Origin of the sequence: Legionella jordanis (assembly GCF_900637635.1) — a bacterium.
GTDB lineage: Bacteria > Pseudomonadota > Gammaproteobacteria > Legionellales > Legionellaceae > Tatlockia > Tatlockia jordanis.
Genome location: NZ_LR134383.1, coordinates 1,861,200 through 1,918,870, shown reverse-complemented (window position 1 = coordinate 1,918,870; position 57,671 = coordinate 1,861,200). Strand labels below are relative to the sequence as shown.

Below are 57,671 nucleotides of genomic sequence, written 5' to 3'. Positions count from 1 at the left end.
ATGCCAAGGTGGGCAGCGATCTTTTCCCCCCATTCTTTTGCTGAATTGAGTGCAAATAATTTCATATCCATATGAATCTCACGTTAAATAATGTCTCAATTTCTTGGCTAATAATGGATTGCTCGCTAGAAAATTTTCCTTAATTTGAGTTGAACCTAATCGATAAGCAATGGTAGGGCTAATTGCTGTCACGACGACTCCCCCAGCTTCTTCCAGAATAATTTCAGGCGCGCAGAGATCCCAAAAATGACATCGTTTGGAAAAATTAAAATAAAAATCTGCATTTCCTTGGGCTATTTGCCCAAATTTAAGTCCAATTGAACCCATTTGAAAGCTGTCAGAAACCTGAAGCTGTTTGGCAAGATGATCTGCTTTGGTGCTCCAATGGCTGCGGGATTGAATCAAGGTGGCACGCTTTGGATCGATTACATCTCGAACGCTTAGATGTTTTTTCCCTGCAGGGTTTACAAGACAAGCACCCGCATGTTTCACCGCATAATAGAGATTATCCAAATCGGGTTGATAAACCACGCCCAGTTGAGGTCTGCCTTCAACGGTTAAACCAATCATGATGGACCAATCCTCACTGCCAGCGATGAATTCATTGGTTCCATCGATTGGATCAATGAACCAAATGCGCTGCGTGTCTTTATGTGCTGGTAAGGGCTCTTCTTCTGAAACAAGAAGGTCATTGGGAAAATAATGCTTAAGCTCACGCACGAGGAGTTGGCTTGCGGCTTGATCAGCTTCAGTAACCAAGCCTAAATCAAACCCTTTGTCCTGTATGCGATAACCTTTTTTCCTTATGGTGGAAATTAATTCCCCTGCCGCTTTAGCAAGTTCGATGCTTGTATCCAACTCCATTGCGAAAGGGTGATTTTTTTTCAGAAAATCACTCAATTTTTTTCCCTAGGGTTGAGGATTAGTGTCGAAATAATATACCCATTGAGCAAATCGGTTCATAAAATTTTGCAGGAATTCTTCCGTTTTATCATTAGACAGATTGCCGTTCTGGTCAAACAGTTGATCCACATGACCTATGTAGGCTTCAGGCTGTTGCATGCAAAATATGTCAAGGAAAACAAAAGTCTGGCGTAAATGATGATTAGCCCCAAAAGCTCCTGGAGCTCCTGGCGATGCACTGATTACAGCACCAGGTTTAGCGGCCCAAACGCTTTTTCCATAGGGCCTTGACCCTACGTCAATGGCATTTTTAAGAGGAGCAGGAATAGAGCGGTTGTATTCTGGGGTGACGAACAAAAGCCCTTCGGTTTCCCGCATTTCATTACGAAAGTCAACCCACTCAGGAAAGGGATGGTTTTCATCGTCAGGATCCTGATTATAAATGGGCAATTGGCCGATTTCGACCATTCTTAATTGCAAGGAGGGAGGAGCCAGTTTAATTAAAGCATTGGCTAATTTTCTATTCCATGATTCCTTACGCAGGCTTCCCACGATTACTGCTACTTTTTTTGCCATTTCTGACCTCTTATTATGTTCCTGTTCACTCCATTAAAGTATTAAAGTAAACAGTAAATCTTCCGAGTGCAACGTTTCCATGAAGATTTTGTTGAATAATTCATTGAGCTGGCTCAAACTAATTTCCTGAGTAGATGCATCCTGCTGCATGCCTGTTTGCATCTCGCAAAAGAAAGGAATGTAATGACTGGACACTTCTTGGATCAATTTTTTAATCCGTCTTCAATAGCTGTAATTGGGGCAAGCGAACGTAAATCATCCGTTGGGGAAAAAGTATTTAGCAACTTGTTGACGAGCTATTCGGGCAAGCTGTTTCCGGTGAACCCAAAACACAATCAAATTGGGGGACAGAAGTGTTATGCTTCGGTTAAGGCGATTAGTGATTCTATTGATTTGGCCATTGTAGTTACGCCGGCGAATAGTGTTCCTGATGTAATTGTTGAGTGTGGTGAGAAAAACATTCGTCATGCCGTAATTCTTTCTGCTGGATTTGCTGAGACCCCAGAGGGTAAGGAATTGCAAAACAAAGTAGTGGAATTGGCACAGCAATACCGTATCCGTTTAATTGGTCCTAATTGTCTTGGCATCTTGAGGCCCTCGATTGGTCTTAATGCGACCTTTCAAAATAGCCAAATTCGCACAGGGCATTTAGCTTTTGTGTCACAATCCGGAGCACTTTGCGCTGCGATTTTGGATTGGGCGGTTGATGAGCAAATTGGCTTTTCCACTGTTATTTCCATGGGAAATAGTGCCGATATCGATTTTGGTGATGTTCTGGAATATTTGGCTTTGGATGAGCAAACGGATTGCATCCTTCTTTATATTGAAGGTATTCACCACGCTCGCTCGTTTATGAGTGGATTGAGAGCAGCCTCAAGATTAAAGCCGGTTATTGCTATCAAAGCAGGACGCAATAGCAAGGGTTTGCAGGCTGCCATCTCTCATACTGGCGCTATGATTGGTGGAGATGATGTGTTTGATAGCGCTTTGCAACGAGCAGGTGTAGTTCGCGTTAACAGTGTAAAGGAGCTGTTTACAGCAGCGGAAGTATTCTCTGCTTCACGCCCAACCCAAGGAAATCGTTTGTTTATTGTCACCAATGGCGGTGGCGCAGGGGTTATGGCAGCAGACAGAGCCAGTGATTTAAATATCCAATTGCCTGTGCCTGCCCATGAATTGCTCTCGACTTTGAATCAGGAGTTACCCCAACAATGGTCGCATCACAATCCCATTGATATTTTGGGGGATGCCACTCCAAAACGTTATCAACAAGTGGTGGAAGCCTGCCTAAAAGACAAGGATTGCGACGGCATTTTGATTATACTTGTGCCTGTTTCCATGTCTGAACCGCTAGAAGTAGCGAAGCACATTGTTGAAGTAAGCAAACAATCAAGCAAGCCCATTATTGTGTGTTGGATGGGCCAGGAACAGGTTAAGACTTCATGGGAATTGTTTGCAAAGAATAAAATTCCTTGCTTCAGCACCCCTGAAGCCGCCGTTGAGGCATTTTCTTACCTGGCCAACTACCACCGCAATCAACAACTGCTTTTGCAAGTCCCTGCTCCAATGGCATACCCAGGTGAGTCCGATACAGCAGGCGCACAATTAATCATTGAAGCTGTCAGCGCAGAAAGGCGAAAAATTCTCACCCCCATGGAATCAAAGGCAATACTTAAAGCATTTGGTATTCCAATCAATTCAACCATACTTGCACGAACGGCATCGGAAGCCCTTATTGCTGCGGAGTCTCTTGGATTTCCTGTGGTCATGAAAATTCATGCCCCCGAAATCACCCATAAGCAGGATGTGGGCGGAGTGCAGCTTAATATACGTAATGCTGAGTCAGTACGCAGCGTTTTTAACCAACTGGTTGAAAATGCCCAAAAAAACCGGCCAGAAGCCAAGATTATTGGTGTGACTATTGAATCGATGTATAAGACAGCCAATGATCGCGAACTCATGATAGGTATGATCAAAGATCCTGTCTTTGGGCCAACGATTAACTTCGGCGCAGGTGGAAGTCTCGTTGAAGTGATGCAAGACCGCGCTATTGCCCTACCACCATTGAACAGTTATCTGATTACTAATTTAATTTCCCGCACCAGGGTGGCTAAGCTACTGGGCGAGTTTCGTAATAAACCGGCGGTAAACATTGACGCCATTCATCAAGTGCTGCTGCGGGTTTCAGAAATGGTCTGTGAAATCCCGCAGATTCAGGAGATGGATATCAATCCTTTGATTGTGAATGATAAAGAAGTTATTGCAGTGGATGCGCGAATTGTGATTAATTTTGAAGCACAAGTCATTCCTTATAGCCACCTTGCCATTCATCCCTATCCCAACGATTTAGTGTCCCTGTGGCAACTGAGTGACGGCACCGAGATAACAATTCGCCCGATTCGTCCAGAAGATGCCCGTCTTGAACAGAAATTTGTTTCCCATCTTTCGGCGAAGGCGAAGCATTTTCGTTTCATGGGAGCGGTGCAGGAGTTAACTCCTGAAATGCTTAAAAGGACTACGCAAATCGACTATGAACGTGAAATGGCCCTGGTAGCAACCCGAAAGAAGCAATTGCAAGAAGAAATTCTCGGAATGGCGCGCTATGTCACCAATCCCGATTTACAATCCTGTGAGTTCGCCTTGGTTATAGCCGATGATTGGCAAAATAAGGGGCTTGGAACCCATTTAATGGTTTGCCTCATGGAAGCGGCCAAAGCCAAGAATTTGAAGCTCATTGAGGGTGCCATTCTCGCGAACAATGAGACCATGCTGACTCTGGTGGAAAATTTGGGATTTACAATGAAACAAGATCGTAATGATCCGAATTTAAAAATGGTCAGTAAGCAATTGTACTAATTACATAAGGCTGGCTTTAGGAATTCTCATGTCTTTTATTTTAAGAATTCAAAAATCCCCAGGGACAGGCTAAAACCGGCAATCACTAGACTGAGCAAGCGAGAAAGCAGGATGGAGCGTTCCTTCGCTTTTCGAATTAATGTTGAAATAAGCCAGCCATTTAAGCCATCCGCTGACATCATTCCCATCGTGAAAAGGACTCCGAGCCATAAAGGAATCCACCAGTGGGTGAAGATGGACGCTGAGACTGAGAAGAAAATGACTTGGCTAAAAGTATCAAAAGACAGCGCAAATAAGCCGCCAATGCCAATGATCATCAGCCGGTTAAATCTCTTGGGCAAACAATGGGCCAGCCAATGGTTTTTAAGCACTTTTTCTGTTTGCATGGATGGGGTTAACAATTGCCACAGACTGAATCCACCCAATGCTAGTAAAAAGAATTGCGAAATAAGTTTGCCAGATGTTTCAAGCCAAACTGGAGCTTCAGTCACTCCTTTGGCAAGGATAAGGCTTGCAATGATGACTACTACGCCATGGCCAAAGGAAAATAAAACACCCACTTGCCTTGACAAGTGATCATGGGTCGGGATGGTTCTGCTGATGCAATCAATTGTGGCAAGATGATCCAAATCAAGCCCGTGACGAATTCCCAAACCAAATGCGAGCATAAGAAAAAACAGGAGCGAATGTTCCATAAATGTTTTTTTCTTGCATTAGCGATTGAAGATGAGAAATAGTAATATATTTTCCGATAAAAAAATATGAGAGCAGAATGCATGAACTCTCCCTTTGCCAACGTATCCTGGATGTTGTAAATGAGTATCTAAATGGTGTTTCATGCCAACGGGTAAAGATCATTCATCTGGAAGTTGGCCAACTTAAAGCCATAAACCCTATGGCGCTTACCTTTGCTTTTGAGGTGCTGACAAAGGGGAGCAAATTGGAGAATGCCTGCTTGGATATTTACGAAATTGAAGGCCTGGCAATTTGTGACAACTGCCATAAAACTGTTAAGCTAAAACACTATGGTGAGCCTTGTAATTATTGCCACCAATATCATTTAACCTTGCTTCAAGGAGATGAATTGCGCTTGAAGTCCATGGAGGTAGAATAATGTGCGGCTTATGCGGTTGTGGCGATGAACATGTGCACTCTGAGGATGATCATCACCATGATCATCATTCCGAAGGGCTCATTCAAATTGAGCAGGATCTACTTTTTAAAAATCAGGAATTTGCCAGGGCGAATGCCAGGTATTTTCAAGAACGCCAAATTACCGTCATCAATCTCATGTCTAGTCCGGGTTCAGGAAAGACAACCCTGCTAAAAAACACATTCACTGATCTAAGCAACAGACAATCGATGGCGGTCGTTGTTGGCGATCAGCATAGCGATTATGATGCTTGCGCCCTGCAGTCTGTGGGTATGGAAGCCATGCAAATCAACACAGGACACGTATGTCATTTGGATGCCCACATGATTGCTCATTCCTGCTCAGATTTAGCAATGATGTCCGGCAGCATTTTATTTATTGAGAACATAGGAAATCTGGTTTGCCCAGCCTTGTTTGATTTGGGAGAGGCTTATAAGGTGGTGATACTTTCCGTCGCTGAAGGTGACAGCAAGCCATTGAAATACCCTGAAATGTTTCGCAAAGCGGATTTACTGCTTGTAACCAAGGTAGATCTATTGCCTTATGTGGATTTCGATTTGAACCGCTGTGTTGACTATGCAAAAAGGGTTAATCCAAAACTGGAATATTTAAGTTTATCGGCCAGGTCTGGCGAGGGACTGTCGACTTGGTATGACTGGTTATTAAAAAAACGGATTGCACCGGTTTGAGAAGATTTCGATATTTAATTACAGGTCTTGTTCAGGGAGTAGGTTTTAGGCCACAGGTTTATCGCATTGCTAAGGCCCTGAAACTGACCGGTTGGGTAAAAAATAATGTTTCAGGGGTTCTTATTGAGATACAAGGAAATGCCGTTGATTTGTTTCTTTCCGAATTAATGGCGAACTTACCCTCCTTAGCCAGAATCGATGCGCTCCAATCGAGTGAAATCCCGATACTTAGGCAAGAAAAAGAATTTGAAATCATTCAAACAGAAGGAGGGATAGCCAATACGATTATTGCCCCTGACACTGCTATTTGCCGGGATTGCTTAATGGAATTATTTGATCGCCAAAGCCGCTATCATTCTTATCCTTTTTTAAATTGCACCCAATGTGGGCCAAGAATTACCATCACACGTCAGCTGCCCTATGATCGCAATCAAACCACCATGAGCCTCTTTCCCTTATGCCAAGATTGTCATCAGGATTATTCCACCCCGGGCAATCGTCGTTACCATGCACAGCCTACTGCCTGCATGCAATGCGGACCTAAGCTTTCCACCTCCATTGAGGACATCAGCAAAACCCTAAAGACAGGTCAAATTGTAGCTTTAAAAGGATTAGGGGGTTATCAATTGCTTTGTGATGCCAGCAATGAAGAGGCTGTTTTGCGTTTGCGGAAAAGAAAAAACCGCGAAGCCAAACCTTTGGCAGTTATGTTGCTAAATGCCGTTACCGCTTCCCACTATGCCTTTATTGAAGAACAAGCCCAAGAAGAATTGGAGAGTCCGGCACGACCCATTGTGTTACTCGAGAAGAAAAACAACAATTTGGCAAAAGCCATTGCCCCTGGGTTATCTCACCTCGGCATCATGTTGCCTTCAACGCCGCTTCATTACCTTTTGTTTCATGCATTGCTGGGGCATCCCGACAATTTGCAATGGCTTGAGCAGTTTCATCCATTCGCACTGGTTGCGACCAGCGCCAATGCATCAGGTAACCCTCTGATTATTAATGATGACGAAGCGGAGTTTGAATTGTCCAGCATCGCTGACCTGATTGTTTCTTACAACCGCCAGATTGTAACGCGCATGGATGATTCGGTGATTCGCATGATTGATGGCAAAGCTGCATTCATCCGTCGGGCACGTGGATATACGCCTCAACGGATTAAACTAGCCCATGAGATTCCCTCTACCTTAGCCTTAGGTGGGCACTTAAAAAATACATTTTGCATCACCAGAGGCGATGAAGCCTTTGTTTCTCAACATATTGGTAGCCTTTCCAACAGAAAGACCATTGAATTTTTACATGAATCTCTAGATTATTGGACTAAATTTCTCAATGTAACTATTGAATGCATGGCTTGCGATTGGCATCCTGATTTTTACAGCAGCCATTTGGCTAATGACTTAAATAGACCGCTTTTTCCAGTGCAGCATCACCACGCCCATCTGGCCTCAGTTATCGCAGAACAGCAAATCCTTGAGCCAGTACTTGGACTTGCTCTGGATGGATACGGATATGGTGAAAACGGTGAAGCCTGGGGAGGTGAATTGCTGCTGTTGCAGGATGGAGTTTTCCAAAGGTTGGGTCATCTTAAAGCATTGCCAATGCCTGGGGGCGATATGGCGGCTCATGAACCCTGGCGAATGGCAGTGGCTGTGTTATCCCTTTTAGGGGAAACAGAGGAAATCGAGAAGCGTTTTTCGGCACAATATCAAAGCATGAGAGTAATCGAATTATTAAGAAGTGCTTCCTACCCTCACAGCAGCAGTTGTGGGCGGCTGTTTGATGCAGCCAGCGCTTTGCTGGGTATTTGTGCCATTTCACAGTTTGAAGGCCAGGCAGCCATGCAACTGGAAAGTTTGGTTACTAAACCTGAGACAATTGAAGGGGGCTGGCTAATCGAAGAGGGTGTACTCTCTTTATTACCTATGTTCAAAGAGCTTATAAATGTTGATGCCGCTTCGGGTGCCAATCAATTTCATGGTACTCTAATTTCAGCCTTAATGGATTGGCTTCTAGATGCTGTTAGGGTAACAGGCATTCGCAAAATAGTACTAGGGGGTGGATGTTTTCTTAACCGCGTATTATCGGAAGGACTGCTCAACAACCTGCGCCAACATCACATTCAGGTTTACTGTCCGCGCCATTTACCAGCCAATGATGGTGGTTTGTCATTAGGGCAAGCCTGGATAGCCGCTCATTTACTATAAAGGGAATTTTTATGTGTCTTGCCATACCCGCAAAAATTAGCAAATTGCTTGCCGAGGACAGGGCTATTGTGACACTCGGTGGCATCGAACGAGAAATTTCAACTGTGTTGCTTGAGGAAGTCGCTGAGGGAGATTACGTCATCCTTCATGTTGGATATGCATTGACAAAACTGGATGAAAACGAGGCTGAAAAGACTTTGGCATTGTTTGCCAACATGATAAGTGGAGACGCGTCATGAAATACATTGAAGAGTTTCGTAATTCGGAGTTTGCCAAGGTTTTAATTGATGCCATTAAAAAAGAAGCAATGGAAAAATCCTATCGCTTTATGGAGTTTTGTGGCGGGCATACACATGCCATTCATCGTTATGGACTTCCAAGCTTATTGCCTGCGCAAATTGAAATGGTACACGGACCGGGTTGTCCGGTGTGTGTGTTGCCAATCAGCAGGATTGATCAAGCCATTGCCCTGGCCAGTATTTCAAATGTCATTTTATGCAGCTATGCCGATATGCTCCGAGTCCCGGGTTCAAACCAGCAAAGTTTGCTTCAATGCAAAGCCAATGGCGCTGATGTGCGCATGTTGTATTCAGTTGATGATGCTTTGCAGGTGGCAAAAAAAAATCCGCACAAAGAAGTTATTTTTTTTGCCATTGGTTTTGAAACAACCACAGCACCTACGGCTTTTGCTATTTTAAAGGCCAAAAAGATGGGTTTGTCGAATTTTACGGTGTTTTGCAGCCATGTGCTTACGCCAGTTGCCATGGATAATCTTTTGCACGACTCTCATACAGCCTCCTCACTTACAGGCTTTGTAGGCCCTGCTCATGTGAGTATCATCATTGGCAGCAAAGCTTATGAAAACGTCAGTAAAAAGTATCGAAAACCGGTGGTTATTGCTGGTTTTGAACCTCTGGATGTTCTGCATGCGATTTTGATGCTTATCAGGCAAATGAATGAGAAGCGATGTGAGGTGGAAATTCAATACAGTCGAGCTGTATCGTTAGAGGGAAATTTTAAATCGCAGCAGATGATTCAGGAGGTTTTCGAGCTTAGGGAAAGTTTTGGCTGGAGAGGCTTAGGACAAATCCCTGAAAGCGCCTGGCAAATTAAAACTGACTATGCCAGTTTTGATGCTGAGAAGCGTTTTGAATTGCCTGAAATTGAGGGCATTGAGCACAAGCAATGCGATTGCAGTGCGATTTTAAAAGGGTTAAAAAAACCAGTGGATTGCAAATTGTTTGCCAAAGCTTGCACGCCGCAAAATCCTTTGGGGGCATGTATGGTTTCTTCAGAAGGGGCTTGCGCCGCCGTTTATGCCTACGGGAGGGCGTTGTAATGACAGAAAGCTTACTGGAATCATGGGGTGGACCTAAATTAAACATAAAACATGGCTTTATTGATTTAAGTCATGGAAGTGGCGGCCGAGCTATGGCGCAATTGATTGAACAAATTTTTCTAAGCGCTTTCGACAATGAATGGCTTGCTCAAAGAAACGACCAGGCTTGTTTTCCAGTGGATGCAGGACGCATGGTGATGACCACCGATGCATTTGTCATTTCGCCTTTATTTTTCCCAGGAGGAGATATAGGTTCGCTGGCTGTTCACGGGACCATTAATGATATTGCCATGGCTGGCGCAAAACCGCGATATCTTTCAGCCAGTTTTATATTGGAGGAAGGTTTTCCCCTTAAAGAATTAAAGCAAATTGTGAATTCGATGGCTCTCGCCGCAAAAGAAGCTGACGTCTCCATAATTACCGGTGATACCAAGGTTGTGGAGCGCGGTAAAGGTGATGGTGTTTTTATCAGCATGACCGGAATTGGTTTTGTTCCGCCCGGAGTGTCCATTTCTGGCGATAAGGCTGAAGTGGGTGATCACGTCCTCTTAAGCGGCTACATGGGAGATCATGGTGTGGCGGTTTTGTCTCAACGCAACAACATGCAATTTTTCACGTCTTTAATCTCAGACAGTGCTCCATTACACAGCTTGGTTGCTGACATGATTGCCGCGGTTCCGGATCTTCACTGCCTTCGTGACCCTACCCGTGGTGGGGTGGCAACGACTCTGAACGAATGGGCGAGGCAATCGGGGGTTGGTTTTTTAATCAATGAAGACAGTGTTCCTGTCAGACAGGAGGTCGCTAGTGCTTGTGAGTTATTAGGCCTGGATCCATTTTATATTGCCAATGAAGGTAAACTTTTGGCCATTTGTGCTCCAGAACAAAGTCAAAGGTTGCTTGAGGTGATGCGAAAGCATCCATTAGGTGAGCATGCTCAAATGATAGGGGAGGTGGTGCATGACCCTAGGCATTTTGTGCAACTTAAGACTAAGTTTGGTGGTTTGAGGATTATGGATTGGTTAACTGGCGAACAATTGCCGAGGATTTGCTAACTTAGGGAAGAATATGGACGGTCAAGAATTTTTTTTACCTCATGAGCAATTGCAGCAATTGCTGGATGTTCTTAAGCAGGATGGCTTTTCTTGCGTAGGCCCCCAAGTGCGGGACGGAGCCATTGTTTTTGACCGCTTGGATGATGTCCGACAATTGCCCTGGGGAGTAAGGGATGAGCAATTGCCTGGGGAATATCAGCTTAAGACATCGGAGCTGCACAGAGCCTTTGCCTGGTCAAACGGGCCGCAAGCCATTAAACCCATTCTCTTTAAGCCTCGTGAAACCGTATGGCAGGTCAAACGAAATGAAAGCGGCAAACTCGAATTTCTTCCCCAAGAAGCTATGGAGATGCCCGTAGCCATCATCGGCGTCCGTTCTTGCGATTTAGTGGCCATGGCCATCCAGGATGAGGTTTTTATCAATAATAAATATGTGGATTCCCGTTACAAAACACGTCGAGACTCTTTATTTGTGGTGGCGGTAAATTGCAGTTATTCCTCGAAAAATTGCTTTTGTGTATCGGCCGGTACAGGTCCAGAAGTGCGAAATCCATTTGATTTATTAATGACAGAGTTGCAGCAAGGCTTTGTTATTCGAAGTGGAAGCGTCCGTGGAGAACATGCTTTAAGGCAATTGAATTTAAATCAGGCCAGTTCAATACAACTCCAGCAAGAACAGCAAGAAATAGAGCAATGCGCCCGAATGCAAAGCAAACGAATCCCACTCAATAATCAAAGTGGACTTAAAGATTTGCTGTTTGCCAATTTAAATCATCCGCGCTGGGATGATGTCGCACAGCGTTGTCTTTCATGTGGTAATTGCACGCTCGTTTGTCCAACCTGCTTTTGCCATTCCGAAAGTGATGAACCGAACCTTGATGGTTCAGGCAGCCAACACTTGCGGGAATGGGATTCCTGCTTTACAGCAGGGCATAGTTATCTCGCCGGTAAGCCAATTCGCGACGACATTAAAAAACGTTACCGACAATGGTTGACCCACAAAGTAGGCAGCTGGTTTGAACAATTTGACAGCAGCGGTTGTGTAGGTTGTGGGCGTTGTGTCACCTGGTGTCCGGTGGGGATTGATATCACCGAGGAGTTATCAGCCATATCCGGTGAAAGCAATGTCAGGATGATTGATCATGAATAATCCCCATTTGGTCGATCCTTACCTGCCAAAGACTGTCCAAGTTATTGCTCGACGACAGGAGGCTTCCAGTATTTTTACCCTGGATTTGCTGTTTACTGAAAAGAAAGTCCAGGAAACATTTCAATTTTCTCCAGGCCAATTCAATATGCTTTATTTGCCTGGGGTGGGTGAGGTTGCGATCTCGATTTCTTCTGATCCGGAACAAAAAAACTACTTAAGCCATACCATCCGGGCTGTCGGGCGGGTAACCAAAGCGTTGCAAGCTGTAAAAGAAGGCGATTTCCTTGGTTTACGCGGGCCATATGGACGCGGCTGGCCCATGAAAGAAGGCTTAAATAAAGACATTGTTATTATAACCGGTGGCCTGGGTTGTGCACCTACAGTGGGGGCCATTAATTATGTCATCAACCGACGTGAATACTATGGGGAGCTTAAGATTTTTCAAGGGATAAAACACAGCGATGATTTCATTTTTCGCAAGCAATATGCACAATGGCAGAAGGTTAAAGACACGGAGGTCTATATCGCTGCAGATCAGGCGGGGCCTAAATGGCCTTGGAGCGTGGGGTACATCACGGATCACATACAAACGCTAAAATTAAAAGGCAGTAACACCCTGGTCATGATGTGCGGTCCTGAAGGGATGTTGCATGTGGCTATAGCTGCCTTGTTAAAGCAGGGGATTGCCGAACAGGATCTTTATTTAAGCATGGAGCGGAATATGGAATGCGGGCTTGGACATTGCGGACATTGCCAATATGGCGGGCAATTTGTGTGCAAAGATGGTCCTGTTTTTGCCTATCCTCAAATCAAATCATTGTTTTTGGAAGCAGGATTCTAGCATGTCAAAGCCAAAACTCGCAGTGCATAAATTCACCTCTTGCGACGGTTGCCAATTGGCTTTCTTAAATGCCGGAGAAGCTTTACTTGAATTAACAGAATGGCTGGATATTATCCATTTTGCGGAGGCAGGTTTTATTGATTTGAATGCCAAAATTGATATTGCCTTTATCGAAGGCAGTATCTCCACGGCGGCTGAGGTCGAACGCATTAAGCAAATTCGCAAGAACTCACGCTACATGATTACCATTGGCGCATGCGCCACGGCCGGTGGAGTTCAAGCCTTGAGGAATTTATCCAACCATGCCGAATGGATGGCTTCGGTTTATGCTTCACCACAATTCATTGATAGTCTTGATACTTCAACCCCCATTTCCAACCATGTACACGTGGATTGGGAGTTGTGGGGGTGTCCTGTAAACAGTCATCAAGTATTGGATGCAATTAAATCGTTACTGGCTGGTGCGGCACCAAAAATCAAGCGCGATGCAGTTTGTATGGAATGCAAGCGTAAAGGACAGGTGTGTGTTTTGGTGGCCAAGAAAGAACCGTGCATGGGGCCTGTGACGCAAACAGGATGTGGCGCTTTGTGCCCGGGATTAGATAGGGCTTGTTACGCTTGTTATGGGCCTTTTGAAAATCCAAATCCAAAATCCTTGGGAGAATGGTTTAAGGCAAAGCAGGGTAGAAGTGATGATGAAATTGCCGCGCGCTTCCTGCACATTAATAATCAGGCTCCTGCTTTCCTCAAGACAGGGACTTACTTCAAGGGAATAAAAATTGTCAAAGAAGATAAGAAATGTTGATATTCCAATTCTCGCACGAGTAGAAGGCGAAGGTGCTTTACACCTTCAAATTCAAAAAGGCGAGCTTGAATTGGTGCAGCTTAAAATTTTTGAACCTCCAAGGTTATTTGAGAAATTTCTTGAAGGTCGTTTTTACCATGAGGTGCTCGATATTGTCGCTCGCATCTGCGGCATTTGTCCCGTGGCTTATCAAATGAGCGCAGCACAAGCCATAGAACACTGCTTTGGGCTGTCCATTAGCCCATGGGTTAGGCAGATGCGCCGATTATTTTATTGTGGAGAATGGCTTGAAAGTCATGGCTTGCACATGCATTTTCTTGCTGCGCCTGATTTTCTGGGTTTCCAATCGGCGACAGAGATGGCTAAGTCTTATCCTGAAGAGCTAAAGCGCGGTTTGCGGCTGCAAGCATTTGGCAATGAGTTGGTACGACTTTTGGGTGGCCGTTCGGTTCATCCAGTTGGTGCTTGTGTGGGCGGGTTTTACAAAGCACCTGATGTTTCCGCGATTGAAAACATGCTGAAGAAAGCTCAGGAAAGAATCCAAGACTGCCGGGATTTATTGCGTTGGGTTTGTTCATTTAATTTCCCCAAACATCATGAGGATATCACCTGCGTTTCTTTAAGGCATGAGCAGGAGTACCCCATGAACGAGGGAAGAATTGTTTCTAATAAGGGACTAAACATAGCCATTGAAGAATTTGAGCAGCATTTTCAAGAATTTCAGCAGCCTTACTCAAATGCTCTTCACTGTCTATTGAAGGGGAAAAGCTATTTGGTCGGTCCGCTTGCTCGCTTAAATAATAATTATGATCATCTTCCTTCGGAAATTACTGCTTTCTTGCAAGAGCTAAAATTCAATCTGCCAACCTTGAACATGCATCATAGCATTGTGGCGAGAGCGATAGAAATTTATCTTTGTGTTTTGGAGGCAAGCCGGATCCTTGCTTCCTATCAGTCGCCTCAACAAGCAAAAATTCCGTTTACGCCAGGATCGGGAAAGGGCTTTGGCTGTACTGAAGCTCCTAGAGGGCTTTTATGGCACCAATATCACATCAATAAGGAGCAGAAAGTAATTTTTGCCCAAATCGTGCCTCCGACCAGTCAAAATCAAGCGCGAATCGAGGAAGATTTACGTTTTTCGCTCAAACAATTCGGCCTTAATAAAAAAGATGATGAATTGCGTCTATTTAGTGAGCGAGTGATTCGCAATTATGATCCTTGCATTTCCTGTTCAACCCATTTTTTAACTTTAAACGTGAGTCGCGAATGACGGGTTTGCTTGTATTAGGGATAGGATCGCCTTTTGGAGCTGATCAATTGGGCTGGCAGGTCGTCAATTTACTGGAAAAAAAGTTTAGTTTATCTCCTCATTTGCATCAAGGGGAATTGCAATTGACTTGTTATGATAGACCTGCCTTGTACTTACTTGAACTCATTAAGGAGCATGAGAAGGTATTTATCATTGATGCCATTGTCTCGAAATCACATCCTCAAGGCAGCATTCTTTGCTTGCAAAATGAAGATATTGAGGCTTTCTCAGGCTTGTGTTCAAGTCATGAACTTGGAGTGGCTGAAGCATTAAAATTTGGTCAGATTCTTCGCCAGCTGCCTCGAACCCTCCGTCTTTACGGGATAACCGTTAAAACAGCGCAGCTTCAGTTTGCTTTTCCCACAGACCTGCATGAAGCAAAGCATCAATTGGCTTTGCAAATCGAGCAGGACATCTTGGCTGCATTGGCGCAACACTGATGCGAGTCTATAAGTAAAATCCAATCTATAAATATCGAAACATATTAAGTTATTATTGTAAAACGATAAATTATTGCTATTATATCGACTCCTGTCATTCAATCAGAGAATATAATGAAAAAAATACAAATCACCAGCCATCTCTTGGCCCTCTTCTTTCGCCTGCTTTGTTTTCTAATTCCCCTAGCCACCACTTATTTGCTGTTCTTTAATCTCCAAGCTATGTTGAGCTGGGGTTTTTTTGACCACATCATTTCACCAGGGAAAGTGCAACACCCCGAGCAATTTTCTACAGCTCACCGCTTTATTCTGCTTGGCATTTCGAGTTTGCCTATGTCCATATCCGTATTCATTTGCCATAAATTAAGCCAGCTGTTTAAACGCTTTGAGCAGGGGGAACTATTTGAAGAAGCTCACGTTAAACTGGTTAAACAAATCGGTCTTTGCATGATTAGTAGTGAACTTATCCAGTTAATTTATCAACCCCTAATAACTGCCGCTTTAACTTTCTCTAACGGACCTGGCGAGCGTATAGCCAGCATCACGTTAGGAAAAGCAAATGGCACTACCATCATCACTGCTTTAATTCTTTTAGTGGTTTCCTGGATCATTAAGGAAGCGCAGCAATTAAAAGTCGAATCGCAATTAACGATTTAGGAGATTGGAACATGCCCATCGTTGTTAATCTGGATGTCGTGATGGCTAAGAGGAAATGCCGCTTGAAAGACTTAGCCGAGGCTATAGGGATAACTGAAGCAAATTTGTCCATTCTCAAAACGGGAAAGGCTAAAGCCATTCGGTTTGCGACCTTGGAAGCCATTTGTGATTACCTTCAATGTCAGCCGGGAGATCTTTTGGAGCACCAGTCTGAGAAATCTATGGCCGCAGTTCAAACAGACTGTTTTGTCTAGTCAACTATCCCCTCTGACAAAGAGGGGATGGGTAGGGGTATTATCATAGTCCCAACCAGCGAATAAATTGATCCGTCAATCTTAAATTAAGCTCTTTGTTGCTGGTTTTAACTGTGAAACCATTGCTGGTTTCCCTGGCTGAAGAATCCGAATCGAATTTTACATCCTCAATGGTGCCCAAATCCACAACCCGCATTTGGGTGATGTAATAACCTCTTTGTAATTTAACATCAGGAACCACAAAATAGATGTCTTGCCAACTTTCTCTACTGGCATTCTGGTTATCAAGCATTACGCGCTTAAATTCCGACTCAGTTAGAGCAATATATTCCTTTTGATTAATCTGCCGGCGTAACATGCGTTCCAGAGGCGGGCGGCTATGAAAAATTTGTTCATACCGATCAGAGGAGATGACTACAACGGGTTCATTTTCTTGACGACTGTGATTTCGATTCATGTCCACATATAGAATACCTTCACGGCTTTCATGCAAAGGTGGATTAACATCATCTTCTAAATTCACCCCTGACTCATATCGCGAAAAATTCTCACAGTTTAAAAATTTGGATTTAACAAACCAATTGTCGCTGGGATAATAGATGACCAGAAAGGATTTATCCTTTATTGTGTTGATGATTGAGGACGTTAAATCCAGCGGTAAAGCTGGACAGCCCCAACTTCTACCTGGTCTACCATAACGTTTTATAAATTGTTCATCAACGTACCAACCACCATGCATTACCACGGCCCGATTGGCTGCATTATCATTAAAACCCGAATCTAGCCCTGCCAATTGTAAGGATAATCCATCGCGGCCGTGATAGGATTTTTCGGTGGTATAAACTCCTATGCTACTTGCTTTGCTGTCATATTTGTTTGAAAAATATTTCGTCAGCAGCGCTCCCGAACGGATGCCGTGCGATACATAAGTATGGTACAGCAGCTTTTTTTGCCTTAGGTTAAATACCCATAAACGCTTCTCACTAGAGGGCAGGGAGTAATCAATGACTGTTAAAATCTCATTGTGATTAATGTTGTACCTGTCAGCGCATTTTAAGCTGGTCATTACCTTATTGGCCACGGCAGGACTCAAAGCGGGGGATTCTTTTCGCAACATCGCTTCTATCTCCCTCATTGGCGTTACTGGAATTCCTGAATATTCATAGGGCGGTTTAGGCGAAATCAACTGCGCAAGCAATTGGTTGCCCTGGCCAATGTTTTTTTGTTGCGGCAATGAGCTTGGGGAGAGTTGAGAGAAACAAATCGAAATTACTGCTAACATCCATAGCAGCTTTTTCTTCATGGTATCTCCTTGATAGTATTAATTCTTATTCTTTTGTATTGTTACTATAGACCAAAAATTAACAAAAAGTTAATATGAAATTCAAAATGGTATTTTATTGATCGGAGTGGTTATGCAAAAATTACTTTTGATATTGGGTATTATTTTGATCCTTATGGCGGCTTTATGGCCTTTATTAAAAAAATTCCCTTTAGGACGCTTGCCGGGAGATATTGTTATTCAGAAAGGTAATTTTACTTTTTATTTTCCAATTACTACGTGCATCATTTTAAGCCTGGTGGTGATGCTCATAATCTGGTTCATCAATCGCTAAGTTGAGATAGGCATATCTGACAATCTTAACTTGAAAAAGGCTGTCATTCAGTCAATGGACTGCTTTTTAAATTGAAAATTGCAAATCCATCCTCCAGGGAAAAGGCATTCATTATTCTTCTTCAATTTAAATCAGCAGCTATTGCCAAGTATGCTGTTGCATTCCACCCTATGATAACAGCGACCCAGACTTTAAATTTTCACAAATCATTTCAGCAGTAAAAGCAATTTGCTCTTCAGTATGCATGTAATTAACAAACAACCGTATCCGAGCTTGTCCTCTATCTACTGCTGGATAAATAATTGGAATAGTGTAGATTTTATTTTCTCGTAATTTTAAACATAACTGTATGGCTTTTTGTTCATCTCCTACAATAATAGGGATAATGGGTGTGTTATAACTATCACCGGTATTAACCCCATGTTGCTTTAAATGCGTTAATAAATTTGACGCGCACTGCTGTAATTTTTGCACCCTAAATGGTTCTTGTTTTAAAAGCCGAATACTTGCTAACGCTGCCGCAGCATTTGCTGGGGTCATTCCTGCAGAGTAAACGAATCCCCCACAACTGCATTTGAGGTAATCAATCAAAGAAGATTTCCCAGCGATATATCCCCCGCAACTTGCAAAAGCTTTGCTTAAAGTGCCCATCCATAATTCGACCTCATTCGCATCTAAGTTAAAATACTCTCTAATTCCGCCGCCTGTTTTCCCAATAGTTCCAATGGAATGGGCTTCATCTATCATTAAATGAGCGTTATATTGATTCTTTATTTTTATAAATTCAGGTACATCAGGTATATCTCCATCCATGCTATAGACGCCTTCAATTAAAATTAAAGCACGGCGATAGTAAAGGCGTTCATTTCTCATGATCATTTCTAATGCATTAAAGTCATTGTGTGGGAAAGAAATTCGTTTTGCTTTAGAAAAAATAGCTCCTTGTAAAGAACTGTTATGAATCAAGCTATCATGGAAAATAACATCCTCGGCATTAAATAAATGAGTAATGACAGAGACATTGGTAGCATGGCCTGCAGTAAAGGCAACGGCATCTTCAGTACCAATAAAAGACGCAATTTCTTCCTCCAGTTCGCAATGGATTGGTTTTTGTCCTGAAATTAAACGACTTGCAGAAACGGAGGTGCCATAAAGACTGATGGCCTCATTCGTTTCTGAAATAACCCGTTTGTCGCCTGCATAACCTAAATAATTATATCCGGAAAAATTAATGTATTTTTCCTCATTCAAATCCAAAAGATTATCGGAAACACCGTTCACAACATTAAAATATAGCTTAGATACATTTTGCTCACCAAGAAGATCCTGGGAGCATTTAAGTTTTTCATAATCGGGCAAATTTGTTATATCCATCCAATGTTTTTGCTCTTCTACTGCATAAACCTTGCTTGGACGGGCCTGATTATGAGTATCAAGATTAACAGGTTCAGTACTTTGATTTTTTATGTATTTAATTAACTCATCGATGGTCAGGTTATTTTCTACAATGTATTGTATGGATAACTCAACAGATGAAGGTAATTGGGATTTTAAGCGGCTAATTAACTCAGCAATGAGTAATGAATCAAGGCCTAACTCCGATAATCTACTTGTAGTTAACACTTCCTGCTGACTTGTATTGCTCAAATTATTTTTTATCAAATTAAGGACCACCAAGGATAAATCATCGACCTCCTCCTGTTTTGATAAATTACTTTGATTAAGGCTAGTAACTAACTCTTTATCTTGTTTCCAGGTGAAGAGTAAGGGCAGATCTGCATCAAGGTAACGTCTCCTCATTTCTTGTCTTCTAACTTTTCCGCTTGTAGTTTTTTTTAAGACTTTGGGCGCTAATAAACCGATAGCAGAAGGTTTTATACCGTGATGTTTGAGAACCTCATCCATTATTTTTTTCGTAACTTCCTGATAATTAAAAGTCGTTTTTACTTCAGCCAAAATGACTAATGCTTCAGCATTATTGATATCTACCGCAAACGCATTGATACAGCCAGCACGAATAGCCTTGTCAGCTTGTTCTACTGTATGTTCAATGTCTTGCGGATAATAATTTTTTCCTCTGATAATAATTAAATCTTTAATCCGCCCTGTTACATAGAGCTGTCCCTCCCTGATAAATCCCAAATCTCCTGTCTTTAGGTAAGTTTCCTCTCCAACAGCAAGCCTTGCTTGAAATATACTTTGGCTTTCTTCTTGTTTCCAATAACCATGATTTACGCTAGGGCTGGAAACCCAAATTTCGCCTATCGCATTTTCGCCTAAAGCTGTATTGCTTTGTGGGTCTACAATCAAAATACGATGATTTTCAATGTTAGAATCCAAATCGCCACTGCTTATAAAATGTTGAACGTTTTCATCAGTTGGTTGTGCCAGCTTAACTAGCCCTTCATGTAGCGCAGATTTATCTAGGATTAAGGAATGAAATGCCGTACTTAAGCTTTTGGATGTAACAAACAAAGTTGCTTCTGCTAAGCCATAGCTTGGATAAAAGGCTTCCTGTTTAAATCCAACTTCTTTAAACAGGTCATAGAATTTGTTTAGAGTTGATGCCCTGATAGGCTCAGCTGAATTTACTGCCACACGCCAGGAGCTTAAGTCCAGTGATTTTTTCTCTTCTTCGGTGATTTTATTAGCACATAGCTCATAGGCAAAATTAGGGGCAGCACTAATTGTGCAGCCATACTTGGTAATACCTTGTAGCCAGCTTATGGGATTGGTTAAGAATCTAAAAGGGGACTCTATAATGGTGTATAGGCCTGTATATAAAGGGGTTAAAATACAACCAATCAGTCCCATGTCATGGTATTGAGGCAACCAACTATATAAAATATCTTGTTCCCGTATATCCAGACTGTATTTTATAGCTTGAATATTATGCAATACACTTTTATGGCTAACTATAACACCCTTCGGATTTCCTGTTGAACCTGAAGTGTATTGCAAAAATAAAGGCGTTTGAGGATTGATATCAGGCAATTCAAAATAATTGACGATGGAGTTATTGGGCAGGTTATCCGTTGTAATCCACTGTATAGAAAATAAATCAGTCGTCAGAAGCGGTTCAAATTTATTTAATAAATTATTACTAAATTTATTAACCAGAGAACCTATAATGGGTTTTTTCCCCAAAGAGTCAATTAACTTTAAATTTTTTAAACGTTCGTAAATATTTTTTGTGGTTATACAAGCAATCGGTTTAGCATTCTCCATAATTAATTTTAATTTATTTGCAGCTTCAGCATTTGCTGGAGGCATAACAGGAACAATGATTTTTTGTGCGTAAGCACAGCCTAGAAAACTGTAGATAAAATCTAAACCTGGAGGGAACATCACTAATACTGTCTCACCTGGTGATGCGCTAATTGCACTTAATGCAGTGGCGATTTGCCGTGCCTTATAATCAAGCAATCCATAGTTGATGGTACTTTCTGACTGTCCTTCATTTAAATAAGTAAAAATATTCCTTTCTGGTTGTTGATAAGCAATTTTATAAAAGCTGTCAATAAAACTACTGCTCATAATTATTCCTTAATCTGCATTATGATGTTGGATGATCTTGTCGAAATAATAATTAAGTGGGCTAAATAAAAAACTATGGGAAAGTCTTATTAAATAGGTCGCTACCCCTGGGGAAATGTGAAATTTATTTTTATTAATTCCTTTAATAATGCATTTGGCGACTTCATCTGCAGTCCTTAATTTCATAGGGCCCACAATTTTCTTAGTCTCTTCTGGCTTTGTTAGATTTTCTTGGGCCAATTGCGGGGTATCGGTATCTGGTGGGTAAGCAATCGATATATTAATTCCCAGGCGCTTAAACTCGGGCCTTAAGGATTCAGCAAGACCTCGTATCGCAAATTTTGACGGACTGTAGGCACTGTAACCAAAAAGGCCCATAAGACCAGCACCTGAAGAAATTAAGACGATATGGCCAGATTTTTCCTTCTTCATATAAGGGAAAACGGCCTTAATTGCATATAAGCTTCCTAGATAATTAATGGCCATGGTTTTTTCAAAGATATCAATGTTTAAATTGTCAAAATAATCAGGATAAGAAAAACCGGCTGAAGTAATTAATATGTCTGGCATACCATGGATTTTTACTGCATTTTCAATTGCTTTTCGAACCTGGAATTCTTTAGCAACATCAGCACTTAGTGCCAGTACTTGACTGCTGTTCTGGCTAAAATTTTCAATATCCTTCACAGCAGCAGTTAATTTATTTTGATCTTGAGCAATAATGGAAATGTTGTGTCCCTGCTGGGCGAGATAGCAAGCTAAAGCTTTACCAATTCCACTTGATCCACCCGTAATGATGACATGTTTTTTACTTTTATTATTCATATTGACTAACCTTCCTATTCTCCAAGTAAACCCCTTAGATATGAATTCATTAGCCTACCGTTCGGGTCTAATTGCTTACGTATAAAATTAAACCGCGGTAACTTAGGATATAATTTATTGATTTGTTCATGTTTCAACCAATGCAATTTGCCCCAGTGAGGCTTCCCTTGATGGTTTAGGAAGATTTTTTCGACATCTCTAAAGACTTCTTCATATTCATCTTTAGTGTATGAATGTACGGCAATCCAAACAGTGCTTCGACCATAATTAGGACTTAGATAAATGTTATCTGCAGCAACGCTTCGTACCTCAATGGGAAAAGAAAGTTGTTGGTCATGATGATTTAGGAGGTCTCTAATGTTGATTAAAACTTGAGTCGCTTGATCGATAGGAATGGAATACTCTATTTCGCGATGATTAACTAACCGTTTGGTTGCATAGCATTCTGTGCTTGGTATAGTCCCACACAAATTAGAATTTAGTTTCTTTAATATAAAATTAATATGCTTTCTATAGAATTTAGGAGTGTTTCGTGACATTTCACACAATAACCATAATGCTCCATTTTCGAGGACATAATCGTTAATAATTTTTTTAAATTTCTTAGTGGATTTTACCGTTGAAGATATATTATGTTTTTTTTCAAATACATACTCCGTATAAGGAAACCAAAAAAACTCATAATTGCGGTTGTTTAGAAAAGAATCCAATAAATTATCCAGAGCTTCATCGAATTCAACTGTATTTCTTTCTTGATGCATATAGTACTTTGGAAGTACTTTCATTTTTACTTTACTGATAACACCTAAACAACCCAATGAAACCTGGGCCGCTTTAAAAATTTCATGGTTTTCAGTTTCAGAACATTCTATGATTTCGCCATCTGCAGTAACAATTTGCATCCAAACGATTTGAGTGGAGGCAATGCCAAAAGATAAACCTGTACCATGCGAGCCAGTTGCAATTAAACCTGCGATGGTTTGTTGATTAATATCGCCCAAATTAATCAAGGAAAGACCTCTAGCGAATAGTTCCCGCTCCAGGTCGGCAATTTTAGTGCCGCCCCGTACAACTACGGTCATTTCATCGTAGTTAACTTCTTCTATGCCACTAAATGAATCCAGGGAAAGCGCCACTTCATTACTAAAAATTAAAGGGGTGTAGGAGTAACGTGAGCCTAAAGGCCTAATTGATTTTTCTGCTCTATAACAGGTTTGTAATACGCCTGTAAGCTCTTCTAGTGAGGAGGGGTAATATAATTCGCGCGGTGTGTACTCAAAAGTTTTCCCCCAATTCTTTATTGCCTTAGCTTGGTTCATAATTACCCCTGATTTTTAGCAAGTCTTATTAAATTCTGCGCAAAACGACAACAATCACCAGGCCACCGACCTGATAAATAATTACCATCTAAAACTGTAAATTGGTTATATAAAAAATATTCCGTGTATTTCATCGGAAAGACTTTGGTTCCACCCGTATAAAATTGACTTTTATTGCGCAATAAATTTTCTATTTCATCCTGGGCCGTAGTAGGATAAACACGAAAATAGTCGTTAAAATACCGACGTGTAAGGTACCACCCTGACAACTCCATCCATCGAGTAACAGCTGTAGTTTTTTTATTAAATAAGACTGACTTTTGAGTTTTAGGATCGATGCTTCGTGCTACAGTTAATACACCTGTGCAGAGTGCAGCAATAATTTTATTTTGGTCAAAACATTCGACTATTTTTTGATGAAGTATTGGTGATTCCAACATTGATTTAATCCCTTCACCATGGCCTCCAGGAAAAATCATGCCGTCAATTGCTTCTGTATTAATGTCTTTATAGGCAAAAGGCCTTTTAAATTCGGGTGTTTTGATCATCTGTTGATATAAATTCAAGGCGGATTTTGAGGTCATAAGAAATGGCGATAACAGACCCAGTCCTTGCGTTACCATACGGTTATCAGCACTTGAAACCTGTTTATCTGGTGTAGCAAAAAATACTTTGAATCCAGACTTGGATAAGGCATACCATGGAATTGCTGCTTCACTCGGATCAAACCCTTGCTCAGGAAGATTGATAACAAACATAAGGCATGACTAATTTGTAAAAATTAGATTAAAGTATAGACAAGTGGTTTAAAAATATTGCTAATCGTAAAAATTAATTTTAATTGGGTAATCCTGATTGGAGTCGCATCTGCTTGGTAATGAATTTATAATTTTTTTGCATTAGCTTCGGCAAGGAAGATAGAAGTCAGGGTTTTAATTTAGTATTCACTTCATAAGATGTGGGAGAATAAGTGACTTTGTGTGCATTGGAGATGGGATTATACAGCGGTATTTTTCCACGATCGAATTAAATCAGGAAATCTTAAGACCATTTATTTTTGGTCTTAAGATTTCTCTACGGCCAAGCTTTTTTTGCATCCAAGTAATACATTAATGTCTTTGTTCCGTCTTTTTTATCTCGTGAGCAAATGACAATAAATGTTTTTCAAAAATATGAAAAGCCTGCTGCAAATAATCTAAACTTCTATGACTATTTTGAATAAAAATATTCACATTTTTTTCCAAAAGATCTTCTGGATTTTTTAATTGCGATAAATCTTCAGGTTTAATGTAGGAAAGGTTTTGAAATGTCTTTACATTTAACTCAACCAATTCTTGCAGAGGCTTTTGCAGTTGGTTAAAACTGTCTTTTAGGCCCTCTAAGTAATCTCTTTGCATAGTTGATTCTCCCATGTTGCACTGCACAATAAAAGCTTAGTTTTGATTGCGGGAATTGTCAACTGAGAATAAGACTGGATTAGGTTTCACCTACTTGTTTAAAGTCTGTTTCACCAAAAATGGCGGAGGGGTTGGTGTAATGTTTAAATTCCAGTAAGTTATTGCTTGGGTCTTTTAAAAAGAAACTCTGGTGTTCAATAGTTTTACCTGGGAAGCGAATTTTTGGTGGAACTTCAAAAGGTATTTTTTGTCTATTAATCAAATCTATAAAACGTTCAAATTCGTCCTTTTCAAGAAAGATCAATCCAAAATGTCTTGGGTAAATTCCTTGTTGGGGTTGCAAGGGGGCTTCCACTTTGTGGGCAACTATTTGGTTAGAACCGCAATTTAAAATTAAGGCATGCTGAGATTCGCGCCCTAAATTGAATCCCAATTTCTTATGATAAAACTCTTTTGCGAGCTGAAAATCATGTACTGGAAAGGCTAAGTGAAAAATTGTGTTCATGAGGTTAAAGCCTATTAAATCTCCATCTTAAACTAACCAGGCTCCATTTAAAATGGCGATGAGCAATTGTTAATATTTTGTTAAGATATGTATCATACAATGGCATTTTTCTTTGCAATCTTACCTATGCCTGAAACAAAAGTGCTGTTCTTCGGTGATACAGGAGCAGGAAAAACGCAGCTGTTAAATCGTCTTACTGGCGGAGATTTTCATGTAAACTCAACTCAAACCATGGGCTTCAATGTTAAAATCATCATGCAGGACGAAAGAGGCCTTCCAATTTTGGATTTAGGCGGTGCAAATTTATTTCGCCCTCATCGCTTTATTCACTTCAACAAATCGGATCTAGCGGTTTATTGCATTAACTTAGCGAGCTTCCATTTCGATCTTGAGCGGCTGCGTAGTGACATTGCTGAATGGAAAAAACATGCCAATCCTTGGGCAGAACTGATTTTAGTTGGCACGAAAGCTGATCTTTACAGCAAAACAACCATCCATAGTAATCTTGAAGAAATTAAAAATTGTATAAAAGACATAATTGAACCTCGTGAATGCATTATTACTTCAGCTCAATTTCTGGAGGGAATTGATGAATTGTACCGTTGCTTAATGACAGTGGTCCATGAAATTGCTGTGAAAAAATCAATGCTTCCAATTTGGTATTCAATGTTGCAGGATTTTAAATTGTCTTTGTATTCTTTGCCTAACGAACAGGCTGAATTCATTCGGTCTCAACTCGATAAATTGGAAATTAACCTTAGCCAGAATGAATCTTTAGAGGAAGCACTAAACGCTTTACAAGAATTTCAGCTGCAATCCAACTCGGTTTTGCAAGTAAAACAGAGCGCAATTCGAAACGCCATTTTAGGCTTATGTCTCGTGATTGCCATGACATTAATTATGGGTTTTATTGGATTTTCCATTGGGTTTTTAGCTGGAGCCTGGAGTGGACCAGGGGCATTTCTGAGTGGTTTTTTAGCAGGAAAATCAGCTGCAATGGCTGCAGTTAGCTTTAGTTGTTCTTTGGGCCTGGTTAGTGGCTTGCAAGCATTTCGTTTTTTTAATAAACAGGAAAAAACCCGTGCGGATTACTTTGCAGAGGAGCTTAAGGCTGCAATTATCACCGCGACAGTTTGAATGAGTTACAAACTGTCGCATGATTTAACTAGTTTGCTATAGGTTTTAAACGTTCCTGATAGAACAAGGCAGAAAAGCCAAACACTGCTAATCCCAAGCTGACAGGAATCACAGCTAATCCGTAAGTAAACGCTTCTGTTACCTTTATCCCCCCAAAATGATTGATGAGCAAACCAATGGTGCTGTGGAAACCGTAACCAAAGCTCATGATGATCATATTGGCTACGGCAGTCGTGATTCCAGCCACATGCTCAGGAACATAGGTGGAAGCTTTATAAATAGCCAGAATTTGATAGGCAGAACAAATGCCTACTAAAACAAAGCCCAGAGTCATCGTGGCACTGGTTAAGTGATGTGAAATTAATGCGAGAAAAACTAACATCATGAATAAACCTGCGCCCATAATCACGGCTAAATAATTTTGTGTTTTCTCTGCGATATAGCTTAAAACGGGGGCTCCAAAACACATGCCTATGAAAATCATTGAAGGTAAATAGCTGGCTAGATTTTTATCAAAACCATAGACTTCCCTAATAAATGCTGAACCCCATACATCAGCAAATCCCTCAAGTGGACCTACCATTAATCCCGCTAAAAAACACAGTGCCATAATTTTACGATTGCCAATGACTTGTTTCACATCAGCCAGGATTGTGGTTTGGCGACTGGTTTTTTCAATATCCGGAACAATTAAATAAGTAAGTAAAGCCAATCCAAGCCCAAAAAAGGCAAAAATTTGTACTACAGCTTTATAACCTATCACACTGCATAGGTAACTTACAGGCCCGCCACCATAAATGGCGCCGATTAATCCGATAGTCACAGAAAAGCTTAACATTCGAGTGAAATATTGTTCTTGAAAACCCATGCGGATGATTTTGAAAGTCCCCAGAATGGCAGCGGAGGAGCCCATACCTATTAAGGCGCGGCCCATCATGGGATACATCCATTGCTCAGCAAAAAGAATCGGCAAAAGACCTACCACAGTCAGTAAAATGCATGCGCTCATCACTCGTCGAGGACCGAAACGGTCAAGCATGATGCCTATGGGCAGATGCATAAGTGAATAGCCAATGTAGTAAATGCCCGAAAATTGTCCGAAAATGGTGGAGTCTATATGAAATTGCTGAATGAAATTATCCAGCATAATATTAGGCATGACCCTCAAAATATATTGGTAGGCGTAAAATAATGAAGCAATTAACCAAATTCCCCAAGCTGCAACACGCGTAATTGATTTATTCATATTTATTACTTGAATTAATGGATTGAATTAGAAACCTGATAACCAGGCATGCTTTAATTAATAAGTAGATAAGTGCTCCGCCTTAGCGGAGAAGAAGGGCGCTAAGCAGGGAAATAAGGAAGAAATTAGAGTCTTTATTAGACATTTGATTCCCCTGGTTGGTAAAATATTTTTGCAGTAAAATCATAATATGCTCATTTGATTTGTTAGTCAACGGTCTGCACCTGCTTAAAGCAAGATTAAACACAAAAAATTAGGCTAATTTAGTTAAAAAAACCTGGAATTTCCAAGTCCAGAAGTCCTTTGGCTTGCTCAGAAACTGCATTTTGCAAACAGGATTCCACAAAATTTGCCCTGGTATTTTTGACCAGCAACATTTGCTTTCCCCCATGCTTAAGGTGAATGATAACTTGCTCTGATTTTTTATCAAAGTTAAAAACAACTTGGCCATAATCTTTTTTACTGTTCTGGCTCTTTAACTCACGAATTATTTCAAGATTTTCTTTCATAGGTTCAAATTCTAAAAACACTTTATCAAGAGCTGTTTCACCGCGTTTGTATTCCATTTTTTTTTCATAATCCAACCACTTCCTCTCGCCATATCTTGCAATGTATTCTTTCGCTAGGGGTTTTATTTTTTCATTTTCAAACGTCCGCAATTGTCTGGCTATTTCTATAAATTTTTGATGAGCTCGCAGTGCCTCTTCACTTTCTATTAGCAAATTTCCATTTTTTGTATCAAATTCAACTGCACCTGTAGCTGCCTTCATTTTAATAGGAAAATACTGGATCAGATGTGCATAGACTTTTGCTGCCAAGCTGCTCTGCCAGTTAATGGTTGAAAATTCCTGAATGTGATCTCTGTCGAATTCTTCGCTTCTGGCGCCGTAGCAAATGCTAAGCGTTACTGTGAAGACGGGGGATTTCCTCGAAGCGGGAACTATTCGGAATATGCTTGCCATGAAATGAGCTAATTGTTCAGCAGAGAGCAATTTGTTTGCCTTTAAAATGTCTATTTCATCGCTTTGTGCATAGCAGAAATCGACATCATCTTTTTGGCCATGTGCACCGATAATAATTTTGTAATGGGCTTTACGATTTTTAAGCCAAAACTCCAGGGTTTTATAGTCTGTATCAGAGAGTTTGAGTGAGCCGGATTTGGCAAATTCAATGGCTTCATGCATTAAATGTAATGTTGTAATTTTTGTTTTGCTTTTGGCTTCGAAAAATGAGGGGTGATATTTTTTTGTGAGTGCCTCAACTGCTTTAATCCCTAATGGTTTGTGATCAGCAATGTTAATAAATAAAATTTTCAAATCAATTCCTTTGAACAATAAAAAGGCAGATAAGAAGTATATAGGGCAATAATTAATAAAATATTAACAAATAGATGAGTTATTGATCATAAAGGACTATAGCTAACCAATCGACTTTGGCTCATTTGGATGGCATTAGAAAGCTTTGGTTTAATATTTACTTAATGATAAACCTGATATAATTAAGCATTATTCTTTGAGGCAAAATAGCAATGTTGCATTCTGAAAGTGCACAAAAACTTCTGATAAGAGACAAAATGAGTCAGGCCGTCAGTGTTTCCGCGGTCATGGAAAATTGTTTCTTCAATTGTTTGGCGCTTCACTATTTGTGCAATAGCTTGGCTTTGCCAAACGACTTGTTTCAAGAATTCCCTCGCGATGATGCAACTCTCCTCAAACTAAAGCAATTTTTTCAAAATGAAGAGGAGTTTCATCGCTTTTTTGAAGCTTATGAACAATTCCGGGCCAACAACTCTAAACAGGAACAAAAGAAACTTCCAGCTTCCACTAAGTATATTTTTGAAAAAACGTTAATTTTAGGTATTTTGTTTCGTAGCTGGGTAATTCAAAAACTGGATAATCCTGAGAGTTGCAAAGCTCGTTTTGTTCACAATGATAACCTTGACATGGATGAGCGGCGCCTAACCTTTTTGCGCCTGGTAGAGTACTGTCAGGAAGAGGCGCTAAAGGACTCAATTGCTCCCATTCGGTTTGGCCTTAACGCATTGATGGAAGCTCAGAAATATCTGATAGTTGCTAGCGGGCAGATAGACTCTCCTGAATTGGAGAGCTCCATGCAGAATATTTTAAAGGCCACTGCAGAACAAATAGAGCTTTTGGGTCAGTTTAAACCCAGCATCAACAATCAGAAAGAGGCGCTGGACTTAGCCGGGAAAGCTATTGGTTTTACAAAGAAAAAATGTGCAGAAATAATAAAAACAATCGCTGAAGTTCAAAACAAAAACGCCTCCGAGATGGTGCTTAAAGCTGCAGGATATTTAGAAATTAATTTAGATTGCCAACATAACCTTAAATCTTTTCTCATGAGCGTTAAGGAGCCCTTAAATCCCATTTATGCGGCCAATCAAGCCTTCTTCAATAACTTAATCAATGGCGGTTTGCAAGATCATGACCCTGAAGAGTATTGGGTAAAAGAAGGCTACGGAAATTATTTGGCTTACTTAAGTAAAAATGGCGTGAAAATTTCCTATGGAGACGTTGATTCTGTTGTCTCTCAGCTATTTTCCTACGCAGTCTACGCCTACGAAAGTGCGGAGGTCATCCTTAAACCCAAGAGCTCGCCAGAACTGGAATTGGGTCTCAGCATCAGACAAGGGCATTTTTACATTGTGGCAACTGAAAAAACGCAGGCCATGCTGCGACAGTATGCCAGTCAAAAAAAATTATATATGGATCAGCATGATGAGATCGAACGCTGGGAGGTCTTGTTGCAAGAGACAGGGAGTCGAAGTTTAACGATTGAGAACAAGCGCGATCTGGCCCGACATCATCCTGCTTTTCTGGTCTTGGCTACCTTTTCGCAAGAAGAGCTTTTTGGATTAAATCCAATAGAGGAGCTGGTAAGGCGACTAAAAGAACTACAATCTGGATTTAAAACGAGTCCCCGCGAGGAGCGCCAAGCAGTCATTCCTAGTGCGGCTATCAAATCTGCTAATGGGGTGAGTTCCCAGACCTCTGCTAAAGAATGCCAAGCTACGAAGTCACCCATAGTCAGGGAAAAAGAACTAGCTGTCGATGAGCGGGTGAATCAGGTTCCTGTTCAAAAAACATCCGAACCATCTTCTTCTATACTGGAGTCTTCAATGGCCCTGGTCGCAATTCCTTCGAAAACAGAGCCTTTACATGGGCCAAATGGAACTGGTTCATCCTATGATGAAACCGATGCGGAATCCGCATTGGTTGCTCAAGAGCTTTCGATGCTCAATGAATTAGGGATAGGACGAGAGGAAATTCGATTTCGAATCGCACAATTTGTTTTAACGCCCCAGGAGGAGGCTTACCTCGATCTCCTAAATAAATTTGAAAAAAAAACCAAAGTTTTATTCGAAAAAGCCAAAGTTGATCCCAATTATACGAGAGCTTCTGAAGCAGCAGACAATCTACAGCTTAGATTGATGGATTTATTTGCCAATTTTCTGGAATCGGGAAAAAGACAATTTGATTACTCTTCTTTTCAGCAAAACAGCATTTTAGCCATTAAAAATTCAGAAAAGATTTTTGAACAACACCGTGAATCCTGGGGATTATGTAAACAAATCCTGGGAAATATTCTTCTGGCTTTAGCGACAGGTGGGCTGTTTTATGGACTTGCTCTATTGGTGAATAAAGCAACTAAAGGCCGTTATTTCTTTTTTGCTCCCGAAACTGCTCAAAAGGTGTCTGAAATCGAAGTTTGCCTTTCAACCATTGAACAAATCAAGAATAGCTAAGAAAAAGTCAACTTTCATGCTGCTTCCTCGAACTCAGTACAGAGTTAGTCGGTGTCGCTAAATGTTTGGGGTGCGTTTGATGGATAAAAATCGACTGAATTTTTTGATTTTCAATCATTAACAAAGTATCATAATTTGAAATGGTTTTTCAATATTAAATAACATAAAGGATGCTGGTGCAGGGAATGAACTATTTGTTAGCTATCAAACAAGACTTGCTCATAACGTCCAATGACTTGAATTAGTTTCGACTTAATCTGACACAAGTACTTGAAAAAGAGAGAGTTTCCGGTTTTGATAGAAGTGCGAACTTGAAACAAAACCAAAAGGAAAACTCTCATGATAGATAATACAGTTAAAATTATTAAACATAAAGTTGGCTTATTAAACCTTGCTGAAGAATTAGGGAATGTATCTAAGGCATGTAAAGTAATGGGCTTATCCAGAGATACATTTTATCGCTATAAGTCGGCAGTAGAATCGGGAGGAGTTGATGCTTTATTCGATCAAAGCCGAAGAAAACCTAATCTAAAAAATAGAGTAGAAGAAGCAATTGAACTCTCGGTAAGGGAGTATGCGATCGCATTTCCAGCCCATGGTCAGCTTCGTACGAGCAATGAGCTTCGTAAACGGGGTATTTTTGTTTCTCCAAGTGGAGTTCGTAGCATTTGGCTGCGATATGAGCTTGCCAATTTTAAAGACCGCTTAAAAGCATTAGAGGCTAAAGTAGCTTCTGAAGGAATTATATTGACGGAAGCGCAGGTCGTAGCTTTGGAGAAAAAGAAATTTGATGATGAGGCATGTGGTGAAATCGAAACAGCACATCCTGGTTACCTCGGCTCGCAAGATACTTTTTATGTGGGTACGCTTAAAGGAGTCGGTCGCATTTATCAGCAAACTTTTGTTGATACCTATAGTAAAGTGGCATTTGCCAAGCTTTATACGACTAAAACGCCAATTACTTCAGCAGATTTACTGAACGATAAGGTTTTACCCTTCTTCGAACAACACGATTTACCTATACTGCGTATTTTAACAGATAGGGGTACTGAATATTGTGGCAAGGTAGAACAGCATGATTATCAGCTTTATTTGGCAATTAATAACATTGACCATACAAAGACAAAAGCAAATTCACCCCAAACAAATGGGATTTGTGAACGTTTTCATAAAACGATTTTACAGGAGTTTTATCAAGTAACATTCCGAAAGAAAATTTACGAATCAATCGATGAATTGCAAAAAGATCTGGACGAATGGATGGATTACTATAATAATCAACGTACTCATCAGGGTAAAATGTGTTGTGGACGTACTCCAATGCAAACTTTGATAGAGGCTAAACAAATCTGGATGGAAAAATTTATAAACTAAATTTGACCTGACAGACACTTCTTAAAAACCGGTAACTGTCAGATCAAGTTGGAACTACTACAAATGACTGGACCATTGCCAGCAATCAGCAATCAGCAATCAGCAATCAGCACTAGATTTTCCCTTATTTTCATTTTGCTCCATTATATTTTACTGTGTTTCTTTCCTTTACCCAGGGACTTGTCTCATCTCTTTGCTCAGTTTTTATCCTATGCTACGCGTTCGTGCATTCACTCCCATGTTATGCCAATCGATTGCCGCTGACTGCTTCCTATTTTCACATAATAAATCGTTTTTACTTTGCAAGGAGCGCTTATGAAGTATCGTTTATTTCTTTCTATAGCAACAGCCAGTGTGTTGGGAAGTACAGCCTTTGCGGGCACCATGGGGCCTGTTATGTCTTCCAGGGACTGGACCTGGGTTGGTTCTGTGAGCGCGGGGCCCGTTTGGGCAAGAGGCGGTGAGACGCAGACTTTTTTTCTGGCCCCAGAAATTGAAAAGACGTATGCGGCTAGAAAATCCACCAATGCTATTGCCTCGGGCGAGCTGTTTGTAGGCATACAAAAATCATTGACTTCTCAATGGTTAGGGCAATTGGGATTGGCGGCCGCCGCTACTGGCAATGCCAAACTGCAGGGTGTGATATGGGATGATGCCGACCCTCAATTTGATAATTACAGCTACCTTTACAAAGTCCGAAACTCTCGCGTGGCAGTAAAAGGCAAGCTGTTACTTGATAAAGGCTATTGGGTTATGCCCTGGGTGAGCGCAAGCCTAGGTGTTGGCTTTAACCGTGTCCATGATTTTACGAATACGCCTTTGATTTTTGAGGCGCTGCCTAATAATAACTTTGAAGACCACACGAAAACAGCCTTCACCTACACGCTGGGTGCTGGCGTGCAAAAACCCATCAGCGAACATTGGCAATTGGGGGTTGGTTATGAGTTTGCCGACTGGGGTAAAAGCGAACTGGGACGTGCTTTTGGGCAGACCATGAATTCAGGATTAGCGCTCAATCACCTCTACACTAATGGCGTATTGTTTAACCTCACTTATGTGGCTTAAGGATAGAAACCATGCAAAAAACTATCAAAAATACTTTAATGAATAGGATACTGGCTTTCTTGTGGTTAGGACTCATGATGACAACGGCTTATGCAGGGACCCCATTGTGGACCTTTGAGCCACTGACAGCCACCACGATTGCAGTGCCTGCCAATGGTACCGCCATGGTGCAATATCGAGTCACCAATCAATCCAGCAAGCCACACACCTTAAGCATGCAGCCCATTCGGGGCATTGCGCAAATCACTACAGGGCTCAATGTGTGCGGCAATCCTTTTGTGCTCAGAGGCAAGAATTCCTGCGTACTGTCTTTACAGATAAATGGCAGTCAGTTAAATGGCCCCATTACGGGTGGTCCCGTGGTTTGCCAGCAAGGAAACCCCAATCAGTGTTATCGGCCAGGTAGCGCCAATATTTTGCGCATCACCCAGGCGCCACCGATAACGGATGCGGTGATTACCGTCATAGGGTCTCCTTTAACACTCACGGTAAATGGTCCAATGGGGCAGCTCACGATTACCAACACGACCCTTGAGGTGGCAGCCACCAACATCACCTCCAATTTCACAGGGACAGCGTTGGATGGCAATGTCACCGAAACAGGCAATACCTGTGCGAATGTGCCGCCAGGAGGCAGTTGTACACTGACTTACACGCCAGGCAACACGGTGGTACCGCAAACGAATTTCACCATCCAGGGCACCAATACCAATGCACTGGCAGCAGCCATTGCCATTCAATCAGGCAGTACGCTGACCGCCATCAACCCAAACTCAGGAACGGCATCAGGGGGAACGGGTTTTACCTTAACGGGGACTGGTTTAACAGGTGCCACGAGTGTCACCTTTGATGGAGTAGCAGCAACCAGTGTTAATGTCGTCGACTCTACGACGGTAACCGGGGTCACGCCTGCCCATGTTGCAGGAGCTGTCGATGTCGTGATTAATACGCCGGCGGGTGGTGCCACACTGGCTAATGGCTATACTTATATGGCCACCGCAGTCGGACAGTCGGCTTTTGGTGGCACGATTGCTTGCCTGAACGGGGGATTGAACAATCTGATTGCCGCCACTGCCGATAACAGCACAGCTATTCAATGGGGAGGATTTGGTGTGGCTGTTGGTGCTGTGGCGCAAAGCAATACCGACGGTGCCAGTAATACCGCAGCCATTGTTGCCTGCTTAACAGGGCCTGGAGGTGGCGCAGGCTGTCCAATGAATATTAATGCCAACACTTACGCTGCGGGAATTTGCAGTAACTTTGAAGTGGATTCTCAAGGCAATACCCCTTGTCAGGCAGGAAACACCTGCTATGACGATTGGTTTTTGCCAGCATCACCGGCTGTATCTGGTATTCCGGCAAACCCAACATCCCAGCTAGACTGTTTGTGGTTTAACAGAAATGCCATTGGCGGTTTTTCCGATGTCGGCTACTGGAGTTCTACCGAGTTTTCCGGCAACCCTACGTTCTTCGCCTGGGACCAGTTCTTCGACAGTGGCTTCCAGCTCGACGACGTTAAGTTCTTCGATCTTCGGGTTAGGTGTGTCCGGGCTTTTACCCCTTAAACCCTTTATCCCTTTTCTTTTGAGGCAGCTTAGCTGCCTCATGATTTTTTAAAAGATGAATGAGTTGGATTTTGTGAATGGCTTTCTATACGGAGTTACCGGTTTACAAGGACAGTTACCAGCTGGTGTTAAAGGTGTTTGAAGAAACAAAGAATTTCCCAAGGGAATACAAATACACCCTGGGCCAGGACATGAAGCGCGATGCCCTTCATTTGCTTCGTTGTATTTACCGGGCCAACAAGCATCAAAACAGAGTAGAGCATTTGGAGGCGTTTTTAGATGAGTTGGAGTTATTGAAACTGGAAATTCGCCTCTGTGTTGAGATGAAACTGATATCACTTAAAAGGCAAGCCCTGTTAAGTGAACTCTTGACACGCATAGGCAAACAGGTGACCGGCTGGCGTAATGCCAGTCGATAAGCCGGAATCATGGGTGTTATGGCATTCATGAGCGAGCATGCTTTTGTTTAAAAGCGATAAAGGGACTGCCTCGGCAGTTGATTCGCGTCAGTACAAGGAGCCTTGTGCTGACCAAAACGCCTTTATTGATTGTTTAGGGCGGTTTTTCCAATGACAACTACTGGAGTTCTACCGAGTTTTCCGGCAACCCTACGAATAACGCCTGGAACCAGAACTTCAACAATGGCAACCAGAACGACGACAATAAGAACAACAATCTTCGGGTTAGGTGTGTCCGGGGTTTTAAACAAAGCAAAGTCACAATCGGTGTGGGCATTAACAGGCCCACACCACTTTATTGGGATAAGCTATGGGAGAAAAAGAGCATAACCATAGGGAGCACGGCGCGACACCGGAATCCTTGTTCCAGGCCTATTTTGATTGCCGCAAGAACAAACGCAATACCATGAATGCGCTCCGCTTTGAAACGGATTATGAAAGCAATATCATCGCTTTGCGAGAGGAGCTCAATTCCGGCACCTGGCATCCTGGACGCTCCATTGCTTTTGTGATTGATAAACCGGTGAAACGCGAAATCTTTGCAGCAGACTTTCGTGACCGTGTGGTGCATCACTGGTTAATTAATCAATTGAATCCGCTGTTTGAGAAAACCTTTATTTATGACAGCTATGCGAGCCGCAAAGGACGAGGCGCGCATCTGGGGATTGCACGTGCCGCACAATTTATCCGCAAATGCTCCTTAAATTACCAAAGAGACTGCTACGTGCTAAAACTCGATATCATGAGTTTTTTCATCCGCATTAATCGACGTATTCTCTGGGAAGGCCTTCGCTGCTTTATCGAGAGGCATTATAACCAATCCGATAAGAAATTAATCCTGGAGGTAGCCAGAAAAATCGTTGAAAATGAGCCAACAAGCCACTGTTTTATCAAGGGGAAACGGCGTGATTGGCAGGATTTCCCCAAAGACAAGAGCCTTTTTTATGCCAGACACTACTGCGGACTGCCGATTGGAAACCTCACAAGCCAGGTGTTTGCCAATTTTTATTTAAATCCTTTTGACCATTATATCAAACACGATTTGGGTGTGCGTTTCTATGGCCGTTACGTCGATGATTTTCTTCTGGTGCACGAAGATAAAATGTTTTTAAAATCACTCATACCTCAAATGGAGCGGTTTTTGCAAGAAGAGCTCGAACTCGAGCTTCATCCGCGCAAGCGATACCTGCAGCATTATTGCAAAGGCATTCCTTTTCTTGGGGTGATTCTCAAACCACACTGCATCTATGCCGGTCGTCGCATCAAAGGAAACTTTTATGACGCCATTACAAAGCATAATGCAGTAGCTAAAGACCATAAACCCACGAAAGAGGAGCAAATGGCCTTTTTATGTTCTATCAACTCTTATCTTGGGATTTTAAGTCATTACCAGACGTATCGCCTAAGAAAAGGCATGCTCAAAAAGCACTTATCCATTTGGTGGTGGAATTTGATGTTTTTCAGTGGCGGATGCGCCAAGTTGGTGGCTAAACAAAGAACGGCACGATAAAGAGGATATAAGTAAACAATGAGTTTAGATGTAGATGGCTTCGATGAACCGGTCGCAGGTGACAGCGTCACCATTGCAATCAGCAATGACCATCGCCTGATGAAGCTGGCCCAGAAACTTCCCTGGGAGGAGATGCTGAAATTAGTATTGCCCGATTTACAACGTACGGATAGAAAACATTGGTGGATGGGTAGGCCCTTGCGCATACGCATTCATCTTGGTGTTTATATTTTACAACAGATGTTTAACCTCACTGACCGTGCAACAGAACAACAAGTACGAGATAATGCCGCCTTTCAATTGTTTTGTGGTTATGGCCTCATCAAGAAATGGCATGCGCCAGACCATACCAAAATTGAGGCATTTCGTTCTCGATTAAGCCCTGAAACGCAGCGCCGACTTGCCAATTTGATAACACAACAAGCTGTTAAACTAAATTACGCTAATCCCCAGGTGCTTGATATTGACTCTACCGTGCAAGAAGCTAATATAGCCTATCCCGCAATTGCCAATTTATTGGTCAAGGTTGCTGTTCTTGCGTCAAAGGTTGGAAAAGGACTGAATCAATTGTGCTGTGGTGGCATAAAGCGTTACCATGTTGGGCTAAGCAATTTAAAACAAATCGCACTGTATTATTTTAATTTGAAACGTAAGGATGTTGGTGAGGGTATATTATCCGTGGTGCTTCAGCGGTTATGGCGTGAAACGTATGCCGATGTACTGCCTATCTTAAATGATATCTATTTGTTTGGTAATCAGTTGGCATCGGGTAAATATTGGTCGCTTCGCCGCTCTGTCGAGACGCTGAGCTGGCGCGGGACTATGTTATTACAGAATGTACATGGTTATCTTTTTGAAGGCATTATCAATACATCGATTTCTTCATTGCATGCTTATGAAGTCGGCTGTTTTAACAAAGGTAAATTAAATAAAGGAGTGCAGTTTGGTCGCGCTTATCAATTAGGACGTATTGGGGGTAATTTTCTTTTTGTTGGCGAATGCACGTCTACTTATATGCCAGATGCCCAGTCTTTACCGATGATGCTCAATACTCATGAGTATCTTTTTGGAAAGGGGTTGCTGGCATCGGTTGCGACAGATAAAGGATATTATTCATTGAACAACGAACAACTATTGATTGAAAAAGGCGTCCTTGATATTCAATTACCCCGTCCTGATAGGACGCTCAATGCGGCTCGTGAAACAACGCCATGGACAATCAGGCAGTTATTGCATCATCGACGTGCTGGTATTGAGCCTTTGATTGGTCACACGAAACAGGGCGGCCAATTGGGCAGAAGCCGCATGAAATCTGATGCAACCACTAAAAGCGCTGGTTACGCCGCTGTATTTGGATTCAATTTAAGGCAGCTTACTCGTTGTCTTGCAGGCGAGGTACGTCCAAAAGTTGATGTAGTGAATAATATTGCAGCAAATAATGCAAATATTATCGAAAAAATGAGCATGCAATTGGCATGATTGAGATGGATGGGTTCACTCTGATTTTAGCCAGGCGTTAATGCGTTAAATTAGGATTTATCGATTATTTTGTAAGCAAATCATTTCGCGACAGCGACGAGTTATTCACATTTTCTGTTGATAACTCTGTGTAAACTTATGTTTTGCTATAGACTATGAATTGATATTCCAGCCATGAGTGATGTCTTGCTGATATCCATCAGAAAATTAAGTCCTCTAATGGGTAATTACTGCCTCATTCAAACGATTTGAAATATTAGAAAATTCTAATATACTTAAACTATGAATACGAATTCTTCTAATAAAAGCCTTGAGGTAATGAAAAAAAATGCCAACAAGGCAGAAAAAATGCTTAAGCTTCTTGCCAATGAAAGAAGGCTTTTGATTTTATGCCATTTGCTAAAAAAAGAGTGTTCAGTTGGTGAACTGGTTAGTCATCTTGGCTTATCCCAATCGGCCCTTTCGCAACATTTAGCTAAAATGCGTAAAGAAGCTATAGTCAATACGAAAAAGGAAGGGACAACCATATACTATCGGATTGACCGTCCTGAAGTAGAGGCGATTTTATCCACCCTCTATTTGATTTATTGTAAAGAATAAAAAAATTTATTTTATATATTAGAAATTACTAATATTTCGGAGGCATGATATGGCAATGCAGGGTGTTGATGCAAAAACTGTTAAAGAGTGGTTGGATAAAAAAGAAGCATTATTGCTTGATGTGAGGGAACCGGTAGAACATGCTGCAGAGAAGATCGGGGGAGCACATCTTTACCCCTTAAGCCAGATGGAAAAATTGCAATTACCCGATCAGAAAGCCCAAAAGCTGGTATTGCATTGCCGCTCAGGAAAAAGAAGCGCTGCAGCTTGCCAAAAATTGTTGAAGCATAATCCAGGCTTGGATGTGTATAACCTTGAGGGAGGAATTATGGCCTGGGCTCAATCCGGCTATCCCGTTGAAAGGGCAAACGGATTTTCACTCCCTCTTGAACAACAAGTCCAGCTATCTGTTGGGACGCTGATTCTTTTGACTAGCATGCTGGCTTGGTTGCTCTCTCCAGTGTTCCTTGTCCTAACAGCGCTTCTAGGCCTTGGCTTAATTTTCGCAGGAATTAGCGGCCACTGTGGACTAGCTTATGTTTTGGCCCAAATGCCATGGAATAAGTCAAATCGAAATTGCGTATCTTGCAGGAAGACTTAATTATGTTGCTTGTCGGCTATTCCTTGGCCATATTGATGGGTCTGGTATTAGGCATGATTGGAGCAGGTGGTTCCATTTTGACTGTGCCTATACTGGTTTACTTATTAGGTGTGGCACCAAGGGTTGCTACAGGGTATTCACTCTTGGTAGTAGGTAGCGCCGCTTTTTTAGGAGCTATTAGCTATTGGAGACGAAAGCAAGTTTATTTAAATGTAACTTTGATTTTCGCAGTACCTGCCATGATAACGGTCTTTCTAACACGCGCCTGGCTTCTGCCTCATTTGCCTGAATACTTTATTGGTATTCCCAAGGATCGTTTTATCATGATCCTTTTTTCTAGCTTAATGATACTTTCTTCATTCCTTCTGCTTAAACCATTAACGATCGCATCTGTACACCCTTCTCAGCATTTGAGTAAAAGACATTATGGCAAAGCAATACTGAGCAGTATAGGAGTTGGGTTAATATCAGGTTTAGTGGGCGCTGGTGGCGGTTTTTTAATCGTTCCTGCCTTGATTTTATTTTTTGAAATAAAAGTTAAGGAGGCTATAGGGACATCATTGGCGATTATTGCCATCAATTCGTTTGCTGGTATTAACGGAGACATTGCCTCTGGCGCTGCATTTAATTGGGGTTTATTGATTCTCTTTACGTCACTCACCCTTGCAGGCTTATCCTTTGGGGTTTCCATTGGAGGCAAAATGCAGGAGAGGAGGCTTAAAATTTTGTTTGGTATTTTTACTTTTTGCATAGGTATTAGCATCTTGCTCAAAGAAATCGTTTCATTAATTTAACGTTTTTATCCACTTAAGGAAAACGTATGCACATTGAACCATTTTTAGATCCCAATACAGCCACTTACAGCTATATCGTGGTTGATGAGAACACAAAATCGTGCGCTGTCATTGATCCTGTTCTTGATTTCGATATGCCTTCTGGACGAATAACCACTGTTTCGGCAGATAAAGTTGTTGCATATATCCGTCAACATCAGTTGCAACTAGAATGGATTTTAGAGACTCATGCCCATGCGGATCACCTCAGCGCATCCTATTATCTAAAAGAACAACTGGGAGGGAAAATAGCGATAGGCGAACACATAAAAATGGTGCTCGAATATTGGGTTCCGCTATTTAATCTACCTAACAAGCTGTTGGAAGGAAAACAATTTGATCATTTGTTTGAAGATCAAGAAACTTTTTATATTGGCAGCATTCCAGTCCAGGTAATGTATACGCCAGGTCATACACCAGCCTGTGTTACTTATCTTATTGAAGATACTGCATTTGTTGGGGATACCTTATTCATGCCTTATGTTGGGACCGCACGAACTGATTTTCCAGGAGGAAGCGCGGCTACACTCTATGACTCCATACAGAAAATATTATCTTTACCGGAAAACACCAGATTATTCAGCTGTCATGATTATCCTCCTGAAGACCAGCCACCGCAATGTCTGTCAACTGTGGGGCAGCAGAAACAACAAAATACAATGGTGAAAATGGGGATTTCCAAAGAAGACTATATTGCTGCCCGCTTAGCAAAAGATAAAGGAAAGCCAGTACCTAAACTGCTGCTACCTTCTTTACAGGTGAATATCATGGCAGGCCAATTGGTAGAACCTGAGAATAATGCTGTGCAATATTTAAAAATTCCACTGAACCGCTTGTGATGAGAAGAATGCTCATTTGGCTAAGTTCTGAAAGTCTGCGGACGTGCAAGACAGTCAAGGAAGGCATAAAAGACGATGATGGGCATAGTCAGCAAAGCCAGGAAATGAATCCAGCTATGTAGCCTTCATCATTACCTGCTTATGTTTTATGTAAATGAGCAAGCCTTTAATGCTCGTTCAACCATCGCTTAATTTCCTGAAGGCTTTCACTAATAACTGTGACAGCTTGCTGGTAGAGTGGTAGCAGTAAATCACGTTGACCTGTCTTCCAATAACCTTCCAGATATTGACATGCCATCTTAATTTTGACGGTGCCTACATAAACTGCACCGCCCTTGATTTTATGGGCAATTCTCTGGACAGTATACCAGTCATCCGCTTCATGGGCTTTCTTCAACGATTCCAAATCATTTGGCAATGACTCAGTTATCATAATGGACAACATTTCCACCAACATGCTTTCACTGCCTGTGGTGTCTATGCCTTTTTCTATATCCAAAATGGGAAAATCTTTCAAATTAAATAAAGTTGAGTTTTCTTCGGAGACGCTGCTTTGGAAGGCTGGTTCTTGTTTTAGTTCTTCTTGTTTTCTCCCCGGTATAAAGCTATCCACAATATCAGTACAGTATTTAGCAGTTAAAGGTTTTGTAATTACCGCATTCATTCCTGCATCAATACAACGTTTTTTGTTCTCTTCGCCAATATGAGCAGTGAGTGCAATGATGGGAGTGTGAGATTTTTGGGTGATTTCCTGAACTCGTATGAGGTGGGTTACTTCATAACCATCCATATCAGGTAGACCAATATCCATGAAAATTAAGTCATAATTTCCTGTTTTCCAGAGTGCAATAGCTTGTTTGCCATTTTCAGCGATATCCACTTCGCAATTCATGCCTTTCAACATTGACGTTGCTATAGATTGCGCAATCGAATTGTCTTCAACAACCAGAATACGATTTTTAGTTTTTGGTGTTTGGGGTTGAGAAGGTTTTATTTCTTCGGCATAAGTAGATAAGTAGGGGGAATCAATGGCTTTCTCAAGCTCTTCATCAACTCCTAAGTCTTCTTCCAGAAGGGGTTCTTGTAAGGGAATAATGCAGGTGAACTTTGAACCCTTGCGAGGCTCACTTTCCACATAGATTTCACCACCCAATTCATCGATGAATTGTTTAACCACTGATAAACCAAGACCGGCTCCTTTATAAATACCCTGATAGGAGGGGGTTAAACGTTTAAATTGAAGATAAATTTCTTGTTGTTTATCTTGAGGAATCCCAATGCCTGAATCTTCAACGATTAATTTGACTATAATCTCACGGTGATTTCGTTTTGCCAGTTTTGCAGATAATTTTACAAAACCGAAGTCAGTAAAATTAAGTGCATTGGCAATTAATTCTAGAATGATGCGATGAACTCTAACTTTATCACCAATGAGGTAATTGGGGATGGTGGGCTCGAAATCAAGAGTTAAATCCAGTTTCTTTTGTGCGGCTTTTGCTCTTGTCAACTTGATGATGTGTTCAAGTGTTTTATAGAGGCTAAATTTTTTCTTCAGTTTCGGAATTTCCCCTGAACTCACTCGAATGGCTTCTAAGACCTCATCCAACAAATCCAAAAGAGCATGACTTGAGGCGATTAAATTATCGGCATATTCCTTAATCTGGGGATTGTCGGCCTCAATTTTTAAAATGTCAGCAAAGCCAACGATGCCTGTGAGTGGCGTTCTTATATCATGACGCATATTTTCAAGAAATTCAGTTTTGGCAAGACTGGCTGCCTCAGCTTTTTTCCTGGCGGAAATTAAATCCTGCTCTAGATTTTTTTGCTCAGTGATGTCCATGGAGGTACCAATAATGCCAACAATTTCACTTTTTTCATTAAATAATGGTCTTTTGATGGTCAGTTCGGTAATAATTCGTCCATCAGCTAATTTTGCAATTTCTTCTCTCTTATAAGTCTTGTTTTCCCGCATTACCTCCAAATCTAGATTTCTCCAGTCTTGCGCAAATTCTTTCCAACATAAATCAAAATCAGTTTTGCCAATAACTTGTTCGGGACGCTCAAATCCAGCCATCTGGGCCACAAATTGGTTGCATCCAAGGTAATGACCTTCTTTGTCTTTCCAATAAATAGCGCCAGGCAACGAATTAATAATGCTGTTGATGTAAGTTTTTAATGCTTCACTGCTTCTATCCACTGTGGTCAGTATCACTACATACAGTGAACCCGTATAAACAACGGAAAGTTGATATTTATGATTGGATTGCTTATCGCTAAGTTCTGAGTGCTCAAACAGTGTTGTCTTGGCTTTCTGGATAAAATTGCAGAACACACCGCCATTCAAACTTAAATAGTCAAGCACTTCCTTAAATGGCCTATGAAGGTAGGAGGAAAGGTTTAAAAAATAGCTTTGATCCGTCTTTAGAATTAACCTCTCAATATCGTGGTCAGAATTAAGAAAAAATACAAGTTGTTCTGTTTTCCTCGATGAGAGAAAAAACAGTGCATCAAGATGTTCTCTGTTTTGATTTAATATTGTTTGAGCATTATCCGCCATTCATGTTCCTTATTCTTGGTTTTGACCGATGGACCCTTCTAATAAGTGTTCAATATAGACTGCAACTTTTTCCATGGTGTTGTGTTGATGAAATTCATGATAGGTCATGTGAAGATGGAATGTTTCATTGATCGTTGCTAAAAAATAATACATGGATAAGGATGATATCCCATGAGTCCAAAATTCTTCCGATATTAATGCATTATCCCCAGTTATATTTAGCCACATCTGCTTCAACTGTGCTAAAACAGAACCTTTATCATGGTCATAAGTGTAAGCACCTGGTAAAGACAGTTTCTTTTTATCTAATTTCCCGTTAATGGTTTGAGGCCATTTTTCAACCCATATATATATTGAAGGATTAACCCAGGTCATGACGTGCTTCTTAACATGCATTTTTATATGATCAAAACAGAACTTTTGCAGCCACGGACTAAAGGGTTCTCTGCAATGTGCGTAAAAGGAGTCCACTTTCTCCTTCTCCATAGGGCGAATCAAAGTCGTTTTGTTTAAAGCTGGAATCAATAGCATTTCTAAATAGTTCTGAGGAGCATGCGGGTGGTAATGAATAAACTTATTAAAACCTTCAAATTGGTCATGTATCATTGAGGAAGCAAGGGCTTTCTTTTTTTCATCCAATGAGGTATGGATTAGTAAATTGTTGAGATAACTTGTTTCATGTACATTGAGTTTTTTACACAGGTTTTCAAAATAATTATAAGGTATGTTCTTTATTTTAACCGGTTTTGTCTTGTCCCTTGTTAAAGATTGCAAATTTTCATGGGAATTAACCTCGTTAAATCCCCAGACCTCACAATCGACCTGTGTGACCTCCTTCTCGATATGCAATATTACATCATAGCGGAAATAATTAAGTTCGTTAGAGTAATCGCCATGCTTTACGTTGATATCTACCCAACTGATCCGTTTAAACTGTTCTTTTAAGGCGTAAAAGAAAAGGGGAGATAAAACGATTTCGGCATCTCTTGATTTGTAATAGAGATGAGAAGGGCAGACCTCATTCTTTTCAGGATGATGGCAAGCGTGCTTAATGGACAGGAAGACCTCTAGCAACTCTAAGGAACGCACATCACCAATTAGCAAAACGCCTCCTGGTTTGGTTGCTTTAATCAGTTGTCTTAATGAATCCATAAGTGACTTTATATTGGGCAGATATTGGACAACCGAGTTAACTATGATGCAGCTGTATTGATTTAATTCATGGATATTGATAATCGATTCCAATTTGAATGACACTTTATGCAAATGGGCTTTAGGAACGATTGACTTAACGTAGTCTATTGCATTTTGTGATATTTCAACCAAAGTCACTTGTTGGGCATCTGGAAGATAATCCAGCAGTAGGCTTCCTGTGCCACATCCAACTTCCAGCACATGGGATAGGTCAGACTGCTGAATGTATTCCCGGATGTTCGTATAGGATTCTAAAAGCTCCTCTCCCATGAAGGTTTTGCCGTTAAAAGAATTTTGCCAACCACAGGTATTGATGGCACCTTCCTCAAATTCTTTAGCATGGCGGTAAACTTCATCGTAAATCTTTTCCATGTATGAGGATGAATCTTCACTGATGATGTGTGAACCCTGGGAAAATAATAACTCTTCATCAATTTCAACATAAGCAGCCAGCGTTTTGTAGTAATCATGATGCTCGTGAATCTTTACTACTGCTTTTTTTACAAAGATTTCTTGCTCAATAGATGCTTCGATTTCTCCTGCCTCAATGCGTATGCCGCCAAATTTCAATTGATCATCTTTGCGTCCGATATAACAAATCGTTCCATCCTCTGCTTGGGTTACTAAATCTCCTGTCTTGTAGAAACGTTCTTGTCCTGCATCATCTTGAATGAATTTGGTCCTTGTAAGCTCTTCCGCATTTAAATAGCCTCTGGCTACACCTAATCCACCAATATACAGTTCGGCTTCCTCGGGATGGCCTTCCTCATAAACCAATTTTAGGCTGGTGTTGGCAACCGGCTCTCCTAAAGGAACGGATTCCGTGCTGATTGGGCTGTTTAAATGATAAATCATCGACCACATGCTGGTTTCAGTAGGTCCATAAACATTCCAGATATTCCCCTTTTCATATTGCAGTTTTGCAGCAAGACTTGTTTTGAATTTTTCACCACCAACCAAAATTCTTGTTAATCCATTATTCATCCAGCCATTTTTTAATAAAATTTCCCAGGTTAAAGGCGTAGCCTGCATAAAGCTGATGTCAAAAGTATTCAGGTACTGCCGGATCTTATTTCCATCAGCAACAACACCGTGTTCGGTCAGTACGACAGAGGCAGCAAGGGTTAGTGGCATCAATAATTCAATTAAAGAAATGTCGAATGTATAGTCGGTAAGGGCTAAGAATAGCTCGTTTTCGGTTAAATCGAGGGTTTCAATCAGAGACGAAAACAGGTTCATCATAGACTGGTGTTCTATCAGCACTCCTTTTGGCTTGCCCGTGGAGCCTGACGTGTACATCACATAAGCCAAATCATGCCCAAAATAACTGGGTTGAAAGTCGCTCTCCGCATTAGGGTGCAGATCTTGAGGAGCGATTTTCTTAATCTCATTAGACAGTTTAAATTGAATGGGAGTGTCGCAAAAGAGCAGTTTGGCTTTTGTTTCTTCTAGAATGTATTCGATTCTTGAACAAGGAGAAGAGGGACTGATCGGTAAAAATGCGCACCCTGACTTTAATATGCCTACCATGGTTATTATGAGATTCGCTGTTCTTCCTAAAACTAAAGGAATAATGGTTTCCTTTGGAAGTCTATTTTTTGCAATTTCATGAGCTATTTTATTGGACAATTGATTGACTTGCTCATAACTATAAACTTCATTTCCAAAGTAAATTGCTGGTTTTTGAGGATGATTTTTGACGGCAAGGGAAAATGCCTCAATAAAATGGTGTAGCATGTCCATTCCTATTGGTCGACTTTATTATCATAGTGATAATTTTAACATCACTTAAGAATTCTTTCTGCTAGAAATGCAAGAATACTAGTGGTTGACAACAAGTTTTATAAACAAATCTAAGTAAATTTATGAACTTACATGAGCGAAATAGTGAGAAAAATTAAACTGTTTCAATGCCTTTAAGACTACTGTCTTTCAAAAAGTTAAAAGCAAGCATTCTATTTTTTGCATGCATGCAGAAGGCTTTGAATTTTCTGTAAACCCAATTTACGCATGGTTTGGATATTTTTTTGAGGAATTGATTCGGTGTCACCATAAAACGCGATGGCTTTTTCAAGACTGTGTTCACGTAGCAAATGAAGCATGGGGTAGGGAGAACGATTGGTGTAATTTGAAACTTCAGTTTCTGGCTCATTAGCGAAACGATAGAGGGGATGAAAGCTGGCAACTTGATACACTCCTTCAAAATTCCTTTCCACCAACAAAAATTCGCAGAAATGCACAAAATCCAGATAGTCGTAAAAATCGCTAAACATTCTCGGAAAAATCAGCAGTGTGGTCTCAACACTTGCATCGGCATCAAGCCAATGCAGCTCTTTCAGGAAATCGTTCATTGCGGTTTGTGCCTCATTGGCTGAACTCATTTCGATTCTTAAACTGTGTCTTTCAATTTCTCTTTTGGCGAATGGACATAAATTCAATTCAATGACAAACGATTGCAGCCATTGTTTGGTTTCGGCGATGATGTGTTCTCGATTTAGCATATTCATTACTTCTCAGATAAAAATTTAATTTCATCAATCATGGCATTGATCCTGGCGAGTAAATACTGATCATTCTTTGCCATTAATCTGGCTTGTTTTAATTGGCGGACCGCTTCGCGTTTTCGCCCTTGCAGCAGTTGACATTGTGCCTCGGTAAAGTAGGCATAGCCTTTGCGATGTGATGCGGATTGCGCTTGAGCCAAGGCTTCGCAAAGGGCTAAATCTTTTTTAAACTGCCGGGATCCTTTTAAAAACACACTCGCTGCTTGTTCGGCTTTACCTGCACTGAGGAGACCTTGACCATAGGCCATCAGGGCAGCGTAGTTTTCAGGATAATTGGCTTGCAGGTTTTTAAGCCTTTGTAAAGCGGCATTGAGTTGTCTATTGCCTAACTCCGCTTGTGCCATGGCTGTTTGATAAAATAAATTATCCGGCTCTTGGGCAAGCAAGACACTCAGATGAGTTTCAGCTTGCTGGTATTGGTTAAGGTTTAAAAGAGCTAACACATAACCATATTCACAGGCAGCGCTGCTGTTTTTTTTCTGACATTGAATTTGATAGTAATCCAGTAATTGCTTGCCATTAGAGGAGACAGACACACGGATTAGCTCTTTAAATAAACGGTAATTTATGCTGTCTGAAACTTTTGGGCTACGAAGGCGATCGCTACGGTTTTCGGCTTCAGCAATACGATCCTCGTCCATAGGATGGGTGCGCAAAATGGCAGGGATGTTTGCCGTGTAATAATAGCGCATGCTTTCCTGCATTTTTTTGAAAAAGCTTGCCATGGCTCTTGGATCAAATCCAGCGCGAATTAACATATCAATACCAATGCGGTCGGCTTCTTTTTCATTTGCACGGGTAAAATTAATATTGTCTTGGGCAAATCCTCCCAAAGAAGCCATCAGGGCACCGCTTGCCAGCGTAGGGTTAACCACGCCCAATGCCAGCGAAGCCAGTATAGAAGCCAACATAGGAATGCGCATTTGTTTCTGATGCTGAATCATATTGTACAAGTGATGCAAACGAACGTGAGCAATTTCATGGGCCATAACCGCTGCTAATTCGCTTTCATTTTCAGTGGCTAAAATCAGTTGCGTATTAATGCCAATATATCCACCGGGGCCTGCAAAAGCATTGATTTCGTTTGATTTGACAATAAAAAAACTGGGTGTGGGAATATGGGCAAAATGGGCTAATTTTTTGCCTAGATGGTTGATGTATTGATTAGCTAAGGGATTTCGTTCTACGCTTTCTGATTGATTAATCAGCTGAATAAATTCCTTTTCCAGTTCTTCAAGCTCTCGAGTTGAATAAGGGGAAAAAGCAAAAGCCTTTTGGGAAAAAGGTTGAACCATCAACAAAGCACTTACAAGCCAAACCATGCAGCGGTTAAAGAAGGATGCTAATGTCCATGAGTGAAATAGCTTCATAAGCTTGCTTGGTGCTGGATGAATCTGAAATTTAATCAGTATAACAGGAGAATTAAAGCAACGGGAATAATAAATCAAGCCACAACATGGCTCAATTCGCAGCAAAGCTGTTGCCCTGATTGATATTTCCAATAAATACAAGGATCATGTGGTTTTTTTGCAAACCCAATGCCGTAGCGAAATGAGATAGGACTACTCATAAATTGAATAATTTGTTATCATATTGGGATTTTTAAATATCGATTTAACTATGCACAAGGATTTTATGCTGGCTGCCCTCGAACAAGCCTGGCTTGGACGAGGACTGTGCGCGCCCAACCCAAGTGTTGGGGCTGTTGCAGTACGTAGCGGTAAAATTATTGCTCGAGCCTGGCATCAAGGCGCTGGGAAAGCACACGCCGAACAATTACTCTTGCAACAAATTCCAAAAGGCTTGGATGACATCAGTTTGTATGTGACTTTAGAGCCATGTAATCATTGGGGGAAAACTCCGCCTTGTGCATCTGCCATCATAGAACATGGAATTTCCAAGGTGATTTTTGGCTTTTGTGATCCAAATCCAATTGTAGCGGCCAACGATACGCCTAAAATTTTAGAGCAGGCTGGCATTGAGGTATTGCATTTTCCTCTACAGGAGATTGATTCTTTTTATCAAAGTTATCGTTACTGGATCATGACAAAAAAACCCTGGATTACGGTTAAGCTCGCGCAGACTTTTGATGGTAAAATTGCAGGAGAACAGGGTGCGCCCTGTCATCTTTCAAATGCTGCCTGTAAAACATTCACCCATTTAAACCGCAAGCACACAGACCTAATTCTCACCACTGCAAAAACCATTGCCGCAGACAATCCCATGCTCAACGTACGCTTGCAAGATGAGGAGTTTGGTAAACCTCTGGCTATTTTAGATCGCCGCCTTCTTTTATCTCCAGAAGCCAGGGCGTTAAAAAACGCCAGGCATTGTCATATTTTTCACGATGAAGGGCACTCAGCTGAGGAATCCCTGCCGAATTGTAGTTATCACGGAATACCCAGCATAAACAATCGCCTGGATTTGGAGGCCATCATTAAGCACATTGGTGCTATGGGCTATCATGATGTCTGGGTAGAAGCTGGGGGGGAGTTGTTTTCTGCTCTGCATCAACGTAATTTGGTACAGCGTACTTTTCTTTATCTGGTTCCAGAGATTTTGGGTGAAAAAACCACTCCGGCTTTTCATGGGAATGCTTTGTTTGCACGAAATAAAACCGTTTCATGGCAAATTAAAGAAGACAATGCAATTGCCTGTCTGGATTGGGAGGTTTGATGTTTACCGGAATTGTGGAAGAGCAAGGCCAAGTCATTGCTAATTTACGGGTTGATGTTGCCAATCGCCTGATTATTAAATCCACTTTTTCGCAACTTGTGATTGGAGAAAGCATCGCCGTAAATGGGGTTTGCCTCACTTTAGTACCAAATGAAGATGGAAATCTGGCTTTCGATGTGTCACCAGAAACTCTATCATTAACAAATCTTGGAGCGTTAAAAGCTGGGGATCGAGTTAACCTGGAGCGTGCCATGTCTGTGACGGCCCGCTTTGGGGGACATTATGTCAGCGGACACGTAGATACTACGGCCCGATTAATAGAAAAGACAAAAGCGGCTGAGTATGTGGAAATTGTTGTTGGTGATTTTCAGGCTCCAGCTGGCCTTTATCTTTTACCTAAAGGTAGCATCACCTTGGATGGAATCAGTTTAACGATTAATGAAGTTCTCAATGAACGAATTAAACTCATGCTGGTTCCACATACCTTAGCAAAAACTACCTTTGGCCAACTCAATCCCGGTCAACGCATAAATGTTGAATTTGATTATCTGACTCGTATCGTGGCTCATCAGCTTAAGATGACGGGACAATTGAAAAATGAGGTAGAAGCATGAGCAGCAGTCCTTTCGCAAGCATTGAGCAAGCCATCGAGACCCTAAAAGCTGGGCGTATGCTCATCTTAATCGATGATGAACATCGGGAAAATGAGGGTGATCTGGTCATCGCTGCGGACCATGTCACCCCCGAGGCCATTAATTTTATGGCACGTTATGGCCGAGGATTGATTTGCCTGCCAATGGCCGGCGCGTTGGTTGATAAATTGAATTTACCCATGATGGCTGCTCATAATCGCTCCCCCTACGGTACGGCCTTTACCATTTCAATTGAAGCAGCAAAAGGCGTCGCTACAGGCATCTCAGCGAGCGATCGGGCGCACACCATTCGCACCGCCATCGCAGCAGACAGTGGCCCAGAGGACATCATCTCCCCTGGGCATGTTTTTCCATTACGAGCTCGTCCCCAAGGGGTTCTTGAGCGCCCGGGGCAAACAGAGGGCAGTGTGGATTTGGCTACTTTGGCAGGTTTAACTCCGGCTGCAGTGATTTGTGAAATCATTAAAGACGATGGCAGCATGAGTCGTCGAGATGATTTGATTCAGTTTTCCAAAGAACACAACCTCCCCCTGGTGACCATAAAAGATTTAATTGAATATCGAATTCGTAAAGAAACTTTGATCCAAGAGATCGCCACCACAAGACTTCCTCTCCAGCAGTATGGTGACTTCACAATGACGGCCTTTGAAAACCAATTGGACTCACTGGAGCATTTTATCTTGGTTAAACCGCCCAAAGTGGCGAACAAAGTTCCTTTGGTACGCATTCATTCCGAATGCATCACAGGAGACGTATTTGGGTCTTGCAAATGCGATTGCGGGGCTCAGTTGCAACAATCCATGCAGCAATTGACCGAGGAAGGGGGCGTTTTAATCTATTTGCGTCAAGAAGGGCGTGGAATTGGCTTGGCCAATAAGTTAAAGGCTTATGCTTTGCAAGAGCAAGGCTATGACACGGTCGAAGCCAATCTTCAACTGGGTTTTCCAGCCGATAATCGTGATTATGCCATAGCTTATCAAATACTGAAGCATTTTGATTTAAAGGCTATTCGCTTGCTAACCAACAATCCCAAAAAAGTTGAGGCTATTGAAAAATTCGGTGTAAAGGTCATTGAACGCATTCCCTTAATGGCGCAACCCACTAAGGAAAACTTGAACTATTTAAAAACCAAAAAGCTCAAACTGGGCCATCTTTTGGCCGTTGAGTAGAAGGGGAGGGAAGGCATGAAACATATAAAAGTAGATGGTAATCAAGAACAATGTTCCTTTCCGGTGGCCATTGTAGTCAGTCGTTTTAACCAAGAGGTCACTAAAGAATTGCAACGAGGAGCTGTAGAGCGCTTAAATGAACGAGGGTTTCGACAAGAAGATATTTGCATCATTGAGGTTCCAGGTGCTGTTGAAATCCCCCTCATTGCCCAGAGATTGGCCAAAAGCAAGCAAGTTAAAGCCATTATAGCTTTAGGGGCGGTTATTCGCGGTGAAACCAGCCACTATGATTACGTCTGTGAACAGGTAAGCAATGGTTGCCAGCGTGTTTCCCTGGATTATGATATTCCCGTAGTGTTTGGGATCTTAACAACTGATAATGATGCACAGGCTTGGGACCGCTTGGGAGGAAACCATGGCCACAAAGGCAGAGATGCCGCAGACTGTGCCATTGAAATGCAACACATTTTAGAAAATCTGGAGCGCGTACTGAGCCAGTAAATTAAGTGAGCAGATTTTCAATCACAAGAAAATCTGCTTTATTTAAAGCACAAAGTCATTTCTTTGGAATGATTTTGCAAATTATATGTTATTTTTGTTCTCCTTTTGATACAATTAAATCCCGTTTATATGAATTTGTTTCTCCTCCTTTTTTTGGGTGGAAGAACATTCCAAACGGGGTCAACTATGACAAATTATATTTTCATCACCGGCGGGGTTGTTTCCTCTTTAGGAAAAGGTATTGCCTCGGCGTCTTTAGCAGCAATTCTTGAAGCTCGAGGTTTAAGCGTCACGCTAATTAAACTCGATCCATACATCAATGTTGATCCAGGAACTATGAGTCCTTTCCAACATGGAGAAGTGTTCGTCACCCATGATGGAGCTGAAACTGATCTTGATCTTGGCCATTATGAACGCTTTGTACGCACAACCATGACCAAAAGGAATAATTTTACCTCAGGTAAAATTTATGAGACGGTCATTAAAAAAGAACGTCGTGGCGATTATTTAGGAGGTACGGTCCAAGTCATTCCGCACATCACCAATGAAATTAAAAAATCCATACAGCAGGGGGCTGAAGGCTTCGATGTGGCCATGGTGGAAATTGGTGGAACCGTTGGGGATATTGAATCATTGCCCTTTCTTGAAGCCATTCGACAAATGCGGATTGAGTTGGGTGGCCAAAGGGCATTATTCATCCATTTGACCCTGGTGCCTTATATTCCCACCTCGGGAGAAACCAAAACCAAACCGACACAGCATTCCGTGAAAGAGCTACGTTCCATTGGAATTCAACCCGATATTTTAATATGCCGCTCGGAAAAACCGCTTTCTTTAAGTGATCGGGCTAAAATTGCCCTGTTTACTAATGTTGAACAGGAAGGGGTAATTTCTTTACAGGACGCGCAAAGTATTTATCAAATCCCCATGATTTTGCACGAGCAAGGACTGGATGAAATTGTTGTTAAAAAAATGGGGCTTAATATCAAAGCCGCTGATTTAAGTGAATGGCAGAAAGTAGTTGATGCGCAAGCCATTCAAACGAGAACTGTCAAAGTAGGGATGGTTGGCAAATACACTGAATTAAACGACGCTTATAAATCAATCAATGAAGCATTAGTTCATGCTGGAATCCATACACAAACCAAAGTAGAAATCGTTTACATTGATGCCGAATCAATTGAAAAAAATGGTGTGGAATTTTTATCCAGCATTGATGCCTTATTAATTCCTGGGGGGTTTGGTGAGCGAGGGATAGAAGGAAAAATTAGAGCCATTCAATACGCTCGCGAGCACAACGTTCCTTTCCTGGGTATTTGCCTTGGCATGCAAACGGCTGTCATTGAGTTTGCAAGGAATGTTGTAGGTTTGGAGCGAGCAAATTCAACTGAATTTGATAAAAACACCGCTTATCCAGTCATTGGCTTAATCAGTGAATGGATGGCGGCTGACGGCAAAATTAACGTCAGAAATGAACACTCTGATTTAGGCGGAACCATGCGCCTTGGTGCTCAATTATGTCAGTTGGACAGCAATTCTCTGGCTTACAAAATTTATAAAAAACCGCAGATCATCGAACGTCATCGCCACCGGTATGAAGTGAACAATCAATTCCTTGAGCAATTAACCCAGCATGGATTAATTATTTCAGGGCGCTCGTCCGATGGTAGTTTGGTGGAAATGATCGAGCTTAAGGATCATCCCTGGTTTGTCGCCTGTCAATTCCACCCGGAGTTTACTTCGACACCGCGGGATGGACATCCGTTATTTGAACAATTTGTGTTGGCTGCCCGCCAAGCTCATCAACAAAAGGAAACCGTATGAAGCTATGTGGATTTGAGGTAGGGATTCACTCTCCCTTGTTTCTTATTGCAGGCCCCTGTGTCATTGAAAGTGAAGTACTGGCTTTGGAAACAGCAGGCTATTTAAAAGAATTATGTGCCCAATTGCATGTGCCATTTATTTATAAGTCTTCCTTTGATAAGGCCAATCGCTCATCCTTAACCAGTTATCGTGGTCCTGGATTTGAGAAAGGCCTTATGGTTCTCGAAAAAGTCAGAAAGGATGTGGGAGTACCTGTGCTCACGGACGTGCATGAGGATACGCCATTGCTGGAGGTTGCCAGTGTGGTGGATGTCTTGCAAACCCCGGCCTTTTTATGTCGGCAGACTAACTTCATCCAGAAAGTCGCAGCAATGAATAAGCCAGTTAACATTAAAAAAGGACAATTCCTGGCACCTTGGGAAATGAAACATGTGGTGGCAAAGGCTAAGGATTGTGGCAATGAGCAGATTATGGTTTGTGAGCGTGGCGTAAGTTTTGGCTACAATAATTTGGTTTCCGACATGCGCTCTTTACAGATTATGAGAGAAACGGAATGTCCGGTGGTTTATGATGCGACCCATTCGGTGCAGTTGCCGGGTGGAAATAATGGAGTTTCTGGGGGGCAAAGAGAGTTCGTACCTGCCTTGGCCAGAGCGGCTGTGGCTGCAGGGATTTCGGGGATTTTTATGGAAACTCATCCAGACCCCGATAAGGCTTTAAGCGATGGCCCAAACAGTTGGCCTTTAGATAAAATGAAAGCTTTAATCGAAAACCTTCTTGAGATTGATCGCGTCGTTAAACAAAGCGAACTACTCTAAAAGGATTCAATATTGAAGCTAATGTTACCTAAACGCTGTTTAAAGAGAGATTTATTTCCATCTCGAAAACTTATAGGCATTGGGAATGCAAACATTAGCTTCAAAATGCGCTAATAACTGAGTTAATCTCACCTTAGGCATGGACTTGAGTATACTTGCGAAAGCTGGTATGGCTTACCGATGCTGTGCTCACAATAGAACAATAAAAATTATTTCGAAATCTAAAGTCAAGACTACCACATTCACAATTTTTCAATTATCATAGCTCTGCTTAATCCTCATCCGATTTTATCTGTGGATAACTTTATTTTCCTGCCTGCCACCAAATCCATTCATTAGCATTTTATTTGCGCTAACTCTAGATGATTCAAGAGCAAGCTGCCATTTCACAATCCTTAGTTATCCCCAAAAACTGTGTATAACTTTGTGGAAAGTGGATGCAAATCCCTGTATTTCTTATTGTCCTTTATCCTGGCAAGAAATGGACAATCTCTTAATTTTTATTCTCTTAAGATTGTTTTTGATGCATCTAACTTCTAGAGGAAGTTGCAATCGTTAGGGAATGACCTGATTTAAAAAAAACCTCATGTATGCAAACTCTTTCCGAATGGTTACTATACTGCTTTTAAAACAATTGAATCGAGATTTATTGATGAAACAGGAACATTCATTAAAGATACTTCTTGCCAGCTCCTCTCCCAGGCGCTTGCAAATATTGCAAGAGCATGGAATATTTGCTGTAGTAATGCCTGCCAACATTGAAGAAATTCAGGAAAAAGGTGAGGGCGCCAAAGCTTACGTAACGCGTTTGGCACGAGAAAAAGCTCAAGCAATTTTGCCTCAAATTTCAATTGAAAGCACTGATTTAATTTTGGCTGCAGACACTACGGTGGCTTATGAAAGTCACATTCTGGAAAAACCACAGGATGCAAAAGATGCCTACCGCATGCTGACTATGTTAAGTGGCAAGACACATGAAGTTTACACAGGATTTGCGCTTATCTTTCTACCGGAACAACGCTTGTATGTCGATTGTGTAACCACGAAAGTTACTTTCCATGAACTCAGTAAACAACAAATCCAAGATTATATTGATTCAGGAGATCCATTTGATAAGGCCGGAGGCTATGGCATTCAGAAGGTTCGGGATAGCTTTGTGAAAGAAATAGCAGGTTCTTATTACAATGTGATGGGTCTACCCATTGAAGAAATTTTAAAAAAAATTTCTTTTGAGTGTGCAGAGGAGCTTTAAGTTTGGTTCAAAAGAAGCGGTTTTGACTTAATTTAGATAATAATAATTTTGTTAAATCCCAATTGCAGTTATGAAGCGATATTTCGTCCGAAATTGTGACATTCAATTGTGTTGAATTCATCGCCAGGGCTAGTTTAAAGTCTGATTCCCATTACATTACCGTACTGAAAACTTGCAAAACAGGTGATGCAGAAGAGCAAACCTGCAGAGTTCTATGATTCTAAAGATTTGGAAATAACAGGAAGTATTAAGTATTTGCGGTGAATATCTATAACGAATGGAATGTTTGATGTTTGACTGCGGAGAGGCAGGGATTCGAACCCTGGGAAGGTCGCCCTTCAACGGTTTTCAAGACCGCCGCTTTCAACCGCTCAGCCACCTCTCCGATAGGGCAGAAATATATATCAAGCCTGCGTCCTTTGCAAATAATTTTTGAAGATAAAACACTATCTTTTTAAAAAATACTCACTTTTAAACTAAATCTGGTTAATTAGTGCCTTATTTCAATGGATGCTGTAAAAGATGTTAAATTGATTGTTTGTTTATACTTCGCA

The 57,671-nt window shown here is 41.4% G+C and carries 51 protein-coding genes, 1 tRNA gene and 1 pseudogene (1 of these 53 only partly in view); 34 read left to right on the top strand and 19 right to left on the bottom strand.

The features are described 5' to 3' along the window. The 3 genes in view from EL203_RS08540 to EL203_RS08530 are tightly spaced (at most 9 nt apart) and all read right to left on the bottom strand, a layout consistent with a single transcriptional unit that may run on beyond the window. A protein-coding gene (locus EL203_RS08540; protein ID WP_058469614.1) for a ribose-phosphate diphosphokinase crosses the window boundary here: on the bottom strand, positions 1-71 show its start. It extends 928 nt beyond the left edge of the window; the window shows 71 of its 999 coding nt (coding positions 1-71); the start codon lies at positions 69-71; the stop codon falls past the left edge of the window. 7 nt (positions 72-78) lie between these two features. Further along, positions 79-900 carry a 3'(2'),5'-bisphosphate nucleotidase CysQ family protein gene (locus EL203_RS08535; RefSeq protein WP_058469615.1) on the bottom strand — a complete coding sequence of 274 codons (822 nt, stop codon included), beginning with the start codon at positions 898-900 and terminating at the stop codon, positions 79-81. A gap of 9 nt (positions 901-909) precedes the next feature. Beyond that, a complete protein-coding gene (locus EL203_RS08530) occupies positions 910-1,479 on the bottom strand; it encodes an NADPH-dependent FMN reductase (protein ID WP_058469616.1) in 570 nt (189 codons plus the stop codon). Positions 1,480-1,662: 183 nt separating this feature from the next. Between EL203_RS08530 and EL203_RS08525 the strand changes: the two genes are divergently transcribed. Next, positions 1,663-4,335 carry a bifunctional acetate--CoA ligase family protein/GNAT family N-acetyltransferase gene (locus EL203_RS08525; protein WP_058469617.1) on the top strand — a complete coding sequence of 891 codons (2,673 nt, stop codon included), beginning with the start codon at positions 1,663-1,665 and terminating at the stop codon, positions 4,333-4,335. A gap of 35 nt (positions 4,336-4,370) precedes the next feature. Here the strand turns inward: EL203_RS08525 and EL203_RS08520 are convergent, their stop codons facing one another. Continuing rightward, complete coding sequence (locus EL203_RS08520; protein WP_058469618.1) at positions 4,371-5,030, bottom strand: HoxN/HupN/NixA family nickel/cobalt transporter; 660 nt, start codon at positions 5,028-5,030, stop codon at positions 4,371-4,373. Between the two features lie 77 nt (positions 5,031-5,107). On the opposite strand from EL203_RS08520, the gene hypA reads away from it, so the two are divergent. The 13 genes from hypA to EL203_RS08455 all read left to right on the top strand — a co-directional run bounded on the left by hypA (position 5,108) and on the right by EL203_RS08455 (position 16,237). Then, a complete protein-coding gene (gene hypA / locus EL203_RS08515) occupies positions 5,108-5,449 on the top strand; it encodes a hydrogenase maturation nickel metallochaperone HypA (RefSeq protein ID WP_058469619.1) in 342 nt (113 codons plus the stop codon). Beyond that, positions 5,449-6,177 (top strand): hydrogenase nickel incorporation protein HypB, encoded by a 729-nt coding sequence (gene hypB, locus EL203_RS08510; protein ID WP_058469620.1) that lies wholly within the window; start codon positions 5,449-5,451, stop codon positions 6,175-6,177. The genes hypA and hypB overlap by 1 nt, the downstream gene beginning before the upstream one ends. Further along, positions 6,174-8,387: a carbamoyltransferase HypF gene (gene hypF, locus EL203_RS08505; RefSeq protein ID WP_058469621.1), complete on the top strand. Its 2,214-nt coding sequence runs from the start codon at positions 6,174-6,176 to the stop codon at positions 8,385-8,387. Before hypB ends, hypF begins: the two co-directional genes overlap by 4 nt. 11 nt (positions 8,388-8,398) lie before the next feature. Beyond that, complete coding sequence (locus tag EL203_RS08500; RefSeq protein WP_058469622.1) at positions 8,399-8,626, top strand: HypC/HybG/HupF family hydrogenase formation chaperone; 228 nt, start codon at positions 8,399-8,401, stop codon at positions 8,624-8,626. Then, positions 8,623-9,726, top strand: a complete 1,104-nt coding sequence (gene hypD, locus EL203_RS08495) for a hydrogenase formation protein HypD (RefSeq protein WP_058469623.1) — start codon at positions 8,623-8,625, stop codon at positions 9,724-9,726. The genes EL203_RS08500 and hypD overlap by 4 nt, the downstream gene beginning before the upstream one ends. Continuing rightward, complete coding sequence (gene hypE / locus EL203_RS08490) at positions 9,726-10,781, top strand: hydrogenase expression/formation protein HypE (RefSeq protein ID WP_058469624.1); 1,056 nt, start codon at positions 9,726-9,728, stop codon at positions 10,779-10,781. The genes hypD and hypE overlap by 1 nt, the downstream gene beginning before the upstream one ends. A gap of 13 nt (positions 10,782-10,794) precedes the next feature. Further along, a complete protein-coding gene (locus EL203_RS08485; protein WP_058469625.1) occupies positions 10,795-11,931 on the top strand; it encodes a 4Fe-4S dicluster domain-containing protein in 1,137 nt (378 codons plus the stop codon). Continuing rightward, entirely contained in the window at positions 11,924-12,772 is an 849-nt protein-coding gene (locus EL203_RS08480; protein ID WP_058469626.1) for an FAD/NAD(P)-binding protein, read from the top strand. The genes EL203_RS08485 and EL203_RS08480 overlap by 8 nt, the downstream gene beginning before the upstream one ends. A gap of 1 nt (position 12,773) precedes the next feature. Continuing rightward, a complete protein-coding gene (locus tag EL203_RS08475; protein ID WP_058469627.1) occupies positions 12,774-13,577 on the top strand; it encodes an NADH-quinone oxidoreductase subunit B family protein in 804 nt (267 codons plus the stop codon). Continuing rightward, complete coding sequence (locus EL203_RS08470) at positions 13,552-14,847, top strand: Ni/Fe hydrogenase subunit alpha (protein ID WP_058469628.1); 1,296 nt, start codon at positions 13,552-13,554, stop codon at positions 14,845-14,847. Before EL203_RS08475 ends, EL203_RS08470 begins: the two co-directional genes overlap by 26 nt. Next, a complete protein-coding gene (locus EL203_RS08465; protein WP_058469629.1) occupies positions 14,844-15,326 on the top strand; it encodes a hydrogenase maturation protease in 483 nt (160 codons plus the stop codon). The genes EL203_RS08470 and EL203_RS08465 overlap by 4 nt, the downstream gene beginning before the upstream one ends. A 114-nt stretch (positions 15,327-15,440) precedes the next feature. Further along, the gene (locus tag EL203_RS08460; protein WP_058469630.1) at positions 15,441-15,983 is read left to right on the top strand and encodes a DUF2975 domain-containing protein; all 543 of its coding nucleotides are present in this window, start codon (positions 15,441-15,443) and stop codon (positions 15,981-15,983) included. 11 nt (positions 15,984-15,994) lie between these two features. Further along, complete coding sequence (locus EL203_RS08455) at positions 15,995-16,237, top strand: helix-turn-helix domain-containing protein (protein ID WP_058469631.1); 243 nt, start codon at positions 15,995-15,997, stop codon at positions 16,235-16,237. A gap of 43 nt (positions 16,238-16,280) precedes the next feature. On the opposite strand, the gene EL203_RS08450 is transcribed toward EL203_RS08455, so the two are convergent. Further along, complete coding sequence (locus tag EL203_RS08450) at positions 16,281-17,540, bottom strand: murein L,D-transpeptidase catalytic domain family protein (protein WP_058469632.1); 1,260 nt, start codon at positions 17,538-17,540, stop codon at positions 16,281-16,283. 112 nt (positions 17,541-17,652) lie between these two features. On the opposite strand from EL203_RS08450, the gene EL203_RS08445 reads away from it, so the two are divergent. Next, the gene (locus EL203_RS08445; RefSeq protein WP_058469633.1) at positions 17,653-17,853 is read left to right on the top strand and encodes a DUF2905 domain-containing protein; all 201 of its coding nucleotides are present in this window, start codon (positions 17,653-17,655) and stop codon (positions 17,851-17,853) included. A 168-nt stretch (positions 17,854-18,021) separates the two neighbouring features. Here EL203_RS08445 and EL203_RS08440 read toward each other — a convergent pair whose 3' ends face one another. The 6 genes from EL203_RS08440 to EL203_RS08415 form a co-directional block, all read right to left on the bottom strand. Beyond that, positions 18,022-21,390: an aminotransferase class I/II-fold pyridoxal phosphate-dependent enzyme gene (locus EL203_RS08440; protein WP_058469634.1), complete on the bottom strand. Its 3,369-nt coding sequence runs from the start codon at positions 21,388-21,390 to the stop codon at positions 18,022-18,024. A gap of 9 nt (positions 21,391-21,399) precedes the next feature. Beyond that, the gene (locus EL203_RS08435) at positions 21,400-22,215 is read right to left on the bottom strand and encodes an SDR family oxidoreductase (RefSeq protein ID WP_058469635.1); all 816 of its coding nucleotides are present in this window, start codon (positions 22,213-22,215) and stop codon (positions 21,400-21,402) included. 14 nt (positions 22,216-22,229) lie between these two features. Next, a complete protein-coding gene (locus tag EL203_RS08430) occupies positions 22,230-23,534 on the bottom strand; it encodes a D-arabinono-1,4-lactone oxidase (protein WP_058469636.1) in 1,305 nt (434 codons plus the stop codon). Between the two features lie 2 nt (positions 23,535-23,536). After that, positions 23,537-24,292, bottom strand: a complete 756-nt coding sequence (locus EL203_RS08425) for a type 1 glutamine amidotransferase domain-containing protein (RefSeq protein ID WP_058469637.1) — start codon at positions 24,290-24,292, stop codon at positions 23,537-23,539. Between the two features lie 351 nt (positions 24,293-24,643). Continuing rightward, positions 24,644-24,931: a hypothetical protein gene (locus tag EL203_RS08420; protein ID WP_058469638.1), complete on the bottom strand. Its 288-nt coding sequence runs from the start codon at positions 24,929-24,931 to the stop codon at positions 24,644-24,646. Positions 24,932-25,010: 79 nt separating this feature from the next. Then, positions 25,011-25,436, bottom strand: a complete 426-nt coding sequence (locus EL203_RS08415; protein ID WP_058469639.1) for a VOC family protein — start codon at positions 25,434-25,436, stop codon at positions 25,011-25,013. A gap of 126 nt (positions 25,437-25,562) precedes the next feature. Here EL203_RS08415 and EL203_RS08410 point away from each other — a divergent pair, with 126 nt between their 5' ends. Beyond that, positions 25,563-26,573: a Rab family GTPase gene (locus tag EL203_RS08410; RefSeq protein WP_162262719.1), complete on the top strand. Its 1,011-nt coding sequence runs from the start codon at positions 25,563-25,565 to the stop codon at positions 26,571-26,573. Positions 26,574-26,601: 28 nt separating this feature from the next. On the opposite strand, the gene EL203_RS08405 is transcribed toward EL203_RS08410, so the two are convergent. Together EL203_RS08405 and EL203_RS08400 are read right to left on the bottom strand one after the other, a co-directional pair. Then, positions 26,602-27,819, bottom strand: a complete 1,218-nt coding sequence (locus tag EL203_RS08405; protein WP_058469641.1) for an MFS transporter — start codon at positions 27,817-27,819, stop codon at positions 26,602-26,604. 263 nt (positions 27,820-28,082) lie between these two features. Continuing rightward, the gene (locus EL203_RS08400; protein WP_058469642.1) at positions 28,083-29,135 is read right to left on the bottom strand and encodes a hypothetical protein; all 1,053 of its coding nucleotides are present in this window, start codon (positions 29,133-29,135) and stop codon (positions 28,083-28,085) included. A 257-nt stretch (positions 29,136-29,392) separates the two neighbouring features. Here EL203_RS08400 and EL203_RS08395 point away from each other — a divergent pair, with 257 nt between their 5' ends. From EL203_RS08395 to EL203_RS08375, 5 genes and pseudogenes are all read left to right on the top strand, one after another. Beyond that, positions 29,393-31,585, top strand: a complete 2,193-nt coding sequence (locus tag EL203_RS08395; protein ID WP_126320107.1) for a hypothetical protein — start codon at positions 29,393-29,395, stop codon at positions 31,583-31,585. 339 nt (positions 31,586-31,924) lie between these two features. Beyond that, positions 31,925-32,984, top strand: a pseudogene (locus EL203_RS08390) (IS481 family transposase). Between the two features lie 290 nt (positions 32,985-33,274). Continuing rightward, positions 33,275-34,024, top strand: a complete 750-nt coding sequence (locus EL203_RS08385) for an outer membrane protein (RefSeq protein WP_058470750.1) — start codon at positions 33,275-33,277, stop codon at positions 34,022-34,024. Positions 34,025-34,035: 11 nt separating this feature from the next. Further along, positions 34,036-35,589, top strand: a complete 1,554-nt coding sequence (locus tag EL203_RS08380) for an IPT/TIG domain-containing protein (protein WP_232003920.1) — start codon at positions 34,036-34,038, stop codon at positions 35,587-35,589. A gap of 77 nt (positions 35,590-35,666) precedes the next feature. Then, the gene (locus EL203_RS08375) at positions 35,667-36,008 is read left to right on the top strand and encodes a four helix bundle protein (RefSeq protein ID WP_058470751.1); all 342 of its coding nucleotides are present in this window, start codon (positions 35,667-35,669) and stop codon (positions 36,006-36,008) included. Between the two features lie 122 nt (positions 36,009-36,130). On the opposite strand, the gene EL203_RS14405 is transcribed toward EL203_RS08375, so the two are convergent. Continuing rightward, positions 36,131-36,298 (bottom strand): hypothetical protein, encoded by a 168-nt coding sequence (locus EL203_RS14405; protein WP_162262735.1) that lies wholly within the window; start codon positions 36,296-36,298, stop codon positions 36,131-36,133. Between the two features lie 59 nt (positions 36,299-36,357). Here EL203_RS14405 and EL203_RS08365 point away from each other — a divergent pair, with 59 nt between their 5' ends. The 6 genes from EL203_RS08365 to EL203_RS08340 all read left to right on the top strand — a co-directional run bounded on the left by EL203_RS08365 (position 36,358) and on the right by EL203_RS08340 (position 41,909). Then, positions 36,358-37,557, top strand: a complete 1,200-nt coding sequence (locus EL203_RS08365; RefSeq protein ID WP_058470752.1) for a reverse transcriptase domain-containing protein — start codon at positions 36,358-36,360, stop codon at positions 37,555-37,557. A gap of 18 nt (positions 37,558-37,575) precedes the next feature. After that, positions 37,576-39,036 carry a transposase gene (locus tag EL203_RS08360; RefSeq protein WP_058470753.1) on the top strand — a complete coding sequence of 487 codons (1,461 nt, stop codon included), beginning with the start codon at positions 37,576-37,578 and terminating at the stop codon, positions 39,034-39,036. Positions 39,037-39,354: 318 nt separating this feature from the next. After that, positions 39,355-39,636: an ArsR/SmtB family transcription factor gene (locus tag EL203_RS08355; protein ID WP_232003919.1), complete on the top strand. Its 282-nt coding sequence runs from the start codon at positions 39,355-39,357 to the stop codon at positions 39,634-39,636. Between the two features lie 49 nt (positions 39,637-39,685). Next, positions 39,686-40,237 (top strand): rhodanese-like domain-containing protein, encoded by a 552-nt coding sequence (locus EL203_RS08350; RefSeq protein WP_058470755.1) that lies wholly within the window; start codon positions 39,686-39,688, stop codon positions 40,235-40,237. Between the two features lie 2 nt (positions 40,238-40,239). Beyond that, positions 40,240-41,031: a sulfite exporter TauE/SafE family protein gene (locus EL203_RS08345; protein WP_058470756.1), complete on the top strand. Its 792-nt coding sequence runs from the start codon at positions 40,240-40,242 to the stop codon at positions 41,029-41,031. Between the two features lie 26 nt (positions 41,032-41,057). After that, a complete protein-coding gene (locus tag EL203_RS08340; RefSeq protein WP_058470757.1) occupies positions 41,058-41,909 on the top strand; it encodes an MBL fold metallo-hydrolase in 852 nt (283 codons plus the stop codon). Between the two features lie 166 nt (positions 41,910-42,075). Here EL203_RS08340 and EL203_RS08335 read toward each other — a convergent pair whose 3' ends face one another. From EL203_RS08335 to EL203_RS08320, 4 genes are all read right to left on the bottom strand, one after another. Then, positions 42,076-44,466 carry a response regulator gene (locus EL203_RS08335; RefSeq protein WP_082647149.1) on the bottom strand — a complete coding sequence of 797 codons (2,391 nt, stop codon included), beginning with the start codon at positions 44,464-44,466 and terminating at the stop codon, positions 42,076-42,078. Between the two features lie 9 nt (positions 44,467-44,475). Next, the gene (locus EL203_RS08330) at positions 44,476-47,397 is read right to left on the bottom strand and encodes an amino acid adenylation domain-containing protein (RefSeq protein WP_058470758.1); all 2,922 of its coding nucleotides are present in this window, start codon (positions 47,395-47,397) and stop codon (positions 44,476-44,478) included. Positions 47,398-47,615: 218 nt separating this feature from the next. Further along, the gene (locus EL203_RS08325; protein ID WP_232003918.1) at positions 47,616-48,167 is read right to left on the bottom strand and encodes a DUF1415 domain-containing protein; all 552 of its coding nucleotides are present in this window, start codon (positions 48,165-48,167) and stop codon (positions 47,616-47,618) included. Further along, positions 48,167-49,594, bottom strand: a complete 1,428-nt coding sequence (locus tag EL203_RS08320; RefSeq protein WP_058470759.1) for a M48 family metalloprotease — start codon at positions 49,592-49,594, stop codon at positions 48,167-48,169. The genes EL203_RS08325 and EL203_RS08320 overlap by 1 nt, the downstream gene beginning before the upstream one ends. A gap of 250 nt (positions 49,595-49,844) precedes the next feature. Between EL203_RS08320 and ribD the strand changes: the two genes are divergently transcribed. The 7 genes from ribD to EL203_RS08285 all read left to right on the top strand — a co-directional run bounded on the left by ribD (position 49,845) and on the right by EL203_RS08285 (position 57,117). Next, a complete protein-coding gene (ribD, locus tag EL203_RS08315; RefSeq protein ID WP_058470760.1) occupies positions 49,845-50,900 on the top strand; it encodes a bifunctional diaminohydroxyphosphoribosylaminopyrimidine deaminase/5-amino-6-(5-phosphoribosylamino)uracil reductase RibD in 1,056 nt (351 codons plus the stop codon). Further along, complete coding sequence (locus tag EL203_RS08310; protein WP_058470761.1) at positions 50,900-51,514, top strand: riboflavin synthase; 615 nt, start codon at positions 50,900-50,902, stop codon at positions 51,512-51,514. The genes ribD and EL203_RS08310 overlap by 1 nt, the downstream gene beginning before the upstream one ends. Next, positions 51,511-52,722, top strand: coding sequence for a bifunctional 3,4-dihydroxy-2-butanone-4-phosphate synthase/GTP cyclohydrolase II (locus EL203_RS08305; RefSeq protein ID WP_058470762.1), 1,212 nt, complete (start codon positions 51,511-51,513; stop codon positions 52,720-52,722). The genes EL203_RS08310 and EL203_RS08305 overlap by 4 nt, the downstream gene beginning before the upstream one ends. A gap of 15 nt (positions 52,723-52,737) precedes the next feature. Then, positions 52,738-53,223: a 6,7-dimethyl-8-ribityllumazine synthase gene (ribH, locus tag EL203_RS08300; RefSeq protein ID WP_058470763.1), complete on the top strand. Its 486-nt coding sequence runs from the start codon at positions 52,738-52,740 to the stop codon at positions 53,221-53,223. Positions 53,224-53,409: 186 nt separating this feature from the next. Further along, positions 53,410-55,047, top strand: a complete 1,638-nt coding sequence (locus tag EL203_RS08295) for a CTP synthase (protein ID WP_058470764.1) — start codon at positions 53,410-53,412, stop codon at positions 55,045-55,047. Continuing rightward, positions 55,044-55,865: a 3-deoxy-8-phosphooctulonate synthase gene (kdsA, locus tag EL203_RS08290; protein ID WP_058470765.1), complete on the top strand. Its 822-nt coding sequence runs from the start codon at positions 55,044-55,046 to the stop codon at positions 55,863-55,865. Before EL203_RS08295 ends, kdsA begins: the two co-directional genes overlap by 4 nt. Positions 55,866-56,517: 652 nt before the next feature. Beyond that, positions 56,518-57,117, top strand: a complete 600-nt coding sequence (locus EL203_RS08285) for a Maf family protein (protein WP_058472185.1) — start codon at positions 56,518-56,520, stop codon at positions 57,115-57,117. Positions 57,118-57,417: 300 nt separating this feature from the next. Here EL203_RS08285 and EL203_RS08280 read toward each other — a convergent pair. Continuing rightward, positions 57,418-57,502: transfer RNA gene (locus EL203_RS08280), tRNA-Ser, on the bottom strand. Between the last annotated feature and the right edge of the window lie 169 nt (positions 57,503-57,671).

What these genes read in the sequence shown, in the direction of transcription:
- EL203_RS08335 (WP_082647149.1), bottom strand. Translation starts at nt 44,466, where the DNA reads ATGGCGGATAATGCTCAAACAATATTAAATCAAAACAGAGAACATCTT.
- EL203_RS08425 (WP_058469637.1), bottom strand. Translation starts at nt 24,292, where the DNA reads ATGTTTGTTATCAATCTTCCTGAGCAAGGGTTTGATCCGAGTGAAGCA.
- ribH (WP_058470763.1), top strand. Translation starts at nt 52,738, where the DNA reads ATGAAACATATAAAAGTAGATGGTAATCAAGAACAATGTTCCTTTCCG.
- EL203_RS08445 (WP_058469633.1), top strand. Translation starts at nt 17,653, where the DNA reads ATGCAAAAATTACTTTTGATATTGGGTATTATTTTGATCCTTATGGCG.
- EL203_RS08480 (WP_058469626.1), top strand. Translation starts at nt 11,924, where the DNA reads ATGAATAATCCCCATTTGGTCGATCCTTACCTGCCAAAGACTGTCCAA.
- EL203_RS08465 (WP_058469629.1), top strand. Translation starts at nt 14,844, where the DNA reads ATGACGGGTTTGCTTGTATTAGGGATAGGATCGCCTTTTGGAGCTGAT.
- EL203_RS08380 (WP_232003920.1), top strand. Translation starts at nt 34,036, where the DNA reads ATGCAAAAAACTATCAAAAATACTTTAATGAATAGGATACTGGCTTTC.
- EL203_RS08330 (WP_058470758.1), bottom strand. Translation starts at nt 47,397, where the DNA reads ATGCTACACCATTTTATTGAGGCATTTTCCCTTGCCGTCAAAAATCAT.
- EL203_RS08435 (WP_058469635.1), bottom strand. Translation starts at nt 22,215, where the DNA reads ATGAATAATAAAAGTAAAAAACATGTCATCATTACGGGTGGATCAAGT.
- EL203_RS08325 (WP_232003918.1), bottom strand. Translation starts at nt 48,167, where the DNA reads ATGAATATGCTAAATCGAGAACACATCATCGCCGAAACCAAACAATGG.
- EL203_RS08440 (WP_058469634.1), bottom strand. Translation starts at nt 21,390, where the DNA reads ATGAGCAGTAGTTTTATTGACAGCTTTTATAAAATTGCTTATCAACAA.
- hypD (WP_058469623.1), top strand. Translation starts at nt 8,623, where the DNA reads ATGAAATACATTGAAGAGTTTCGTAATTCGGAGTTTGCCAAGGTTTTA.
- EL203_RS08340 (WP_058470757.1), top strand. Translation starts at nt 41,058, where the DNA reads ATGCACATTGAACCATTTTTAGATCCCAATACAGCCACTTACAGCTAT.
- ribD (WP_058470760.1), top strand. Translation starts at nt 49,845, where the DNA reads ATGCACAAGGATTTTATGCTGGCTGCCCTCGAACAAGCCTGGCTTGGA.
- EL203_RS08485 (WP_058469625.1), top strand. Translation starts at nt 10,795, where the DNA reads ATGGACGGTCAAGAATTTTTTTTACCTCATGAGCAATTGCAGCAATTG.
- EL203_RS08345 (WP_058470756.1), top strand. Translation starts at nt 40,240, where the DNA reads ATGTTGCTTGTCGGCTATTCCTTGGCCATATTGATGGGTCTGGTATTA.
- EL203_RS08360 (WP_058470753.1), top strand. Translation starts at nt 37,576, where the DNA reads ATGAGTTTAGATGTAGATGGCTTCGATGAACCGGTCGCAGGTGACAGC.
- EL203_RS08355 (WP_232003919.1), top strand. Translation starts at nt 39,355, where the DNA reads ATGAAAAAAAATGCCAACAAGGCAGAAAAAATGCTTAAGCTTCTTGCC.
- EL203_RS08420 (WP_058469638.1), bottom strand. Translation starts at nt 24,931, where the DNA reads ATGCAAAGAGATTACTTAGAGGGCCTAAAAGACAGTTTTAACCAACTG.
- EL203_RS08310 (WP_058470761.1), top strand. Translation starts at nt 50,900, where the DNA reads ATGTTTACCGGAATTGTGGAAGAGCAAGGCCAAGTCATTGCTAATTTA.
- EL203_RS08500 (WP_058469622.1), top strand. Translation starts at nt 8,399, where the DNA reads ATGTGTCTTGCCATACCCGCAAAAATTAGCAAATTGCTTGCCGAGGAC.
- EL203_RS08450 (WP_058469632.1), bottom strand. Translation starts at nt 17,540, where the DNA reads ATGAAGAAAAAGCTGCTATGGATGTTAGCAGTAATTTCGATTTGTTTC.
- EL203_RS08375 (WP_058470751.1), top strand. Translation starts at nt 35,667, where the DNA reads ATGGCTTTCTATACGGAGTTACCGGTTTACAAGGACAGTTACCAGCTG.
- EL203_RS08295 (WP_058470764.1), top strand. Translation starts at nt 53,410, where the DNA reads ATGACAAATTATATTTTCATCACCGGCGGGGTTGTTTCCTCTTTAGGA.
- hypB (WP_058469620.1), top strand. Translation starts at nt 5,449, where the DNA reads ATGTGCGGCTTATGCGGTTGTGGCGATGAACATGTGCACTCTGAGGAT.
- EL203_RS08395 (WP_126320107.1), top strand. Translation starts at nt 29,393, where the DNA reads ATGAGTCAGGCCGTCAGTGTTTCCGCGGTCATGGAAAATTGTTTCTTC.
- EL203_RS08475 (WP_058469627.1), top strand. Translation starts at nt 12,774, where the DNA reads ATGTCAAAGCCAAAACTCGCAGTGCATAAATTCACCTCTTGCGACGGT.
- EL203_RS08460 (WP_058469630.1), top strand. Translation starts at nt 15,441, where the DNA reads ATGAAAAAAATACAAATCACCAGCCATCTCTTGGCCCTCTTCTTTCGC.
- hypE (WP_058469624.1), top strand. Translation starts at nt 9,726, where the DNA reads ATGACAGAAAGCTTACTGGAATCATGGGGTGGACCTAAATTAAACATA.
- EL203_RS08410 (WP_162262719.1), top strand. Translation starts at nt 25,563, where the DNA reads ATGCCTGAAACAAAAGTGCTGTTCTTCGGTGATACAGGAGCAGGAAAA.
- EL203_RS08520 (WP_058469618.1), bottom strand. Translation starts at nt 5,030, where the DNA reads ATGGAACATTCGCTCCTGTTTTTTCTTATGCTCGCATTTGGTTTGGGA.
- EL203_RS08385 (WP_058470750.1), top strand. Translation starts at nt 33,275, where the DNA reads ATGAAGTATCGTTTATTTCTTTCTATAGCAACAGCCAGTGTGTTGGGA.
- EL203_RS08285 (WP_058472185.1), top strand. Translation starts at nt 56,518, where the DNA reads ATGAAACAGGAACATTCATTAAAGATACTTCTTGCCAGCTCCTCTCCC.
- EL203_RS08405 (WP_058469641.1), bottom strand. Translation starts at nt 27,819, where the DNA reads ATGAATAAATCAATTACGCGTGTTGCAGCTTGGGGAATTTGGTTAATT.
- kdsA (WP_058470765.1), top strand. Translation starts at nt 55,044, where the DNA reads ATGAAGCTATGTGGATTTGAGGTAGGGATTCACTCTCCCTTGTTTCTT.
- EL203_RS08530 (WP_058469616.1), bottom strand. Translation starts at nt 1,479, where the DNA reads ATGGCAAAAAAAGTAGCAGTAATCGTGGGAAGCCTGCGTAAGGAATCA.
- EL203_RS08525 (WP_058469617.1), top strand. Translation starts at nt 1,663, where the DNA reads ATGACTGGACACTTCTTGGATCAATTTTTTAATCCGTCTTCAATAGCT.
- EL203_RS08455 (WP_058469631.1), top strand. Translation starts at nt 15,995, where the DNA reads ATGCCCATCGTTGTTAATCTGGATGTCGTGATGGCTAAGAGGAAATGC.
- hypA (WP_058469619.1), top strand. Translation starts at nt 5,108, where the DNA reads ATGCATGAACTCTCCCTTTGCCAACGTATCCTGGATGTTGTAAATGAG.
- EL203_RS08430 (WP_058469636.1), bottom strand. Translation starts at nt 23,534, where the DNA reads ATGAACCAAGCTAAGGCAATAAAGAATTGGGGGAAAACTTTTGAGTAC.
- EL203_RS08415 (WP_058469639.1), bottom strand. Translation starts at nt 25,436, where the DNA reads ATGAACACAATTTTTCACTTAGCCTTTCCAGTACATGATTTTCAGCTC.
- EL203_RS08305 (WP_058470762.1), top strand. Translation starts at nt 51,511, where the DNA reads ATGAGCAGCAGTCCTTTCGCAAGCATTGAGCAAGCCATCGAGACCCTA.
- EL203_RS08350 (WP_058470755.1), top strand. Translation starts at nt 39,686, where the DNA reads ATGGCAATGCAGGGTGTTGATGCAAAAACTGTTAAAGAGTGGTTGGAT.
- EL203_RS08365 (WP_058470752.1), top strand. Translation starts at nt 36,358, where the DNA reads ATGGGAGAAAAAGAGCATAACCATAGGGAGCACGGCGCGACACCGGAA.
- EL203_RS08320 (WP_058470759.1), bottom strand. Translation starts at nt 49,594, where the DNA reads ATGAAGCTATTTCACTCATGGACATTAGCATCCTTCTTTAACCGCTGC.